This window comes from Lactobacillus sp. A27, assembly GCF_016742815.1.
GTDB lineage: Bacteria > Bacillota > Bacilli > Lactobacillales > Lactobacillaceae > Lactobacillus > Lactobacillus gallinarum.
Window position 1 is genome coordinate 1 of record NZ_JAEHNT010000033.1, and the last position, 57,671, is coordinate 57,671.

General features: G+C 36.9%; 51 protein-coding genes, 4 pseudogenes and 1 other annotated feature (1 of these 56 running past the window's edge). Of the genes and pseudogenes, 22 read left to right on the plus strand and 33 right to left on the minus strand.

Annotated features, from left to right (window positions below):
* Positions 1 to 115: 115 nt before the first annotated feature.
* Positions 116 to 619, minus strand: a complete 504-nt coding sequence (locus JEM49_RS05115; protein WP_014566027.1) for a nucleoside 2-deoxyribosyltransferase — start codon at positions 617 to 619, stop codon at positions 116 to 118.
* Positions 620 to 795: 176 nt separating this feature from the next.
* On the opposite strand from JEM49_RS05115, the gene JEM49_RS05120 reads away from it, so the two are divergent.
* From JEM49_RS05120 to JEM49_RS05145, 6 genes are all read left to right on the plus strand, one after another.
* Positions 796 to 1,881, plus strand: coding sequence for a BMP family lipoprotein (locus JEM49_RS05120; RefSeq protein ID WP_201873938.1), 1,086 nt, complete (start codon positions 796 to 798; stop codon positions 1,879 to 1,881).
* Positions 1,882 to 1,947: 66 nt separating this feature from the next.
* Complete coding sequence (locus tag JEM49_RS05125; RefSeq protein WP_201873940.1) at positions 1,948 to 3,483, plus strand: ABC transporter ATP-binding protein; 1,536 nt, start codon at positions 1,948 to 1,950, stop codon at positions 3,481 to 3,483.
* Positions 3,476 to 4,633 (plus strand): ABC transporter permease, encoded by a 1,158-nt coding sequence (locus JEM49_RS05130; RefSeq protein WP_201873942.1) that lies wholly within the window; start codon positions 3,476 to 3,478, stop codon positions 4,631 to 4,633. The genes JEM49_RS05125 and JEM49_RS05130 overlap by 8 nt, the downstream gene beginning before the upstream one ends.
* Positions 4,630 to 5,586 carry an ABC transporter permease gene (locus JEM49_RS05135; protein WP_087235972.1) on the plus strand — a complete coding sequence of 319 codons (957 nt, stop codon included), beginning with the start codon at positions 4,630 to 4,632 and terminating at the stop codon, positions 5,584 to 5,586. The genes JEM49_RS05130 and JEM49_RS05135 overlap by 4 nt, the downstream gene beginning before the upstream one ends.
* Before the next feature lie 214 nt (positions 5,587 to 5,800).
* Complete coding sequence (locus tag JEM49_RS05140) at positions 5,801 to 8,422, plus strand: HAD-IC family P-type ATPase (RefSeq protein ID WP_201873944.1); 2,622 nt, start codon at positions 5,801 to 5,803, stop codon at positions 8,420 to 8,422.
* 107 nt (positions 8,423 to 8,529) lie between these two features.
* Complete coding sequence (locus JEM49_RS05145; RefSeq protein WP_056945602.1) at positions 8,530 to 8,838, plus strand: hypothetical protein; 309 nt, start codon at positions 8,530 to 8,532, stop codon at positions 8,836 to 8,838.
* Between the two features lie 46 nt (positions 8,839 to 8,884).
* On the opposite strand, the gene JEM49_RS05150 is transcribed toward JEM49_RS05145, so the two are convergent.
* The 3 genes from JEM49_RS05150 to JEM49_RS05160 all read right to left on the minus strand — a co-directional run bounded on the left by JEM49_RS05150 (position 8,885) and on the right by JEM49_RS05160 (position 10,993).
* Positions 8,885 to 10,120 (minus strand): MFS transporter, encoded by a 1,236-nt coding sequence (locus JEM49_RS05150; protein WP_201873946.1) that lies wholly within the window; start codon positions 10,118 to 10,120, stop codon positions 8,885 to 8,887.
* A gap of 134 nt (positions 10,121 to 10,254) precedes the next feature.
* Positions 10,255 to 10,554: a hypothetical protein gene (locus JEM49_RS05155; RefSeq protein ID WP_201873947.1), complete on the minus strand. Its 300-nt coding sequence runs from the start codon at positions 10,552 to 10,554 to the stop codon at positions 10,255 to 10,257.
* 145 nt (positions 10,555 to 10,699) lie between these two features.
* Positions 10,700 to 10,993: a hypothetical protein gene (locus tag JEM49_RS05160; protein ID WP_201873949.1), complete on the minus strand. Its 294-nt coding sequence runs from the start codon at positions 10,991 to 10,993 to the stop codon at positions 10,700 to 10,702.
* A gap of 102 nt (positions 10,994 to 11,095) precedes the next feature.
* On the opposite strand from JEM49_RS05160, the gene JEM49_RS05165 reads away from it, so the two are divergent.
* The 5 genes and pseudogenes from JEM49_RS05165 to JEM49_RS05185 all read left to right on the plus strand — a co-directional run bounded on the left by JEM49_RS05165 (position 11,096) and on the right by JEM49_RS05185 (position 15,206).
* Positions 11,096 to 11,758, plus strand: coding sequence for a serine dehydratase beta chain (locus tag JEM49_RS05165; protein WP_201873951.1), 663 nt, complete (start codon positions 11,096 to 11,098; stop codon positions 11,756 to 11,758).
* Between the two features lie 14 nt (positions 11,759 to 11,772).
* Complete coding sequence (gene sdaAA / locus JEM49_RS05170) at positions 11,773 to 12,654, plus strand: L-serine ammonia-lyase, iron-sulfur-dependent, subunit alpha (RefSeq protein ID WP_201873959.1); 882 nt, start codon at positions 11,773 to 11,775, stop codon at positions 12,652 to 12,654.
* 4 nt (positions 12,655 to 12,658) lie between these two features.
* On the plus strand, positions 12,659 to 12,985 hold the full coding sequence (locus tag JEM49_RS05175; protein WP_201873960.1) for a metal-sulfur cluster assembly factor: 327 nt from the start codon (positions 12,659 to 12,661) through the stop codon (positions 12,983 to 12,985).
* Positions 12,986 to 13,349: 364 nt separating this feature from the next.
* Positions 13,350 to 14,337: pseudogene (locus JEM49_RS05180) on the plus strand (C40 family peptidase).
* Positions 14,338 to 14,345: 8 nt separating this feature from the next.
* Positions 14,346 to 15,206, plus strand: coding sequence for a C39 family peptidase (locus JEM49_RS05185; RefSeq protein WP_242509776.1), 861 nt, complete (start codon positions 14,346 to 14,348; stop codon positions 15,204 to 15,206).
* A gap of 395 nt (positions 15,207 to 15,601) precedes the next feature.
* On the opposite strand, the gene JEM49_RS05190 is transcribed toward JEM49_RS05185, so the two are convergent.
* On the minus strand, positions 15,602 to 15,910 hold the full coding sequence (locus JEM49_RS05190) for a hypothetical protein (protein ID WP_201873963.1): 309 nt from the start codon (positions 15,908 to 15,910) through the stop codon (positions 15,602 to 15,604).
* A gap of 147 nt (positions 15,911 to 16,057) precedes the next feature.
* Between JEM49_RS05190 and JEM49_RS05195 the strand changes: the two genes are divergently transcribed.
* On the plus strand, positions 16,058 to 16,270 hold the full coding sequence (locus JEM49_RS05195; RefSeq protein ID WP_054640709.1) for a hypothetical protein: 213 nt from the start codon (positions 16,058 to 16,060) through the stop codon (positions 16,268 to 16,270).
* 67 nt (positions 16,271 to 16,337) lie between these two features.
* Here the strand turns inward: JEM49_RS05195 and JEM49_RS10510 are convergent, their stop codons facing one another.
* The 3 genes and pseudogenes from JEM49_RS10510 to JEM49_RS05205 form a co-directional block, all read right to left on the minus strand.
* A complete protein-coding gene (locus JEM49_RS10510; protein WP_342211671.1) occupies positions 16,338 to 16,580 on the minus strand; it encodes an HIRAN domain-containing protein in 243 nt (80 codons plus the stop codon).
* Positions 16,581 to 16,604: 24 nt separating this feature from the next.
* Positions 16,605 to 16,790, minus strand: coding sequence for a hypothetical protein (locus JEM49_RS10515; RefSeq protein ID WP_242509778.1), 186 nt, complete (start codon positions 16,788 to 16,790; stop codon positions 16,605 to 16,607).
* 12 nt (positions 16,791 to 16,802) lie between these two features.
* Positions 16,803 to 17,375 (minus strand): annotated as a pseudogene (locus JEM49_RS05205) (ABC transporter substrate-binding protein); the annotation flags it as partial.
* A 206-nt stretch (positions 17,376 to 17,581) separates the two neighbouring features.
* Between JEM49_RS05205 and JEM49_RS05210 the strand changes: the two are divergent.
* A complete protein-coding gene (locus tag JEM49_RS05210; protein ID WP_201873965.1) occupies positions 17,582 to 17,737 on the plus strand; it encodes a hypothetical protein in 156 nt (51 codons plus the stop codon).
* Positions 17,738 to 17,915: 178 nt separating this feature from the next.
* Here the strand turns inward: JEM49_RS05210 and JEM49_RS05215 are convergent, their stop codons facing one another.
* Positions 17,916 to 19,097, minus strand: a complete 1,182-nt coding sequence (locus JEM49_RS05215; protein ID WP_025005389.1) for an SLAP domain-containing protein — start codon at positions 19,095 to 19,097, stop codon at positions 17,916 to 17,918.
* Between the two features lie 396 nt (positions 19,098 to 19,493).
* Here JEM49_RS05215 and JEM49_RS05220 point away from each other — a divergent pair, with 396 nt between their 5' ends.
* Positions 19,494 to 20,000, plus strand: a complete 507-nt coding sequence (locus JEM49_RS05220) for a hypothetical protein (RefSeq protein WP_025005384.1) — start codon at positions 19,494 to 19,496, stop codon at positions 19,998 to 20,000.
* Positions 20,001 to 20,048: 48 nt separating this feature from the next.
* On the opposite strand, the gene JEM49_RS05225 is transcribed toward JEM49_RS05220, so the two are convergent.
* The gene (locus tag JEM49_RS05225; protein ID WP_087176460.1) at positions 20,049 to 20,447 is read right to left on the minus strand and encodes a hypothetical protein; all 399 of its coding nucleotides are present in this window, start codon (positions 20,445 to 20,447) and stop codon (positions 20,049 to 20,051) included.
* Between the two features lie 119 nt (positions 20,448 to 20,566).
* Positions 20,567 to 20,813 (plus strand) — a binding site (T-box leader).
* Positions 20,814 to 21,008: 195 nt separating this feature from the next.
* Between JEM49_RS05225 and JEM49_RS05230 the strand changes: the two genes are divergently transcribed.
* Together JEM49_RS05230 and JEM49_RS05235 are read left to right on the plus strand one after the other, a co-directional pair.
* On the plus strand, positions 21,009 to 22,109 hold the full coding sequence (locus tag JEM49_RS05230) for a vitamin B12 independent methionine synthase (protein ID WP_201873967.1): 1,101 nt from the start codon (positions 21,009 to 21,011) through the stop codon (positions 22,107 to 22,109).
* 57 nt (positions 22,110 to 22,166) lie between these two features.
* Entirely contained in the window at positions 22,167 to 22,643 is a 477-nt protein-coding gene (locus JEM49_RS05235; RefSeq protein ID WP_087176462.1) for an S-ribosylhomocysteine lyase, read from the plus strand.
* 147 nt (positions 22,644 to 22,790) lie between these two features.
* Here the strand turns inward: JEM49_RS05235 and yjeM are convergent, their stop codons facing one another.
* The 12 genes from yjeM to JEM49_RS05295 form a co-directional block, all read right to left on the minus strand.
* Complete coding sequence (gene yjeM / locus JEM49_RS05240) at positions 22,791 to 24,287, minus strand: glutamate/gamma-aminobutyrate family transporter YjeM (protein ID WP_201873969.1); 1,497 nt, start codon at positions 24,285 to 24,287, stop codon at positions 22,791 to 22,793.
* Between the two features lie 83 nt (positions 24,288 to 24,370).
* Positions 24,371 to 25,873: an SH3-like domain-containing protein gene (locus JEM49_RS05245; RefSeq protein WP_201873971.1), complete on the minus strand. Its 1,503-nt coding sequence runs from the start codon at positions 25,871 to 25,873 to the stop codon at positions 24,371 to 24,373.
* Between the two features lie 119 nt (positions 25,874 to 25,992).
* Positions 25,993 to 26,757 carry a hypothetical protein gene (locus JEM49_RS05250; RefSeq protein WP_201873973.1) on the minus strand — a complete coding sequence of 255 codons (765 nt, stop codon included), beginning with the start codon at positions 26,755 to 26,757 and terminating at the stop codon, positions 25,993 to 25,995.
* Positions 26,758 to 26,842: 85 nt separating this feature from the next.
* Positions 26,843 to 27,547 (minus strand): aldo/keto reductase, encoded by a 705-nt coding sequence (locus JEM49_RS05255; protein WP_201873980.1) that lies wholly within the window; start codon positions 27,545 to 27,547, stop codon positions 26,843 to 26,845.
* A gap of 12 nt (positions 27,548 to 27,559) precedes the next feature.
* Complete coding sequence (locus JEM49_RS05260) at positions 27,560 to 27,967, minus strand: OsmC family protein (protein WP_025005375.1); 408 nt, start codon at positions 27,965 to 27,967, stop codon at positions 27,560 to 27,562.
* 18 nt (positions 27,968 to 27,985) lie between these two features.
* Positions 27,986 to 29,161: an MFS transporter gene (locus JEM49_RS05265; protein WP_201873985.1), complete on the minus strand. Its 1,176-nt coding sequence runs from the start codon at positions 29,159 to 29,161 to the stop codon at positions 27,986 to 27,988.
* A gap of 43 nt (positions 29,162 to 29,204) precedes the next feature.
* On the minus strand, positions 29,205 to 30,479 hold the full coding sequence (locus tag JEM49_RS05270) for a sensor histidine kinase (RefSeq protein WP_201873987.1): 1,275 nt from the start codon (positions 30,477 to 30,479) through the stop codon (positions 29,205 to 29,207).
* Between the two features lie 8 nt (positions 30,480 to 30,487).
* Complete coding sequence (locus JEM49_RS05275; RefSeq protein ID WP_087236317.1) at positions 30,488 to 31,153, minus strand: response regulator transcription factor; 666 nt, start codon at positions 31,151 to 31,153, stop codon at positions 30,488 to 30,490.
* A gap of 7 nt (positions 31,154 to 31,160) precedes the next feature.
* Positions 31,161 to 31,772 (minus strand): GTP pyrophosphokinase, encoded by a 612-nt coding sequence (locus JEM49_RS05280; protein ID WP_201874035.1) that lies wholly within the window; start codon positions 31,770 to 31,772, stop codon positions 31,161 to 31,163.
* Positions 31,773 to 31,925: 153 nt separating this feature from the next.
* Positions 31,926 to 33,368, minus strand: coding sequence for a sucrose phosphorylase (gene gtfA, locus JEM49_RS05285; RefSeq protein ID WP_201873991.1), 1,443 nt, complete (start codon positions 33,366 to 33,368; stop codon positions 31,926 to 31,928).
* 9 nt (positions 33,369 to 33,377) lie between these two features.
* On the minus strand, positions 33,378 to 35,579 hold the full coding sequence (locus tag JEM49_RS05290) for an alpha-galactosidase (RefSeq protein ID WP_025005369.1): 2,202 nt from the start codon (positions 35,577 to 35,579) through the stop codon (positions 33,378 to 33,380).
* A 10-nt stretch (positions 35,580 to 35,589) separates the two neighbouring features.
* Complete coding sequence (locus JEM49_RS05295; protein WP_201873992.1) at positions 35,590 to 37,527, minus strand: PTS sugar transporter subunit IIA; 1,938 nt, start codon at positions 37,525 to 37,527, stop codon at positions 35,590 to 35,592.
* Between the two features lie 222 nt (positions 37,528 to 37,749).
* Between JEM49_RS05295 and JEM49_RS05300 the strand changes: the two genes are divergently transcribed.
* On the plus strand, positions 37,750 to 38,583 hold the full coding sequence (locus JEM49_RS05300; protein ID WP_098043805.1) for an AraC family transcriptional regulator: 834 nt from the start codon (positions 37,750 to 37,752) through the stop codon (positions 38,581 to 38,583).
* Between the two features lie 51 nt (positions 38,584 to 38,634).
* Here JEM49_RS05300 and JEM49_RS05305 read toward each other — a convergent pair whose 3' ends face one another.
* From JEM49_RS05305 to JEM49_RS05340, 8 genes and pseudogenes are all read right to left on the minus strand, one after another.
* Positions 38,635 to 39,972 (minus strand): SLAP domain-containing protein, encoded by a 1,338-nt coding sequence (locus JEM49_RS05305; RefSeq protein ID WP_201873993.1) that lies wholly within the window; start codon positions 39,970 to 39,972, stop codon positions 38,635 to 38,637.
* A gap of 120 nt (positions 39,973 to 40,092) precedes the next feature.
* Positions 40,093 to 41,088 carry an aldose epimerase family protein gene (locus tag JEM49_RS05310; RefSeq protein WP_201873994.1) on the minus strand — a complete coding sequence of 332 codons (996 nt, stop codon included), beginning with the start codon at positions 41,086 to 41,088 and terminating at the stop codon, positions 40,093 to 40,095.
* A 118-nt stretch (positions 41,089 to 41,206) separates the two neighbouring features.
* Positions 41,207 to 42,670, minus strand: a complete 1,464-nt coding sequence (locus JEM49_RS05315; protein WP_098043808.1) for a UDP-glucose--hexose-1-phosphate uridylyltransferase — start codon at positions 42,668 to 42,670, stop codon at positions 41,207 to 41,209.
* Between the two features lie 21 nt (positions 42,671 to 42,691).
* The gene (locus tag JEM49_RS05320) at positions 42,692 to 43,855 is read right to left on the minus strand and encodes a galactokinase (RefSeq protein WP_098043809.1); all 1,164 of its coding nucleotides are present in this window, start codon (positions 43,853 to 43,855) and stop codon (positions 42,692 to 42,694) included.
* Between the two features lie 175 nt (positions 43,856 to 44,030).
* Positions 44,031 to 44,198, minus strand: a pseudogene (locus tag JEM49_RS05325) (amidohydrolase family protein); the annotation flags it as partial.
* Between the two features lie 223 nt (positions 44,199 to 44,421).
* A complete protein-coding gene (locus tag JEM49_RS05330; protein WP_201874002.1) occupies positions 44,422 to 46,428 on the minus strand; it encodes a beta-galactosidase in 2,007 nt (668 codons plus the stop codon).
* Positions 46,429 to 46,438: 10 nt separating this feature from the next.
* Entirely contained in the window at positions 46,439 to 48,358 is a 1,920-nt protein-coding gene (locus JEM49_RS05335; RefSeq protein WP_201874004.1) for a PTS sugar transporter subunit IIA, read from the minus strand.
* A gap of 192 nt (positions 48,359 to 48,550) precedes the next feature.
* Positions 48,551 to 49,558: a LacI family DNA-binding transcriptional regulator gene (locus JEM49_RS05340; protein ID WP_201874005.1), complete on the minus strand. Its 1,008-nt coding sequence runs from the start codon at positions 49,556 to 49,558 to the stop codon at positions 48,551 to 48,553.
* Between the two features lie 224 nt (positions 49,559 to 49,782).
* Here JEM49_RS05340 and JEM49_RS05345 point away from each other — a divergent pair, with 224 nt between their 5' ends.
* The 4 genes from JEM49_RS05345 (at position 49,783) to JEM49_RS05360 (ending at position 54,861) form a co-directional block, all read left to right on the plus strand.
* Positions 49,783 to 51,663, plus strand: coding sequence for a glycoside hydrolase family 2 TIM barrel-domain containing protein (locus JEM49_RS05345; RefSeq protein WP_201874006.1), 1,881 nt, complete (start codon positions 49,783 to 49,785; stop codon positions 51,661 to 51,663).
* A complete protein-coding gene (locus tag JEM49_RS05350; protein WP_201874007.1) occupies positions 51,647 to 52,603 on the plus strand; it encodes a beta-galactosidase small subunit in 957 nt (318 codons plus the stop codon). Before JEM49_RS05345 ends, JEM49_RS05350 begins: the two co-directional genes overlap by 17 nt.
* A 102-nt stretch (positions 52,604 to 52,705) precedes the next feature.
* Positions 52,706 to 53,698: a UDP-glucose 4-epimerase GalE gene (galE, locus tag JEM49_RS05355; protein ID WP_025005359.1), complete on the plus strand. Its 993-nt coding sequence runs from the start codon at positions 52,706 to 52,708 to the stop codon at positions 53,696 to 53,698.
* Positions 53,699 to 53,829: 131 nt separating this feature from the next.
* Positions 53,830 to 54,861 carry a LacI family DNA-binding transcriptional regulator gene (locus JEM49_RS05360; RefSeq protein ID WP_087176772.1) on the plus strand — a complete coding sequence of 344 codons (1,032 nt, stop codon included), beginning with the start codon at positions 53,830 to 53,832 and terminating at the stop codon, positions 54,859 to 54,861.
* On the opposite strand, the pseudogene JEM49_RS05365 reads toward JEM49_RS05360, so the two are convergent.
* Positions 54,854 to 56,976 (minus strand): annotated as a pseudogene (locus JEM49_RS05365) (alpha-galactosidase). The gene JEM49_RS05360 and the pseudogene JEM49_RS05365 sit on opposite strands and share 8 nt — an antisense overlap.
* A gap of 57 nt (positions 56,977 to 57,033) precedes the next feature.
* Positions 57,034 to 57,324, minus strand: coding sequence for a GH32 C-terminal domain-containing protein (locus tag JEM49_RS05370; protein WP_098043814.1), 291 nt, complete (start codon positions 57,322 to 57,324; stop codon positions 57,034 to 57,036).
* Here JEM49_RS05370 and JEM49_RS10800 point away from each other — a divergent pair.
* Positions 57,323 to 57,547, plus strand: coding sequence for a helix-turn-helix domain-containing protein (locus tag JEM49_RS10800; RefSeq protein WP_087176499.1), 225 nt, complete (start codon positions 57,323 to 57,325; stop codon positions 57,545 to 57,547). The two genes, JEM49_RS05370 and JEM49_RS10800, sit on opposite strands and share 2 nt — an antisense overlap.
* A 45-nt stretch (positions 57,548 to 57,592) precedes the next feature.
* Here JEM49_RS10800 and JEM49_RS05380 read toward each other — a convergent pair whose 3' ends face one another.
* Positions 57,593 to 57,671 carry the final stretch of an NAD(P)/FAD-dependent oxidoreductase gene (locus JEM49_RS05380; protein ID WP_087235796.1) on the minus strand. 1,130 nt of this gene lie beyond the right edge of the window, so only the last 79 of its 1,209 coding nucleotides appear in the window; its start codon lies beyond the right edge, outside the window; the stop codon is at positions 57,593 to 57,595.

Here is a 57,671-nt window from a genome sequence, read left to right on the forward strand (position 1 = left end):
CCGGGAGCCATTTCCCGATTAGGCCTGTATTTCAAAATAAAATTGCTTAAAATCGTTGATAACACTTGACTTAGAGTAGAAAAAAGCATCCCCATCGGGATGCTTTTAACTTTTTCTAATAAATGCCATAACCTGTCACAGGAATATAAGGCGTCCAATTGAAATCATACTCAGCTAGTTTTTCCAACTCCGTATTACCATCAATAATCGCAGTAACGCCTTGCGCAATCATCAGGTTCATCTTCTTCGGTCTCTCCGGATGTTCAGTAAATGGCACCAACACTACTGGCTTATGATTTGCTCGCATGAAGCCAATTTCAAACGCACAACCATCGTCTAGGATATCCATGTCATATAAAAACACGCCACAAGTAGCACTGTTTATCCCATTAAGATCATTTTGAAAAGTACCCACTCGCCAGGTCATGCTTCTTTGGCCACCAATTTCTGGATTCTTCTCTTCCGGATCAACAAAATCATAATCGAATGGAAAATGTACTTTGGCAATGGTTGGATTCTTAGCCAATATTTCTTTTGCCCTTTCCACTCGTTCATGATCTATCTCTCGATTGAATGATCCACCTAAATAGATCTTACCGGTTGCGATTTTCTTTTGCATTTAGTTTTTCCTCTCAGAATATTAATTTTAAAAGCAGTATATCACATATTATTCGTTTTTTGCACTATATATAGACGTAATTTGCTTATTTTAAATTTTATATTGACATAACACGTACATTAATTTATCATTTTAGTCGGATCATTCTTAAAATAATATCAATTCTGGAGGTAGAAATGAACTCAAAGTTCAAAAAGATTTTATCAGTTGGTGCGATTGTATTTGCGGCAGGTTTAGCCTTAACCGCTTGTTCGGGCAAGAAGCAAGGTGCTTCAACTAACAAGGATACCAAACACGGTATTGCCTTAATCACCGACCAAAACGGTGTTGACGACCATTCCTTTAACCAAGCTGCGTGGGCTGGATTTAAAGCTTACGGTAAAGAACATGGCTTAAAGCAAGGCAAGGGCGGTTATCAATACTTCCAATCAAGTGGTCCTTCCGATTTCGTTCCCAACTTCGACCAAGCTTCTAAGGCTGGTTATCAAACCATCTTCGGTGTCGGCTTCGAACTACAACAAGCAGTTAGTCAGGCTGCCAAGAAGAATCCTAAGAAGAACTTCGTAATCGTCGACAGTGTAGTTAATGGTCAAAAGAATGTTGCTTCTGTCACCTTCAAGAGTAATGAAGCTTCCTATCTCGGCGGTTTAGCTGCAGCTTACACAACTAAGACCAACAAAGTCGGCTTTATCGGTGGTGCCAAATCCGACATTATTGACTTGTTCGAGGCGGGCTTTAGGCAAGGTGTAGCCGATGGTGCTAAGGCGCTTCATAAGAAGATCACCGTTCAAACTCAATACATCGGTAACTTCACTGCTACTGATAAAGCGAAGTCAATTGCTCAATCAATGTACGCTAACAAGGCCGACATTATTTACCAAGCAGCAGGTAATGCTGGTAACGGTGTCTTCCAAGAAGCTAAGGATTACAACCAAACATTACCAGCCGACAAGAAAGTTTGGGTAATTGGGGTTGATGTTGATCAATCCGGATTAGGCAACTACACTGCTAAGAACGGTAAGAAAGCTAACTTTACTTTAACTTCTGTCTTAAAAGGCTTAAACGTGGCTACTAAGAGTATTGCTAACGATGCATACAACAACAAGTTCCCAGGTGGCAAGCACCTTGTCTACGGCTTGAAGGGCAATGGCGTTTCAATTACTAAGGGACAACTTAGCGACAAGGCTTGGCAAGCAGTTCAAAAGGCACGTACGCAAATCATTGACGGTAAGATTAACGTTGCTACTAAACCAAGTAAATAATTTCTAATTTAACAGTCAAAAACTCTTCGTCTTGATGGAGAGTTTTTTTATAGGAAATATCAAGCTATGGAAAATAAAAATACAGTTATTGAAATGAAACATATCGTTAAAGACTTTAATGGTTTTAAAGCTAATAACGATATCAATCTCAAATTGCATAAAGGCGAAATCCTAGCACTACTCGGCGAAAATGGTGCAGGAAAATCAACTTTAATGAGTATTCTCTCAGGTTTACTTGAACCCACTTCTGGTGAAATATTTGTTAACGGTGAAAAAACTAATATCGCTAGTCCCACGGCTGCCAAAAAATTAGGTATCGGGATGGTGCATCAACACTTCATGCTAGCTAATTCTTTCACAGTTTTAGAAAACATTATTTTGGGTCATGAGACTACTAAGGGACCTGTCTTAGATATTAAAAAAGCAAAAGAAAAAGTTTTAGCTTTATCTGAACGTTATCATCTAGCCATTGATCCCGATAAAAAAGTTGCCGATATCACAGTCGCACAGCAACAAAGGGTTGAAATCCTTAAGATCCTCTACCGCGGCGCAAATATCCTTATCTTTGATGAACCTACTGCCGTTTTAACCCCACAAGAAATTAAAGAATTTATGAACATTCTTAAAGGATTAGCTCATGAAGGTAAATCCATTATTTTAATTACTCATAAATTAGAAGAAATTAAGGCGGTCGCAGATGAAGTTACGATCATCCGTACTGGTCAGGATGTTGGTACTTATCAAGTCAAAGACATTAGCAACAAGCGCATGGCAGAATTAATGGTTGGGCATGCGGTAGAAATGAAATTGACCAAAAGAGCCGAAAATTTTGGGCAAAATATTCTTGAGGTTAAAGACCTGCAAGTCAAAGAAAATCGCGGCAATTTAGCCATTAAAGGACTCTCACTCTCACTTCGCGCCGGCGAAATTCTAGGCATTGCCGGAATTGACAGCAACGGTCAAGATGAACTAGTTGAAGCAATTACCGGTTTACGTCACGTTGATCAGGGGTCCGTCATCATCAATGGTCAAGATATGACCAACAAGCCTACGAGAAAGATCACGGAGCAAGGAGTAGCCAACATCCCTGCCGATCGACAAAAATATGGCTTAATTCTGCAGATGTCGGTAGCAGATAACCTTATTTTGCAAAGCTACTACCAGCAACCTTTTTCTCATCACGGAATTATCAACTTCGATGCAATCAAGAAGCATGCTAAAGCGGCAGTTAAAAAGTTTGATATCAGAACCGCCAGCAGCGATTTACCTACGGGAGAACTCTCAGGTGGTAATCAGCAGAAAGTCATTATTGCCCGCGAACTTGAACGAGGCAGTGATTTGATCATTGCCTTTCAACCAACTCGCGGGCTAGACGTTGGGGCTATTGAATATATTCATAAACAATTGCTAAAAGAACGTGACAGAGGTAAGGCGATCCTCCTTGTCTCATACGAACTAAACGAAATCATGCAGTTATCTGACCGCATTTTAGTACTGCATGATGGTCAAAAATCTGGCGTAGTCAAGCCAGACCAAACTAATGAAACCGAATTAGGTTTATTAATGACCGGTATACAGAAAGAAGGACAAGACCTTGATTAAAGTTTCAGCTAAAATAAAACGTTATTTAGTACCTATTATTTCGGTAATTGCCGGATTTTTAATCGGAGCAATTATCATGCTCATTTGGAGCTACAATCCAATCACCGCTTATTCTTCCATGTTTGCTAGTGCTCTTGGTAACATGAATGGCTTAGGCGAAACCATCCGTGAAGCCACCCCGTTGATTTTTACTGCAGTTGGCTTTGCCATTGCATCAAAAGCAGGATTTTTTAACATTGGATTGCCAGGACAAGCTCAAGCCGGTTGGCTTACCTCTGTTTGGATCGTTTTAGCCAATCCAACTTTACCTAAATACATCTTGTTGCCATTGGCAATCTTAGCAGGTGCTCTAGCCGGAGCAATTGTAGCTGGGATAGCAGGATTTTTACGAGCATATTTTGGCACTAATGAAGTAATTACAACCATCATGCTCAACTATATCGTGCTTTACCTTTGCCAATATTTAATGCAGCAAGTTATGCCAGAAAGTCTGCGCAATGGTGCGGACACTACTAAAGACATTCCCGCCAATGGCAGCTTGCACTTAGATTGGTTGAGCCATCTTTTCGGTGATTCTCGTATCAACGCCGGTATTTTCTTGGGAATTGGTGCCATCTTAATTTATTGGTTCCTCATGAAGAAAACAACTGTCGGCTTTGAAATCAAAGCTGTAGGTCTTAATCCTTTTGCCAGCCGTTACGCTGGAATTTCTGCTAAAAAGAACATCATCCTTTCCATGCTTCTTTCTGGTGGTTTTGCAGGAATCGGCGGTGTAGTGCAAGGTTTAGGAACTTACCAAAACTACTTTACTCAAACTAGCAGTATTAACATCGGTTGGGATGGGCTTTCAGTAGCTTTATTAGGAAATAGTACAGCAATTGGGATTTTAATTGCCTCTCTCCTCTTTTCTATCCTTAAAATTGGTGGTCTTGGTATGCAAACGGTAGCCGGCGTACCTTACGAAATTGTTTCAATTGTAATTGCCGCTATTATTTTCTTCATTGCTATCAAATATGTCTTCGACTTGCTCTTTGCAGTAAAGAAAACAGCTAGCTATAAGCATCCTTTAAAGAAAGGTACAGAAATTGGTCCGAACAACGGTGTCGATGGACCAAATATCAAATTACAAAAAGAAGGACCAGTACTATGAATCTCACATCTCTTCTAGCGTTAATCGTTTCCTCAACCTTGGTGTATTCTGCTCCATTAATTCTTGCATCCCTAGGCGGCGTATACAGTGAAAATTCGGGTGTTGTCAATATTGGTCTTGAAGGTATCATGACCGTTGGTGCTTTTACCTCCATTATCTTCAACCTTACTTTTGCCCAAGATTTTGGCGCCGCTACTCCATGGCTAGGCGCACTAGTTGGTGCAATCTTCGGCTTAATTTTTTCTCTATTACACGCATTCGCTACTATTAACCTTCATGCTGACCACATCATCAGTGGTACGGTATTAAATTTATTAGCTCCGCCTTTAGGTGTATTTTTAATAAAAGCAATCTATGAGAAAGGTCAAACTCCTAACATTACTGCCAACTTTGGTTACACCAATATTCCGGGATTAGCTGACATTCCTGTCATTGGTAAAATCTTTTTTACTAATACTTCTGCTCCTGCATGGCTTGCAATTATCATCACGGTCTTGCTCTGGTGGATTCTTTACAAAACTAGAATTGGTCTGCGTCTTCGGTCAACTGGTGAAAATCCGCAAGCCGCTGATACCCTTGGCGTAAATGTTTATAAAATGCGCTACATCGGAGTCCTTACTTCCGGTTTCATGGCCGGTTTGGGCGGCGCAGTCTTTGCTCAATCAATCTCCGGTAACTTCTCTATCTCAACTATCGTTGGTCAAGGTTTCATGGCTTTAGCTGCCGTAATTTTTGGTAAATGGAATCCAATTGGCGCAATGCTTTCATCCCTTTTCTTTGGTTTTGCTCAAAGTCTAAGCATCATCGGTAATCAACTTCCAGGCTTTGAAAAAATCCCAACGGTTTATATGCAAATCGCTCCATATGTCATCACAATCGTTGTCCTAGTCGTCTTCCTTGGAAAATCTGTTGCTCCTGCAGCTGCTGGCGTAAATTACATTAAATCAAAATAATTAACGAAGCAGTTGAAAAAAAGATACATGTATGATATAAATTTGATATATATATAGGGAGTAACCGACAAATAATTGTACTCATGGCGTCAAGTCACGAAAGAAATTTCCGCTGTGAGTTTAAATGGTGAGACTATTACATAAACGCTCTTAAGTTTATGCAGTAGTCTCTTTTTTGTTTGGGACTTACTGAAATTTATTGGAGGGTCTTATAGTGAAACAATATTATTTACAGACCAAAGCTAAAGTCTTAGAAGAATTAAAGACTGGTAGCGGTGGTTTATCATCTCAGCAGGCTAAGGATAACCTAACTAAGTATGGCAAGAACGCCTTGATTGAAGGCAAAAAGAAAACGACATTGCAGGTCTTTTTAGAACAATTTAAAGACTTGATGGTAATTATCTTAATTATCGCTGCCGTGATTTCTGCCTTTACTGGGGAACTTGAAAGTACTTTAGTAATTATCGCGGTCTTAATCCTGAACGCAATTTTAGGTACTGTGCAGCACATCAAAGCTGAGAAGTCACTTGAATCATTAAAATCACTGTCTTCACCTAATGCTAAAGTTTTGCGTGATGGCAAAAAGATTGAAATTGATTCAAAAGATGTTGTTCCCGGCGATATTATGTTACTTGAAGCTGGTGACATGGTAACTGCCGATGGACGTATCTTGGAGAACTTCTCACTGCAAGTTAATGAAAGTTCTTTAACTGGTGAATCAACTAACATTGATAAAGCGGATGTAGAATTTGATCATGAAATGCCACTTGGTGATCGTATCAACATGGTCTACTCTAGTTCTCTTGTAACTTATGGTCGTGCTAATGTAGTAGTTACGGCCACAGGGATGAACACAGAGATCGGTAAGATTGCTTCCTTAATGAACGAAACCAAGGAACGTCGTACCCCATTGCAAATCTCACTTGATAAGTTCTCGTCAAAACTTGCCACAGCAATTTTAATTATCTGTGCTATTGTGCTTGGTTTGCAAATATGGCGTGGTCAACCAATTATGGATGCTTTGCTCTTCGCAGTAGCATTGGCCGTAGCTGCAATTCCTGAAGCTTTAAGTTCAATCGTAACCATCGTTCAAGCCATGGGTACACAAAAAATGGCTAAAGAAAATGCCATTATTAAAAACCTGGCTGCCGTTGAATCGCTTGGTTCAGTATCAGTTATTTGTTCTGATAAGACCGGTACTTTAACCCAAAATAAGATGACTGTCCAAGATATTTATATCGGTGGTAAAACTCTTAAGCCAAATCAACTTGACCTAGATAATCAATTACATCGTTACTTACTATATGATGCAGTATTAAACAACGATTCTAGCTTAGTTGATGGCAAGGGTATCGGTGACCCAACGGAATACGCATTATTAGAAATGTACCGCCAAGTACCTGGTATCGACTTAGGTGATAAAGGCTTAGGCTTAACTGAAGAAGATTTAAGAGGGCTTTTAACTCGTAAGCAAGAAGTACCTTTTGACTCTGATAGAAAATTGATGAGTACTAAGCACTTGATTCATACAGTTCCTACTATCTTTGTTAAGGGTGCCATCGATGTCTTGCTTGATCGCTGCGTTAACATTAGATTAGATGACGAAGTTCGTCCAATCACGGAAGAAGATAAGAAGCAAATCTTAGCTCAAAACCAACACTTCTCCGAAAATGGTTTGCGTGTGTTAACTTTCGCTTATAAAGAAAGCGATGAGGACTTAACACCTGAAACAGAAAATGGCTTTACCTTCATTGGCTTGGTTTCTGAAATGGACCCACCTCGTGAAGAAAGTATTGCAGCTGTTGCCAGAGCTAAAAAAGCTGGTATCCGTACTGTAATGATCACCGGTGACCACAAGGTTACTGCAGTTGCTATTGCTAAAAAGATTGGTATCTTCAACGATGGTGACTTAGCTGTTACTGGTCTTGAACTTGATAAGATGAGCGATGAAGAGCTTGAACAAAAGATTGAGAAGATTTCTGTTTATGCTCGTGTATCTCCTGAAAACAAGATCAGAATTGTTAACGCATGGCAAAAGAAGGATCATATCGTTTCTATGACTGGTGACGGTGTTAACGATGCCCCTGCTTTAAAGAAAGCCGACATTGGTGTTGCCATGGGAATCACTGGCACGGAAGTATCTAAGGACGCTGCCAGCATGATCTTGGCTGATGATAATTTTGCAACCATCATCAAGGCTGTTGCTAATGGTAGAACTGTTTTTGAAAACATTAAAAATGCTATTATGTACCTGCTTTCAGGTAACTTGTCAGCTATTATTACGGTATTATTTGCTTCAATTGGTGGTTTCTCAGTACCATTTATCGCTGTACAATTACTGTTCATTAACTTAGTTACTGACTCTCTTCCAGCTTTAGCAATCGGTGTGGAACCAGGTGCTCCAGATGTATTGGACAGAAAGCCACGTGATCCTAAGGTTGGTATTTTGGATAAGTCATTAGTTACCAAGGTAGGACTTCAAGGCTTGATCATTGCAGTCGGCGTAATTACCGCCTTCATGATTGGTCGTCAAACTAGTCCAGCTGTTGCATGTACGATGGCCTTCTCTACTTTGACATTTGCTAGATTGCTTCACGGTTTCAACTGTCGTTCACAACACAGCATTTTCAAGATTGGCTTTAAGAACAACTGGTACAGCTTAGCTGCATTTGCTGTAGGTACATTGCTTTTAGCATTAATCTTGTTTGTACCAGCATTGCACGGTTTGTTTGCCGTAACTCCTTTAACTGGCAATCAACTTTTTTGGATTATTGGTCTTGCAGTAATGCCAACTGTATTGATTCAAATCGTTAAAGTAGTTAATGAAAATAAATAATTAGGCAAGCAAAAAAGCTTCGTTTCTTATGAGACGAAGCTTTTTTTTCTAACCTTAGGCGTGGTATAATTCTATCAATCTTTTAATATATTTCTAAGGAGTATGTTATGAAATATCAAACTTATACCTTTTATAGCGCTAATTTTGAAGAATTTTCAAATATTTTAAATAACCATATAAATGAAATTAATAAATCATCAGGGATTATAGATAATATTCAATTCTCTACTTCACCATATTCTAATAGTGGAAATATTAATTTAAATTTAAATGGTAATAGAACTGGAACAATTTTAAACAATATTACCAATACAGCTTCATATAATGATAATGAGAATACAAACATCAATGGAACTTTTAACAATAATAATACTAGTACTATTTTTTCATGTTTGATTCTCTGGCATCAAGCCTAATAAAAAGGGAGATATTAGTACAAATTGTACTTCATATCTTCCTTTTTTACTCAACTATTTCTAAATCAGAATTTACACTTTCTTTTTTACCTAGTGTAATCATGATCACAATGAAGCTAAGTGCAAATGCTGAGACGTTAATCATCCATCCTAAGTCGTAAGATCCAGTTTGATCGAAGAATAAACCGATCAAGTAAACCGAAGCTGACATGGCAAATGCACCAATCATATTGACGACCGAAAGAATGTTACTATAGTCTTTTTCACCAAAAATTTGACGAATTAAATATGGCAATGCAACTAAACAAACTCCCTGACCAAGACCGAGAATTACGGCAGCTAAAATCAATAAATTGCTTTCTCTAAGCATTGCCTGGCCGCCCCAACCGATTACACCGAATAAAGAATAAACGGCTAAAACTAACTTGGCATTAAACTTATCAAGGAAATAACCAATAGAAATCTTACCAATTGCGGCACCAATCATTACTCCTGATACAACAGTTGCGGCAGTGATTGGTGAAATTCCGATATTAGTAATATGTCCTGAAATATGTTGGACAGAACCGGAAACAAATTGCAGTGCAAGCATGGCGAAAGCTACAGCGTAAAATACTGGCATCTTCAAAGCTTGCTTCAGGCTTAAACCTGTTAAAGCCACCTTTTTGCTTGATTGCATTGCTTTGCCATATGCAGGATATTGCATCGTTGGTTCAGACTTAATTGAAATAGCTAAAGGAACTAAAATCATTCCAATCAATAGAGCTTCACCAACAAAGCCGCCACGCCAACCAAATTGCTTAATTACTTCGGCAATAATCGGATTAAAAATCGTTCCACCTAAAGCAGAAAGTCCGAGCGAGATTCCCATCACTGTGCCGAGCTTTTGGTTAAACCACTTGCTAAGCAAAACAGGAATTGACAAAGTAATTGCGATCGGCTGACAAATCCCAATGATTGTCCATGCAAGATAAAAATGAACTAATGAATTGGCAAAAGTTAAGCTAAGCATGCTAACGGCAATTAAGACAAAGCAAGCGGTTAAAAGCCAGCGTAAATTTACCTTTTCCATGATTTTACCAGCAAAAAGCAAGGCAATTGCGGCAGCCGCATTCTGAAATGTCGTCATTAGTGCAACATTAGCACGTCCTACATTAAACTCTTGACTGATTGGCCCGAAGAATAATCCAATTGTATTAACCAACAAGCCAAACCCAATCATTGAGATAAAACAACAAACGATAAATATCCACCACGGAAAAAATGATTTTTTATGTGTCACTTCTTTTCCAACTTTCTAAAAATTTGTCTTTTACTATTATATGTGAAAAATATCACTTAATGTTTTAAGAAAATTTAAAATTAGTCATGAAAAAATGCCCCACAACAGTGAGGCATTTTAATGATCTAATGAATTTAATTTCTTTTAATGTAAGGCTTTACTATGTCAAGCAATTCTATCAATGCATTCAAGCTAGTTAAGGTTTGAACAGAAAATGGTTTGCCTGGTTCTGCTGGCGTTCCGTTGTCTAAGAACAAATAAGCATATCCTTTGAAGACATCAATGTTAACACCTAATCTATCTGCATTAGTATTAGTTTTACGAAGCATTAATGCAGGTGAACCTAGGTTATCTGTTAAATGATGATATACTTCCCAATTTTCTGAATTTTTAACGCCTTGTTCAATCTTTTGTAAAATTTCTTTGTCTGTCATATAACTTCCTCCGAACTTATGAATATAAGTTCATAACTAGCAATAGTTTTTAATTACTTTTCATATCTATGATAGCATATTAAGTTACAGCGCTTACAAAATAAGAATAAAAACTATTATTCTATGTTTAGTAATTTATTCTTTACTAAAACAAGCTAGTCATATATTCGCTAACTGCACGCCGTTGCATTTCTTCCCAGCTATTAAAATTAGTTTCCTTCTTAACAAAATCATCTACCACTTTTTGACCTAATTGTTCAATCTCAGGAAAACTTCTTGCGCCCAACTCTCTTACAAAAACATCAATCGTAGTAAAATGCGTATTCTTTTGCATGAATCTTGGATTAAACAAGTCTTGATAAGATACTGCTTGTTGTCCGCCCTGTTCTTCTGCTACCTTTTCCAAATTTTTCTTCAATTCATCTTTTTCTCTAGTCATTATCTTCAACCCCTAGCTAATTTTTAATTACTATTAAAATAATACATTGATTAGTAATAATTCGCTATAATGAAAGCAGAATACTTACTTGGAGATACAGAAATGACGAATCGTTACAAAAGTGTATTTGATATTATCGGGCCCATCATGGTAGGTCCATCTAGTTCACATACAGCTGGTGCCGTTGCAATCGGCCGAGCTGGAAACAAACTTTTTGGAGGAGTTCCTAGAAAAGTGACAGTCCATTACTATGGCTCTTTCGCCCAAACTCATCGCGGCCACGGGACAGACTACGCCATCGCCGCGGGAATTTTAGGCTTTGACACAGATGATCTGCGTGTACCTAACGCACCTGAGATTGCTAAAAAACGTGGCATCGATATTCGCTTTGTCGAAGAAGATGGACCTAGTCCAATTGATCATCCCAATACAGCAATCCTTGACATGTCCAGCGGGACCAAAAAGGCACAGATATCGGGCTGCTCTATCGGCGGTGGATCGATCGAAATTCGTCATTTAATAATTCACGACACCGAAATCACCCCAACGGGTTCGTTGCCAATTATTATTTGGCTTGATTATGAAAAAGATATTCTTAACGAGCAAAATTTGACTTCCCTATTACAGGAAAAAGCTCCTTTTAGCAAAAAGCGAATTTTTCACACCAAAGATTGTAATATCTACGAATACGATATCGACAACTATCTCAAGCCTGCCTTAGTAAAAGAGTTAAAAGAAAAGTTTGAAAACATTATTTGTCTTTAAAACGGAACAAGATTATGTATAACCATATTAAAGAAATTGTTGCTGATTCTGAAAAGCAACATAAACCTATTTCGGAGTTAATTATTGAACAAGAATGCGAGCTATCTGGTCTGCCGCGGCAAATAATCTGGAACCGAATGAAACATAATTTGGCTACAATGCGTGCCGCAGTGGAGCGTGGAAAAAGTGGTGATGACGTATTTTCTAAAACAGGTTTAACTGGTGGTGAAGCTGTCAAAATTAAAAAGTATCGTCAAACTCACCATACTTTATCTGGTGACACTATCATGGCCGCAGTGCAAAATGCGGTTGCCACCAACGAAGTCAACGCTTCAATGGGCGTAATTTGTGCCACACCTACAGCTGGCTCCTCTGGTACCTTGCCTGGTGTCTTGTTTTTATTAGAAAAAAGAATGGATCTTAGTGAAGAGCAAATGATTCGCTTTCTTTTTACTGCTGGTGGATTCGGCCTTGTTATTGCCAATAACGCAGAAATTGCCGGCGCAACCGGTGGCTGCCAAGCCGAAGTTGGTAGTGCATCTGCCATGGGCGCCGCTGCCGCAGTTGAGGCAGCTGGTGGCAGTGCTGAGCAGAGCGCACAAGCAATGTCGATTGCAATGTCTAACTTGCTCGGTCTAGTCTGCGACCCAATCGCTGGCTTGGTTGAAGTTCCTTGCGTTAAGAGGAATGCGATCGGTGCAGGCAATGCTTTAATTTCGGCAGACATGGCGCTTGCGGGATGCACCAGTGTAATTCCGGCCGACGAATGTATCGACGCCATGAAAAAAGTTGGTCATCAAATGCCAGCATCCCTCCGCGAAACCGGAATCGGCGGCTTAGCTGGCACTCCAACCGGCCAAGCAATCAAAGCTAAAATTTTTGGCAAGGATGCGTGATAAAATGCGTGACGGTAAAACAATTAAAAACGATATTATCAATCAATTGGCGACAGTCATTGATCCTGAATTGAACGTTGACGTAGTCAATTTAGGGCTAATTTATGAAATCGACTTGGACAAAGATGGGATCTGTCTGATCAACATGACTTTGACCACCCCTGCTTGTCCACTAACTGGTTACCTAATTGATGGCATTACTCAAGCGGTTAAAAAAGTGCCAGAAGTAAAAAATGTTGATGTCGAATTTGTGTGGTATCCGGTCTGGACGCCGGATCGTATGAGCGATGCGGCGAAGGAATATTTTAATATAGATGAAAAAGAGGACTAATCTGGTTGGATTAGTCCTCTTTTTGGTTACTCCACATACGTGGAGAATACCAATAATCGTTGACTTTCAATTTGACCAACAGAGGATCACCTCCACATACGTGGAGAATACCAATAATCGTTGACTTTCAATTTGACCAACAGAGGATCACCTCCACATACGTGGAGAATACACTAAAAGATCCCTTATCATTGAGCCATTTTTAATTTTATGAAAGCCAAAATTCATTCAGTTTCATCCTATTTATTTTATTCTTTTTCATTTATATCTTCTACTTATTTTAAATTCTTTCCCCCTATTTAAAATTTTTTAAAACACGAGTAAAACAACCAATGTATTCCCAAAAAATATGGAGGAGAAATATATGTTGAAAAAAATAAAGTGGACCACAGCTATCGTGGCAGTTTTGCTTGGTACAGGACTTGTTTCTACAAAACACGTTCAAGCTGATACTGTTAGCGATGCTCAATCAAATACTCAAGTAGTACAGAACTCTAATCAGTCTCAAAGCTCTGCTACAGAAAAGAAAGCTCCAATTTTCAATAAGAGCGATTATCTCTCATCTAATCCTAAGATCATTCGCTTAAAGCACAATGCTACGATGCTGCTTTAACTCAAGTTGCTCATCATGCTAAAAAGGGATATCACTACTTAACTAGCAAGTTGGTCACTCCCACTGATAGTGCTTCAGTCTTAAAATTAAGTAACGCCAAGTACATCAGTGCTAAGAAATCATTGATTGCCAAAGTTAAAGGTTATCAAAACCCTAAGGGTTATCTTACACACAAGTCAAGCCTTACGGTTATGCCGGCTACAACCTTTACCGCGGATATGAAGGTATTAAAACTTGGAAAGTAATGCACCGCATGAGTACTTGGTACGGAATCGACAGCTACGTTGCTCTATTAAAGGCTAAGGCTTGGCAAGGAAGAAAAGCTCACATCGAAGCAATGATTAACCAAGCTTACAAATACATGGGTAAGCCATGGCTTGCAGATTGTTCTTCAAGTCCAGCTTATGGTGTAGACTGCTCTGGTTTAGTAATGCAAAGTCTTTACGCTGGTGGTATCAGTCCTGTTCCTACTAGTTCAATTGGTCACGCCCACCCAGGCAATGAATGGAATTCACGTAACCTTTGGGCAGATAAGCACCTCAAGCGTGTTGCATACTCTCAAAGAAGACGTGGTGACTTAGTATTCTACTACCAACCAGGTACACACACTATTTGGCACGTTGCTATTTACTTAGGTAACAACCGCGTTATCGAAAGTTGGCCACCACGCGTAATGGTTGCACCAATTACAAACAGCCAACGTAACGTTATCGCAGGAATCAAGCGTCCATTCATCTAAGGTAAATTATGAAAGGCAAAATTTTATTCATTAGTGTTATTTCCTGCTTCTTGCTCACTGGCTTTTCTACTACAGTTAAAGCTGATGAAACTGATCAATCTCGGGCTAGCCAGACGAATACTCCAGCTAAAAACAATAGTGGCTGGAAAGTAACTAACGGCAATACCTACTACCTAAAAAATAGCGCAGCAATCAAAGGCTTAAAAAAGATTAATGGTTACTGGTACCTATTTAACAAAAACGGCGCAATGCTTAAAAATGTGCGTAAAGTTCCTCACACTAAGCATTACAGCTACTTTGATCAATTAGGTAGACGCCGCATGAAGAACACTTCAACTAAGAAGGCATATTATTGGATTAACAAAAAAGGACAAATTACAGGTATCAAAAATAATGCCAAAGTAATTTGTCAACGACCACAAATGCCTACTGGTTGTGAAATTACTGCGGTAACTATGATGCTTAACTTTGCTGGTAAAAAAGTAAGCAAGTATCAAGCTGCAAAGATTATGCCACGTAGTTCCAATCCAAATAAAGGCTTTGTGGGTTCACCTTATAAAAAATTCCCACTAGGCTTTTGGGTTGCACCCGGCGGCGTTAAGCCAGTTGTTCAACACTATTTAGGTAGGCCACAAATTATGACCGACTGCAGCATCAATGCAATTAAGCAAAAGTTGTTGCGGTCTCACCTAGTAGTTGTTTGGGTTGGCATGTTTGATGGTATTTCTAACCATGCTATTACTCTAACCGGTTATCACGGCAATACTCTTTACTACAATGATCCGTGGACCGGCACCAAGCGCAAGATCAGCGTAGCCAAGTTCAAAATTCACTGGGCTTTAGATGGCCATCGCGCTATTAGTTATTAATATGAATTTAAATAGGGATGCATTTTTGCATCCCTATTTAATTTGTAATTTTCTATTCTAAGATCAAGTATTATAATATTCCCAGAATGAAATCTTACTAACGGGAGAAATTTAATTTGTACATATATTATCAAATTGGAATATTTGTCGGTTTAGTGTTTGTGGCGCTTGCTATCAATATTTTTCGTCAAGCGCATAAAAGTGGCTATCCATCGAATTTAGTCAACTGCATATTTTCAATCACTATTTCAACAGCTGGAATATGCATCATCGTTGCTAGCTTAGCCGCAATTCAACCACATAATTGGTATACTAGTAGCTTACTTTGGAAAATGTTAATTGCCGGATAGTAAAAATGGCCCAATACCAATCAAGGTATTGAGTCATTTTTTGGTTTATTCCACTTTGCCTACATAGATTCTCAAAATCTTACGATTCAAAAATCGATCTTTTTGCTCGATTTTTTTCATTTTCTCTGCTAGTCCTGGTTTAATTTGATCTAGATCACTTTTATCAAGTGGCTTTTTTACTTCTAAATGATGACTCTGCCACTCATTATTGTCTTCACTATTTTCACTCCAAGCAAGTTCAATTCTTTCTTGAGTATTATCTGCAAAATACAAAGCGACATCGATGATATCATCATGATCACACAGACGCTTGCCTACCGGCTCATCGAAATTAGTAAAAAACTGATTTGTCAATTTATAATCTAATCAAAAAATTATCATCAATTTTATGCTTTTCACTATTATATTTTAACCAATTCCAATTACAGTACTACAATATAGTTGAAAAGTCAGATAATAGCCAAGTTACTCGCAACTTCGACTAATAGAAAGGAAGATTTCATGAAATATCTATCAAGAAATCAAGCAGAACAATGGCTGAATCAACATACGCTTTATGGTAAAAAGAGAAAGATGTTTACCAACAAATTTATGAAGAGATTAAGCAAATCATATCGCTTAGTTCCCGATAAAAATACTTTATTTGGTAAGAAGTATAGTTTATTGGAATTAAAAGAATATGCACACGATGTAAATCCTCGTTCATTTGCTTAATATCAAAAATATAAAACAAAAACTACTGATAATTTTCGTTAAAAACGTTGATCTATCAGTAGTTTTTTTATGCGCGCATATAAGCTTTCACAATTAGGTACAGGCTCTTACCATCCCAATGAAAGGTCTTAGTTTTACCGAATAATAAATTTCCTTCATCCATCAAACGGCTCAAGATTAGATTGTTGTTTCTTGGCAAATAACCCAGCTTCAATCCACCTGTAGTATATACGTTAATCGCATGTTCATCATATTGGTTATTGGGCTCACGCATCAAAACTAATGGATCATCTTCATGGAGTTTTGGCACCACGTGATCTGCTAAATCAAGATATTAACTACCGGCCAGTTCACAACCATACAGAAAAACATCCCGTGCATTGCTAGAATTGCTGTATTGCAGACGTTTGAGCTCATCTACTTGCGTTTGCAATTTTTCTACTTGATCAAGTAAATCTTCGAAAATATCTTGTGGTGGAATGTGAATAGTTTCATCAGAATCATGAAATTGCATGATCATTAGTCCTTTCTAATTTTCCTTAGTTACGAATCTTGAGTCATTCATCGGATTGTTCTCACTGTACATCCCTCTTGGTGATGGTTCAGTTAACAATGACCAAGCAGCCCTAAACATATCAATATTTTTATCGTCATGGTCAAGTTTATCATAGACATAATTAAATTCCATTAATCTACCACCGGTTAAGCTAACATTCAAACCGATTTTATGCCATTGTTGGATGTAATTTTGTACGATTGACTCTTGGACAGCTAAACCACTCATTGTAGCCAAGTGAATCTTAAGTGACTTGCCATTGAGAGTTAACTACGTCAGCAATATCAAACTTGTGACTCTTGATAGCTTGTGAAGCTGAATTAGTTGAAACCACTTGGGCGATAATCTTGTTTAGCTTAGGTGTGCCTCTCCAATAATATTTGTTAGGTACCCAAGTTACTGATTGACCTCTAACCACCTGCTTACCTTATATGGTCCAAAAAACATTGGATTCTTTCTGATTTTATCGGATGAAATTAACTTCTTGAATGGAATATCTTTTAAATAATGATATGGAGCTGCCGTTTCAAGGAAATAATCGTTGCCTGATTAGAGCATCCCTAGCTTCATTTGAGAGTCGAATCTATTGTAATCGATTACAATAGATGCCACCGTAAATTTTAACGTAATTAAATAGTCTAAAAAGCAAAATTTATTAAAACAATGATTAGAAAGAAGAAGAATTATGAGTAAAGTTTTCGTATTCGGTGGCTCCGGCAAAGTCGGCAAAGATTTAATTAAAGATCTAGTAGCTGGTGTCCGTTAATAATTCTGAGTCTCAATCAAATCCAATTCCAGATGTTGCACAGGTACTTGCAGATGTTCTGAAGTTCCCTGCTACCAAATATAAGGTAATTGAGATGACTGGCGGAGACACTCCAATTGACAAGGCTTTAGAGCAAGTGAGGTAAAATATAGGTATTCCCGTTGATAACTTATCTATCTAATGAGTTGTCAATGAGTTTTTTGTATGTAAAAATCAAGAGAACTTACTATGTTATAGCTGAAGAAATCTACTATACATTGTCATTTTATACTTTTTTTCAAGCAAAAAACGCTATCCAAATTGAATAGCGTTTTTACTAATAATTAATCTGATTCTTCAGCAGCACGTGTTGCAGCAGTTTCAATAGTCTTAATAGGATTCAATCTTACACGGAAATTAAAGTTGCCTACATAAGCGTCGTCTTCAAAGCCGTACTCACTGTAATCACCCCAAGAAACATAGTTAGATGTTCCCTTGATTCTGTAGAAAAGTTGTGCAATATCGCCACTACCAAGGATAACTGGATCTAATGCTCTAATCTTTTGGCCCTTCTTAACAGATTGTTTTGTCTTTTTTAATTTTGAATTATAGATAAACAAGTCCATTTGAGGAACAATTGTAGTTGCACCACCATCACGAAATACAGGATTACCGTTAATGCGTCCAACGTTTATCGCCTTGATATAAGCACCCTTACCGATATAGTAGTAATCTTGGCCCTTAATCTTATAATTCTTAACTGCATATGACTTACTACCACTCAAATTTGTATAGTAGTAATCATCAGATTTGGTCTTAGCGCGACGCTTGCCTGCGTAATTTACAATTGAATATTTAGGCAATACGCGCTGACCATTAAAGCTAATACGTTGACCCTTCTTATTATAAATAGCAGTATTGGTATTTAATTTCAAAACGCCTTTACCATTCATGGTATTAACGTTATTTGACTTAACATAAATTCCGCTACCTAAATTGAAATATGAATCAGGGTAAGTAACCCAGCTCTTACCAACATATTTAATTTTGCTGCCTTTAGTTAAATAAGCTTTGCGACCACGATAAGTTGATAGCCGTTGACCTTTACTGTTGTAAACATATGCATTTTTAATCAAGCCAATTTCATTGCTATTCCAGTTATAGCTACCAACTGCTTTCATATTAATGTAACCACCATCACCTAAATCGGCATAAGTGTTGCCTTTAATAATACTCTGCGGCATCCCGTTAAGATAAATAAAGGCATTAACTTTAGGTCCTTGAATTATAGTTGGTTGACCATAAAAACGAATTGGCTTGTTAAAGTTAATCTCATTTTTATTAGCTATACTTTTACCGTTTTTATTATATAACATTGGTTGAGAATAGCTTTTAACGAACGTAATCTTATTTTTTAAGGTACTTGCTTGAACTATGCTAGAGTTTTGGCTTTGTCCTGTTAAAGCTGCAGGGACCATAAGCGCAGCTCCTGCCACAATACTCAATGCAATTCTTTTTAATTTCATAATAAACCTCCCTTATATTATTCTTTCACTATTTTGAACGTAATTAAGTAAAATTTCACTTAATATATATCAGATTTGATATCGTCATCTTTACCGTTTGAGCTTCTCGCAATACTACTATCACGCCAAAAGCTTTTCTCACCTTATATCTCTCACTTTAATAGTAGCCTGATATTTAATAGGTTTTAAATGTGCTAATTCGTTTTTTAAAGGATTTTTAATTTTAAATCCGGGCTAAAATATTTATTATAACTACACTTATTATATCCTAATAACACTATTTTTTTAACAGAAGGAATTTTTCTAGAAAAATTTAGCAAAACTAGTTCCAATATTTAAAAAAATAACTATAATATCATGTTAGATAATTAATGTAGAAGAGGTGAATATTTTATCATGAAGAATTACACCATTGATCACGATATGTATTTAATGAATTACAAAAATGGTGACGTTTTAAAAGTAACTGTCAATAAAGAAGACTCAGTTAAAAATTTACAACTATATCGGCAAGATGGTCTTGGCAATTATTATCTTGATAAAAATTCACGGCTAAAAAAACAAGATAATTTGACCACTAAGAAAGATATTGTCAAAGCAAGTAAGAAGATTGGTGGTCACAATACTCATCATATTGATAAATGGCATCATCAAGTTGTTCCTATCTATAATGCTCAACACCAAATTACGGGCTTCAAGCCGAAGTTAGCCCTTGAGCACCATGCTAGAATTCAAAATGCCAAAAGATATTTGCGCCATTTAGATCATCATCATGCAATCTACTTGTCTACTACCAGCAGAAATACCTTGCTCAAGCCAATAAATTACCTTAAAGATGCAATTTATGCAGACCGTAACAAGGAAATGGTTTTAGCACATAAGATTCACAAATTAAGTCGATAAATTTAAAAGCTCCAAAAGTTAAATGCTTTTGGAGTTTTTTTACTTAACTTATTCCTCGCCAAACCATGCTTCTACTCTTGCTGCAACGTTAAATGGCAACGAATCAGCTAAAAAGGAACACAACAACCATTTTTGGAAATATTCACTGCTTTCATGATCATGAATATCAAATGCATCATTTTTGAAATTCTTAATATTGCCATATTCTACTTGAATAGGCACGTATACTTTATCGTATTCCACATTATAATTTTCATCCACTTCATCAACCAGTCTATATCCCTTAGGACAATTATGAAAAATCACCTGGTCAGAATTTAAATCTAAATTCTTTTCTGCAATAACTGCATCTTGATGTACTTGAGTAAATTTTTGCGTGTTGGCAGCTATTTCTTTGCCACTGACTACTTTATTCAAATCAGCATTTACATAGAAAACTTTAGTCATTTTTTCTCTCCTATTCTTCTTGTTACTAACCACATATTATCTGTCTTATTTTCTAAAATCAATCAAAGTTTTTCTTGACAGCAATTTTCATTCGGCGTATTATAATGGCAATTAAATTAATAAAAGCTTAGAAAAGATGAGTAATTGTTTAAAATTTCTAACAGAGAGTCGGATTAGGTGAAAGCCGATGCAATGGCAAGCAATGAATATGGTCTTGGAGCTAAATTAAAATGCGAGCATTAAGTAAGCAAATTACGAGTGACGATCGTTACCCCGTCTGAGTCTTCCCTATTGGGAGTACTTATTGAGGAATTGGCTGTGAAGTTAATTTAAACATGGGTGGTAACACGCTTGAGCGTCCCTAGCATGAAATATGCTAGAGGCGCTTTTTATTTTGCTTATCTACTCAAAGGAGGAATCAATCATGAAAAAAGCAATCATAATTACTAATTCAAAGATTATTATCAATAGAAAAGTATTTGAACGAATGTGTCTCCTTGTATGGTTGATTTTTATTATTTGCGGACTATTTATTGTTGAATAATTACAAGGAGAAAAAGTATGACTAACTTAACTCATTATGATATTGTAGGAAGTTTTTTACGACCAAAAGAATTAAAAAAAGCAAGAAAGAAATTTAATGAAGGAAATATTTCTCAAGCAGAATTAACGCATGTCGAAAATCAGGCAATTGATCAATTAATTCAAAAAGAAGAAAGTCTAGGCCTAAAATTTGTAACTGACGGAGAATTTCGTCGCAGCTGGTGGCACTTAGATTTTCTCTGGAACTTAACTGGCGTTGCTAAATATAACTATCATGAAAGCTACAAGTTTCACGGTGCTAAAACTAGAACTGATAATGTCGAACTAGCTGGCAAAATTGCTTTTAATCCTGATCATCCATTTTTTGAAGCCTTTAAATTTGCCCAAAAACATGCGAACGTGCAGATAAAGCAAACTATTCCCTCACCTACTCTGCTTTTTAGAGATAATCGATCGGACAATTGGAACAAATTTTATGATAATCGACAGGATTATCTGGATGATCTAGCTACTGCTTATCATCAAACTATTCAACATTTCTATGATCTAGGTTGTCGCTATTTACAACTTGATGATACAACTTGGGCATTTTTAATCAGCAAACTTAATGAAACTATAGATAATCCTACAGAGCATACTAAATATACAAAATTAGCTGAAGATTCAGTTTACGTAATCAATCAAGCTATAGTCAACTTGCCAGATGATCTGACACTAGCTACTCATATTTGCCGCGGCAATTTTAAATCTACCTTTTTGTTTTCAGGTGGCTACGAAGCAGTTGCCTCATACCTGGCACAACTAAACTATGATCGTTTCTTTTTAGAATATGACAGCAAGCGGGCTGGTGATTTGGCACCTATTAAAACTATTTGGAACAACCGACCAAATGTCACAATTGTTCTTGGCCTCGTCACTTCAAAGTCAGGCAAACTAGAGGAAAAAGAAGATTTAATCAAACGAATTAACGAAGCAGCTGAACTAGTTCCTTTAACCAATTTGGCACTCAGTACTCAATGTGGTTTTGCTTCAACCGAAGAAGGAAATATTTTAACTACTGTCGACCAATGGAACAAAATCAAATTAGTAGTTGATACTGCCAAGCAAGTTTGGGGTTAAAATTCGTAATTCAAGTTAAAATGAAATTAAGTAGTTTTTTAAACAAGGAGAAAAATTATGGGAAAAGTAGAAAGTTTTGAATTAGATCACACTAAAGTTAAGGCACCTTACGTTCGCTTAATTACTGTTGAAGAAGGGGCAAAAGGCGATAAAATTAGTAACTTTGATTTACGTTTAGTTCAACCAAACAAGAATGCTATTCCAACTGGCGGTTTACACACCATTGAACACTTATTAGCCGGCCTTTTACGTGATCGTATTGATGGCTACATTGATTGCTCACCATTTGGTTGCCGGACCGGATTTCACCTTTTAGTTTGGGGTACCCCATCAACCACTGAAGTTGCTAAAGCCTTGAAAGAATCATTAGAAGAAATTCGTGATAACATCAAATGGGAAGATGTACCAGGTACAACCATTGAATCTTGTGGTAACTACCGAGATCACTCATTATTTTCAGCTAAGCAATGGTCAAGAGACATTTTGGCTGAAGGTATTTCAGATGATCCATTTGAACGTCATGTAGTGGAATAATCAACTTGAGAAGATCTGCAGGGATCTTCTTTTTTTGTTCTCGCGTTATTCACGCGAAAAAAGCGAAAGTTTGTGAGAGCAACGAGAATAAAAAATACTAGCCTCAAGATTACCTACAATACCATAATCTTAGACTAGTATTTTATTTTATAAATTTACTTTTTCTTTATGTTCGCGGTATGCATAATATATCCAAGCGACAACACCAAATGCTACCGGACCAATTGCTGTCCAGAATGAAGTTTGATAATCACCTGTAAATAAAGGCTCGATACAAGTAAAGACAATACCAATAGCTACAACCAACCAAACTACAATTGTCGTAGCCCAAACTTTTTTCTTACCTTCGATAAAGACAAATGGTCGATCTAAATCTTTCTTAGCCTTAAAGAATGGATATGCAGCAATTAAGAACAAGTATGGTGCAGATGATGATACGTTCATCATATCCATCAAGATGGTATAGAACTGATCTGCAGCATTACCACCGAATGAAATAAACAAGATAATTACACTAACGATAATTGCTTGTACCCACATTGAACGTTCAGGCATATTATGCTTGTTCAATTGCACCAACTTTTTAGGCAAAAGGCGTGGATCACAACCTTCAATAAATGACTTAATTGGTGAGTAAACCATCAAGAAAGCTGCAGCAACACCTGATAAAACATCGGCAATACCTGCAAAGTGTGAAAATGCGGAACCAATTGCCAAAGATGCAGATTCTGAAAGTCCTAAGCTGTGACCAGTAACCACACCCAAATTATTAATCAAAACGTATTCCACATTAGCCAAATCAACGCCCTTGACACCGAGTTCTTTATTCCAGTTAACAGCCACACCACACATGAAGATGTTAACCACATAAAGTGCAGTCATCATCACCATGGCAATGATTAAACCTTTTGGATAAGTCTTTTCTGGTTTATCAACAGAATCAATTACCCCTGAGGTTGTTTCCAAACCGCCATAAGCAAACAATGCATAGACGATAAATGAAACAACCGCAATTGGTGATTGGAATGATGGATTAGGTGAATGTACCAAATTTTGTGCAGTAACTGGTTCAGCTAATTGTCCATGATTCAAAATGAATACAAACAATGAAACAACAGTAAAGCCAATAGCAATTGCCAAAGTAAAGATCCCACCAATATTATTGATCGTCTTTATTTTATCAATTCCCTTTGCTGCACAAAAAGTTACTACAGCTAAGAAAATAACTTCCAAAATCCCCAATAATTGAGTCGAAGATAGAGCCCCTAGATGCCAGCTTTGCGTTGTATCATGACCAAATACGGCCGTTGAGACAGATACTAAGAAGAACTGCGTGGATGAAACTAGCCACACAACCCAGGCTGAAAGCCAAATGAACGTTCCGATAAATGCTATCTTTTCATTAGTAGAACCTTCCAGCCAAGAAAAGATTCCGCCTTTAATCCCCTTAAAAGCAGCACCATATTCCGCAAAAATTAATGCAGATGGCAAAAAGAATAAAATGGCAGTCACAATATACCAGATAATACTTGCGTACCCCATCTGATAAAAGGCTGTTAGCGAATTACTAAATCCAAAAATAGAAGAGAAAATCATCAAAACTAAGCTTCCTAGCTTAATCTTGACGTGATTATCTTGCTCCATAAATAAAAAACAACTCCTTTTTTAAACAAACATTTACTATTATGAACTTTTATAAATGCAAATTCAAAAGAAGCTGTTATATCCTATTTAATTTTTTGACGTAATAATTCTGGTCTTTGTGCTAATTCCGCATATAAGTACGAATCATTGACACAAATCCCCTCAAATTCGCGACCGGTATGAAAATGTCCACTAGTTAGTACTTTACCAGCACGATTTGTTTTAAATAAATAATCATTGAAGGCAAGATAAATTTGCTTTCTCTTTTTATCACATGCGATACCTTGTACTGGCGAATTATTACGCATAAATTCACCTTTAGTTGCACCGATCTCAACGGGATGCCAACTGTTGCCGCGGCGAGTTACCTCCCAATATTCGAAGCGGTGCTCGGTTGCACTATGATAGACTGCAATAAATTTTTTATCATTTACAAAGACAGCGTTATGAACATAGCGACCATCCTTAGCTGATTTATTCCAAATCTTGAAAGTCCAAATTCGTTTAATTCGCAAATCTTTTTTACTAATTTGCATAATTTCTTCAGACTGAGCGCTATGACGAAGCAAATGGTCATTAGCAATTGCATAAATATACTTATCTGTAGCACCAAATGCTTGACCATGCCCTAACTTAATATTAGGACTAACTTTGACCTCGGAAGCTAATCGCGTGAATTCTGCCCAAGGAAGCCATGGCAACTTTTGCATGACATAGCGATTAGGGACGTGATTAAACTTATAGGCCACAATATGTGCACGGGTATTATGTGGTGATTCATACATCGTCGCATACATTGAACCATTTGAAATAGTTACACCTTCAGGCACAGGACCTACCACCCCAATTTTTTCGCCATCTTGGCTTAAAGTTGCAGGTTGATAGAAATATGTCTTTAATCTAAAAGGCTTGCTTTTTAAAACGTGTGGCTTGGTTTCTGGTGCATAACTTGCTCCTTTGCCCCAATTGCCGGAAGTTTTGTAATGCTTAAACCAGCTGCTTGCAGCTTTTCCCGCTTGCTCCGTTTTATTGGCCTTAGCAACGCCTTCATGAGCATTACTTCTTACCTCAACTACTGTATGTGCACGAGCTTTACCATAAGAAAACTTTATTTTATGCTTACCAGCATTGTTAGATAACACTTCATCTTGCGATGCCTTAACTTTATCAGGATCTATCACGGCTCCTGTTGAGTCTGTAGCGAAGTTAATTGCATCCCTTGCAGGAAAAATATAATGTGAATTCTTAACTAAACTAACATTTTTGGCAACATCAATTTTATCTCTCAAGAAAGCCCGTTGATTAAGCCAGCCAGCTTTGTGACCATCAATCCAAACGTAATAATACTTTGACTTTCCTACTTTTCTTACGGCATTCGCTTGAAAATTGCCATATTTAAAGGTACGTGCCAGACCCATACTTCCTGCTGGACCCTTACGCGTTAATTTTTGATAAATTCGATAATTACTATTTTCATTAATCATCTTGGGTTGAAATGAACCTAAACTTTTAGCTAAAACCGTTCTTGGTTTAACTAAAAAAATCATCATTAAACTCATAATGATGAATACTTTTAATTTCTTCATTAAATATCCTTCCACTAATAATCCCAGTTATCTATTTTAAGAAAATAATTTCATTAATCAATACAAAAAAGCCAAGATTCATGAACGAATCTCGACTTCTTGTTATTTTGCGTTTAATTCTAGTTTTCTTCAAGCAAGTTCTTAAGTTCATCTGATAACTTAACTGGTGCATATTTAGCACTAACTAACTTAACATCACTTTGCTTTACATAGCGCTTCTTGCCAATGTAAACATATCTAGTTTTACCGTGCTTAACGATCATTGATGACTTAAACTTCTTGCCCTTCTCGATCTTCTTCTTAGAAGCCTTGAAGTAGATCTTCTTTGACTTCTTAGTCTTCTTGTAAGCGTAGTAAATCTTTGCGCCCTTCTTTGACTTAGGAGTTACAACGATGTACTTTAAATCTCTGTTATTAAAGGCATCTTGAATAGTCTTAACATCCGCAGTTCTTTGCTTTACAGCGTCATCAAAAGTTGGAACAGTACCACTTACTGTTACTTCTGTTTCTGGAACAAATAATTGAACATCCTTACCATTAACATTCATAGTTCCTTCAATGGCATATACTTTATTCTTCCCTGAAGTTGGAACTATGTAAGTAAGTTGAATTGCTTGACCTTTTGTATAACCAATAGTAACTGGTTTAAGTGTCTTACCATCATCACCGATAGTATACAAAGTAGGGTTAGTATTCTTAATAGTAGCAGTTACTGTTCTATATTTAACAGTCATCGTACCTTTTTTAGCTTGTGAATTGGTACTTGCAGTTTGAGTTGTATCAGCGGCATGTGCAGTTTGACTTAATACAGCACCGCTACCAGCTAAGCTAGTTGAAAGCATCACAGCTGCAGCTAATGAAGTAAATAATTTTTTAGTTTTCATATTAATCTCCTAACTTAAACTCTTATAGTTTCATTATAACATTCATTATTATTCATCAAAATACAAATCCAACTATATTTACATCTTAATTACTAGCAAATAATTGTCCGATTATTTCCATATCTTCTGCTTGAATTTTAACATCTGCTTTAGGCCGTTCCTTCATCGCATCTGCTTCAATCAATGGAATAATTCTCTTTTGGTTAAAGTAACTAATAACCAAGTCTATGACACTAACTTTATATTTAGTTGCGATTTCTGCTAAACCATCAATATCTTCTCTAATCGAAATCTCAACTTGCATTTTATGCTCACGAGCTAGATTAATTAATACTGGATCTTCGTAGTTTAATTGCATTACTACTGGCTTAACTTTTTCTTTAAGCAATTCACCTAAACTATCAGTAGTTGCGTCGGCAACGCCTAAACACTTAACCCAGCCTTTACACTTCGCTTCTTCCAATTCATGCCAAATTTCCTGATTACGTTTTTGATCATCACTCAATTTTAATAAGCAAAGATCGGGACGGCTGCTAATTAAATTAGCCCTAACTGTAGCAAAATAATTGCGTAATTCCTCACGGGTCTTTACATCCTCTGAAATCACAGTTTCCATAAAGAGCTGTGGTAGCGTTTTTCGCATGTGCATTTTTTGATCAGCAGTCTGTTCAATCAATCGAAATCCTGCTGCAACGGCTTCATTAAGAGTTTGATCATTATCAACCTGCACACCAACTTTAGGTATTAAGCTACCATCATTTAGTACAATTGCTTCATCAAAAATTGACATCAAAATTCATCCCTATCCCAGCTCAACATAAATCTTAATTGCTTCTTTAAGGGTTTGATATACCGTAGATACGTGCAAGCTATGGGCTAAAAATTCTTCTTTTTCAGCTCTAGTCATATCTGAATCAAAGAAAACCTTAATCTTCATTTCAGTAACCACAGATTTGCCATGGTCTAATTTTTCTGTTTTAGCTTGATTTTCAATACGAAGATTTTTAATACCAAGATGATGGATTTTATTAATCATCCCTGCAGATATTTCAATGCAAGAATTAACGCTGCCGCACAAATATTCAACTGGATTAGGTCCTGCATTGTACTTGTCATCACTTACATCACAAATAAAGCTATGGTCACGAGCATCACTCTTAATCTGCCATTCTGTATCTTCAAGTTTAGATTTTACTAAATAGTCACTCATAATATTTCCCTTTCTCTGTTAATGGTGATCAATTGCTCCATTAAGTCGCTTGCGCCAAATAAAGTAAACTACTAACATCAGAGGCACCAATACCAAATCAACCCAATAAAAATATTTAACCGGCAATATGCTGTCAACTACCCCACTAATCATTGGGCCAAAGGACATTGCAACGTCCAATCCCAGGTAAAAAGTAGAACTAGCTAAACCTTGCTCCTCAATTGGGGCAAGCAATAATGCGGTAGATTGCAAAACGGAATAAATAATACCATAGCCCAGCGCCATTCCAGCGGCAGCTAAGGCCATTTGCCAGTTATTATTCATCACTGCCAATAAAAAGATATAAGCTGCAGTAGATACCAGACTAAGCCAGAACCACACACCAAAACGAACAGTATCAAAATACCGCTTTAAACCTATTCTGATTACTAATAAGACTAACGCATAAATCAAAAAGTAACTACCAACAGCGACAGTTAAATGACGCTGTTCAACATAAGTCACAATATCAGCCTGCGTAATAAAATAAGGCATCCCAAATAACGTGGTTAAAATCGCGACTGGCAAAACGTTCATCTGGATAATCTTAAAGTACTTTTTCTGCGTCTGTCCTTTTTTCTTAAGTGGCAAAGCATGATTGCCAACAAACTGAATCACCACAATCATCAAAAAGGCCGCAATCGCTGCAGCAATTAAACTTTCACGATAACCAATTTTTTGATAAATATTAATTGAAAGCGCTGGTGCTAATGCCATAGCTAGTGCATTCATTAAACCGTAAAAGCCCATCGCTTCACCTACGTGTTGACGCGGTACTAAAAATGCTATCCAGGTTGTCATGCAAACAGTACACAGAACATAGCCCGTTCCGTTGATTAGTCTAAATAATAACAACAGTCCACTTGATGGCGTAAAAATATAGCCTAACACGCCAATCAAGATCAAAACACCGCCAATTAAAGACAAACGATACTTTGAAAATTTATCAGTTAAGTTACCTGCAACAGGGCGTAAAAACATGGCCGCTATACTCATAATCCCAACAATCACGCCGGCAAAGGCACTGCTGGCTCCTAATTTTTTAGCGTACCCATTAATCAGTGGGTTAACAAACATCGTGCTAAACATAAAGAAAAAAGATGCTGCCATTACTAAGACAACATCTTTGCTATAAATAGATTTTCTCTTAGTCAAATCAGTCCCTCGATTCTATTTTTATTATACAACTATCAAGAAACTATTTGACTATTTTAAGACTAACGGTAAAAACAATGTCTTCGCCCTTGTAGCCAACTGAGATCTTGCCACGAAAAGCCTGTACTAACTCGCGTGCCATCGCGAGACCGATGCCAAAGCCGCCTTTTTTAGAATTATGCGATTCATCTTCTCGATAAAATCTTTCAAAAAAGTGAGTATAATTTTTGTTTTTGCCTTCTTTATAAGTATTGCTGATACGCAAAACAGCATTCTTGCTCAAAGGACTCTTGGATAATTCCACTCTAATTCTGCCATGTGGATCACAATATTTTCTAGCATTATCAAGCAAAATATTAATGATTTCTGCCAATGAATGCTTTTCAGCAATTACATTTAATCCTTCACGAATAGAAACCTGATATGTCAGGTCATTCTTTTTCATGATCGATTTAAAATCTTGAGTTGTTTGTTCAACAATTTTTGAGAAATTAACTTTACTTAAAGTTAATTCTCCCGTTTCACCCGCTCTAGCTAATGAAATTAATCGATTAACTAATTTAGTTAGCTTATCAACCTGTTCTTTGGTACTTTGATTCCATTCCGAGTCATTACCTAACATTTCTTCCATTTCGGTATTAGCAGAAATCACCGCTAAAGGTGTCTTCAGCTCATGCCCCGCATTAGTAATAAATTCCTGCTGCTTGTGATATGTATCAATAATCGGCTTAATTGCTCTGCGAGAAACTAAGATTAGCACTAATGCGAATACAATTAATGCGCCAATTCCTAAAACCACTGCCACTCTGAACATCAACCAAAAACGATTATAAATTAAGGTCTCATTTAAAAAGACGATTAAAGTTTGACCAGCTGAATCTTTGGTAACTCTATAAGCATACTGATTTTGTCCCGCCTTAATATTTCCTTGCTTATTATGTTCAGCCAATGTTCTGCAAGTAATATCAGCAATTTCAGTATTTTTAATCTTATAAACGTTATTGTTATTAATAACCTTAACTTGATGGCTAGCATCAACTGTTACGGCAAAATAGCGATATTGATAAACAGCTTCAGGATTATATTTTCCCGCTAAAAAATTCCGATTAATTAAGTCATCCTGATTGCCAAAAGCCGGCTGTGCATTATGCGGTGAAAGATGACCCTCATTTTTTACTAAAGCGGTCAAAACTCGATTAATTTCATTTTGATTTTGAATACGAGTAATTCCTACCAAACTACCTAGTGTAATTAACAAAACTATCAATAAAGCAGCGACAGAAGCACCAATAAATTTCCAGCGAAATTTTTGAATCATCTTATCACCTACTTAACTAAGCTATAATTACCATCTTTTATTCCGTTAATCTTCACAGAACTTTGAATTGATTGCAATTTTTGTCTTAAATAGGAGACATATATCCAAACTATGTCGCTGTTTGCATCTTCGTCATTGCGCCATACATGGCTAAGTAATTCTTCAGTCGATAATTCTTTTCCTTCATTCAAAATAAAGTAATCCATCAACTGCGTTTCTTGTCCATTTAACCGAATGGAATTATGACTCACTAATTCTTGTTCAGACACATTCAGAGTAACATCACCAACGCTTACTTCATTAGGAGTAAAGTCATCCTCTCTTCTCTCCTTTGAACGCAGTCTAGCCAGCAATTCTTTTAATGAGAATGGTTTAGTTATATAATCGTCTGCCCCACTATCAAGGCCAGTTACTCGATCATCAATTTCTGACTTTGCGGTAAGCATTAAAATATATGACTTATCACCACTTTTTCTAATTTTTTTTAAAGCGGTAATTCCATCCATTACCGGCATCATAATGTCCAAGATAATGACATCATATGAATTTTCCTTAGTGTGTTCAACGGCTTTTAAGCCATTATCGACAGGATCAACTTCATAACCTGCCTTTTGCATGGCAACAGTTAATACTCTGAGTAGTTGTGGTTCATCTTCTGCGACTAAAATCTTCATTAAATAATCAATCCCCTTCTCTAATCAATTGTCTGATGGTTTGCATACTAATGTCACAAGATGCCAATTCATCAGCAACTCTTTTCAGTTCTTTACCAATCATTTCTGGATTCTTGATTTGATGTTTATACTTCATTTCATGCTCTAAGCTTGCCCAAGTATCCATGGCAATTGTTCTTAATTGTACTTCGACAAAATAATGTCCTGGAATATTACCATCGACATCTTGCTCGGGAACCATTACATCTAAAATCATATGATAAGAACGATAACCATTAGGTTTAGCATTAGTAATATAATCTTTTTCTTTCACTACACTAACGTTGTCCCATTTTTTAATAGCTGCAATGCAAGTGTAGATATCATCGACAAAATTGCAGACGATACGTAAACCAACGCTATCTCGATTTTCCCTTAAGGCAGAATTGGGCGTAAGTGGTAATCCCTTCCGTTGGCATTTATCTTCCATGCTCTTTTCGCTTTTAACTCGACCACGCAAGTGTTCATAAAGTCTTTCGTGATACTTTTTTTCATAATTTTGATTTAAAGTAGTAAATTGCTCCGTCATTTGTTTAAGCAATTTATCTAAAACAGGGGTATATTCTCCGTAAATATTCACCATTTATCCCTTCTTCCTATATTCATCATAACAATGAAATTTGACTTTTCTTTGAAGGAACAATTATTAAGGAATTAAGATTACAAATGAAAAAGCATACATCGAATAATTATCGACATATGCTTTTTAAATTGAGAGAGTAAGAGAAAGGGTTTAGAATTTTATCTGTTCACCATTCACTAGCACTTGATAAGTTAAATCCTTCAAGTTTGCAACTAGTTCAGCTTTTCTAGTTTGTTCTTTATTCATACGGACGATTCGAATTTCATTTTCATTAGGAGTAGAAATATCAATTGAGCCATTCAAGTCAAATGCAGCTTCTGTATTTCTAAAAGTGAAGAGCTTGAGTAATGATGCAACAACCGGACGTTGAATTTCTTTTTCAATCTCTGCTTTGCTGTAATAATGACGGTTGATATTTCTACCTTCTTTAGTTTCTTCCAGCAATTTAATATCATTCTTGCCAGCTAGCATCCCTACATAATAAACTTGTGGAATGCCTGGCGCAAAGACTTGCAAGAGTCGTGCCATGAAGTACTTTTGATCATCATCACCAAGAGCTGAATAAAACGTAGTATTGATTTGATAAATGTCTAAGTTATGATATTCAGCACTAGAATACTTCTTCTTAACGTTGGCACCAACTTTATATAGCTCTTGACTGGTATAGTCGGTCTCCTCAGGAGAAAGGATATCACGCGCATCAACCACACCGATACCATCATGTGTATCCAAAGTAGTAAATTGTTTCATTGGACACTTTTTGAGCCAGGCTGCTAAACGATTAGAATTACCAGAATAAAGTGAGTAAAGAGTTACCATTGGCAAAGCAAAATCATAAATAAAGTAACCATGCTTGGCAATCTTAAATGGCATTGAATAATGCTCGTGAATTTCCGGTAAAATGGTTGCACCCTCGTCCGCAATATCATCTTGAACTTGCTTCAATAAGTCCCAGATTTCTGGTTCCACAAAGAAATCGTTGGTATCTAATTTCTTAACCGCATAAGCAAAGGCATCTAGCCGGATAATGTCTGCTCCATGCTTGATCAAGTTAGTTAAAGTATCTTTAATGAATTTTTGCGTTACCTTTTTCTGCACATCCAAATCAATCTGTTCAGGACCAAAGGTATTCCAAAGCTTTTCCTTGCTACCATCAGCAAAAGTAATTTCTTGATATGGTGCGCGATCTTTACGCTTATAGATCAAATCAATATCTGCTTGCGTTGGACGATCTTTAGGCCAAAACTTATCCCAACTTAAGAACATATCAGCATAAGGACTTTTGTCTTTGTGCTCTTGAAAATCCTGATAATATTTAGACTGTCTAGAAATATGGTTAATCATGAAGTCAAACATCAAGTAATATTTTTCGCCTAATGCTTCAACCTGAGCCCAATCACCAAACTTAGGGTCTACTGTAGTGTAATCAGTTGGCGCAAAACCGCGGTCACCAGTTGAGGGAAAGAATGGCAACAAGTGAATGCCACCAACTGCACCTTTTAAGTCATTTTCTAAAACTTCGTTTAATTCTGTTAAATTTTTACCCAAGCTATCTGGATAAGTAATTAGCATGACCTTATTTGTAATTGCCATAATTTACTCCTATTTTATTGCTTTGAAGTAGTACATATAAGCCTTAAAGTCACCATGTTCAACTGGATCATAGATACCCATATTCATCAATTCGTCGCCGCCATAAACTTGGTGCGTTCTTTGATCTTCATATTGTTTATTTGGATCAAGGCCAACTAATTTAGTCTTAGTTAAATATGGCTGAGCTGAAGCCATTACTTTGACTACGCTCAAAACCGCCTCATTTTGATCATCTGAAACAGTTTCCCAAGCACATTGATTGCTGGTTTGAGCGGATTTCAAGCGGTAGAACTTACCAAATTGAGTAACTTTTCTAATCTTCTTGTATTCTGCCACCTGCTTTGCGACAGCTTCACGATCTTCCTCATTCATCTTAGTTAAATCAAGTTCATAACCAAGATCACCCCACATGGCAACAACGCCACGGGTATTAAATGGAGTAATTCTGCCATTTTGTTCATTAGGACTAACTGAAACGTGAGAAGTCATCATTGATTGCGGGTAAACCAAACTTGTACCATATTGAATGGTTAAACGATCAATTGCATCGCTATCATCACTAGCCCAGATTTGTGGGTCATAGTAAGCCATACCGACATCAAATCTACCGCCACCGCCTGAGCAGCCTTCAATTAACAGATCTGGATGAGCATCAACTATTCTTTCAAGTAAATCATAAAGACCTAATACATAACGGTGGTAAACTTCACCTTGACGATTAGCTGGTAAATCAGCTTCATAGATATCTGATAAGTGACGATTCATGTCCCACTTAATATAGTCAATCTTGCCTGATCCCAAGATCTTTTCCATTTGGTTATAAATATTGTCGCGTACTTCCTTGCGTCCCAAGTCAAGCAAGTATTGATTTCTGGATGGACTTGGTTTTCTGCCAGGAACATGCATCAAATAATCTGGATGTTCTTTGTAAAGATCAGAATCATATGAAATCATTTCAGGTTCAAACCATAGACCAAATTTCATCCCTTGATCGTGAACATAATCTGCAAAATGTCCTAAACCATTTGGAAACTTCTTTTTATAAACTTTCCAATCACCTAATGAAGTATTATCGTCATCACGATGACCAAACCAGCCATCATCTAAAACGAACATCTCAATGCCAAGCTTCTTAGCATCATCTACAATAGTCTTTAACTTATCTTCATTAAAATCAAAGTAGGTTGCTTCCCAGTTATTAACTAAGATTGGACGTACTTCATTCTTGTATTTACTACGAATAATTCGATCATGAATCAAGCTATGGAATGCTTGACTCATCTTGTTTAAACCTTGATCTGAGTAAACCATCAAGACTTCTGGAGTTTGGAATTCATCCCCAGCAGGTAGTTGCCAGTTAAAGTTGAAATCATTAATACCAACATTAACATGAGTCTGAGCAAATTGATCTTTTTCAACTTCAAACTTATGATTACCAGAGTAAACAAAGGCAAAACCATAAGCATCCCCATTAAATTCATTGGTATCTGGATCAACTAAAGCCAAGAATGGATTCATTTGGTGACTGGAAGTACCGCGGTGACTAGAAAAGACGTGAATACCTTGGTTAATGTGTTCGCGATCCACTCTTCTTTCATGGGCGTGAGCACCCGGTAAAGTAATTGAATCAAAGTTGCGATCGACAAAATCAAGCTGCATTGAAGCAACTTTTTCAATATTGACTGTTTCATCGCCTGAATTTTTAACCTTTACTGATCTTACAATTACAGGACGATCACGGTAGATGGTGTACAATAAGTCAAAATCAAGCTTAGTCTTTTGATCCTCAAGAGTAATGATCAAAGTTTGAGCTTCATTATTATCCTTTACCCATGAATGAGGCAATCCTTTCAAGTCCGGCTTACCATCCACAATTTGGTAATCCTTGTAAGTTAAAAACAAAGCATTAGAACCATCTTTTTGGCGGACAACCGCAGCTGGCGTATGATAATCCATTTCGCCTGCTGTACTATATTCCTTAGGTAAAGAATCGCGAGAAAAAGTTCTATCTAATGAGCCAGGTAAGTTACCGGAAAAACCACGATCGACTCTTGGGTAACGCAATTCATTATGATAATTATTTACTTTTTTACCGAAGTATAAATGACAAAGCGTATCGCCATCTTCTACTGAAAGAAGATATGAAATTTGCTCATTATGAAGATGAAAGACTTTATTCTTTTCGTCGAAAGTAATTAATTCTTCTGCCATAATTTTTCTCCTATTTAGCTTCAACTTTTTCTTTAGCTGCCAAAGTCATGACTTCATCTTCTGCCTTGACCTCAGTACCTGCCTTAGCTGTTAATTTAATATTTTCAAATTCATTTGAGTTAGTAACTACTACAATTACAGTATCATCAAGTCCAGCCTTCTTAATAGTTGGATCCCAGAATTCGATTAATTCTTGGCCCGTCTTAACTTTTTGACCTTCTTCAACATATGAGACAAAGCCAGTACCCTTTAATTTAACGGTGCCAAGACCAATGTGAATTAATAATATTAATCCATTATCACCAACAAGACCAACTGCGTGTCTAGTAGTAAAGACCTGACGAACAGTTGCGTCAAATGGTGCTAATACTCGACCATCTTCTGGCTTAATTGCAAAGCCTTGGCCAACAGAGCCACTTGAGAATGTTTGATCGTTAACTTCTGATAAATTCATTAACTTACCAGCAATTGGAGTAGCTAATTCAATTTGACCAGTAGCTGACTTAGCAGCATCTTGATCGCCAGCATACTTCTTACCCCAAGTTTTTTCAAGTTCAGCAACAATTTCTGCGTGCTTTTGTTCACTTAAGATGACCTTAGTAGCAAAGATAATAATCGCAATAACAAGCATTACGGCTGGTACAGCAAACATCATCAACTTAAAGTTCATCTTACCAGCAGCGGTAATTGATGCGGCTGTTGCACCTGTAGTCATACCTGCCATGATGGCAATTTGACCAACAACACCGTTAGAAACGGCACCACCGAATTTATCGATCAATGGACGAACTGACAAAGCAAGTGATTCGTCACGGTGACCAAGTTTTAATTGACCATATTCAACAGAGTCGGTAATAATCATTAAAACGATCAAGAAGACCATTTGTTGTGGGAAACCGAATAATGATGCAGCAAGTAAAACTAATGGAAGATTGCTACCTGCAAAAGCAAAGATTCCCATTGCACAAAGCATTACAACTAAGCAACTTGTGAAAAGTGCTTTACGACTCATTCTCTTAGACAAGATCGGGAACAATGATGTTGCAATAATACCTAATAAAATGTTAATGGTTGAAAAGATTGAGAATGCCTTTGGCATACCCATAATGTAAGTGAAGTAGTAGACTTCAAGAGAGTTGGTAATGTTAATACCAATACCGTAGAATAAGTAAGCTAAAGCTACCCACATTAATTGGTCGTTACCAGATAATGCTTTAAAGATACCAACGATACCTTTAGTATCCTTTTTATTCTTACGAATATCACTGTTTACTTCACGAGTGAATAAACCGACACACCAAGCAGAAACAAATGCGATACCACAAATGATTGCTGCAAAAATAAACCAACCTCTGTCATCACCAGTTGAAGTAGCTTTGGCTGAGAAGAAGATTACAGCTGGCATAACTAGGATACCAACTAAACCACCACCGACAGTTGAACCAACACGAGCATAAGTAGCTGTCTTTTCACGTTCACGTGAATCAGTAGTTAATGATGGAAGCATTGACCAAAAGCCGACATCCTTAAATGAATAGAAGATATCCATGGTGATATACAAAACACCAAAGACAATCATGTATAAGATAGCATTCTTTTGATACAAACCACCTAGGTTAGTAAATAACATTAAAAGAATGACTGCAGAGATTGAACCACCAACTACAACCCATGGACGGAAGTGACCCCAACGAGTTTTAGTACGGTCAATCGCATTACCGATAAATGGGTCAATGAATAATTCTACAATTCTTAAACCCATGATAATCAATGTCACGATACTGATCATTTTGGCATCTTCTGCCGCATTACCAGTATTAAACAAGTGTGACGTAATAAACATAATTAAATATCCTGATAACAATCCATAGAATGAATCATTACCAAAGGCACCAAAACTATAAGCTAGTCGTGCGCCTATTGACATTTTTCCTTGATCTTTTTTCATCAGATCTTTCCCCCTCTATAGCGCTCATGTATTCGCTTTCATTACAGTTATTATTATCTGTCAGAGGAGAATTTTTAACCATAGCACTGTCATCACGATTTATGTCATTATTTTTAATGAACATAAAAACATGTTTAATTCACTAATCAGTGATATCATTGTATTATGTAGCAAATCTAAAGACATAAAGACATGTATAAATAGTAAAATTGAGGCATTTTTATGGATGGATCATACAGAGCATTAAGCAATAAAAGCTTAGAAAGCAATATTTTATTCTGGGGACAAGAAAATTGTGCACCTAATTACACTTTTAAAGGTAATAATGTGCGTGACAACTATGTTATTCACTACATTCAACGAGGCAAAGGAACTTTTGCTTCGGCAAATCATTCCATGGTTACCTTGCAAGCTGGGGATGTGTTTATTCTTCCTAAAGGCGTACCCTGCTTTTATCAAGCAGATAGTAAAGAGCCTTGGAGTTATTTTTGGTTAGGATTATCCGGTATTAAAATTAGAGCGATGCTTTCAGGCTCAATTTTATCTACGCAAAATTATTTAAGGCAGGTTCAGGACAGCAAATTTTGTCAGAGCCTGCAGAATTTATTTGAGGCCGCACATTCACCTAGCTCTCTTACTAATGACATACTGATCGAAGCTTTGCTTTATTACACTTTTTACAATTTGAATATTGAATATCCTACCAAGAGAAGAAAGAATTCAGCCACTAAGGACGAGCAATTGCGTGCTGCTATTACTTATTTAAGACAAAACTTCGAAGATTCATCTCTGTCAATCATTGATCTTTGCAACAAGATGGATCTTTCTCGCAGTTATCTTTATACTCTTTTTAAAAACAATCTAGGGCTTTCTCCACAACAATTTTTGATCAATTTACGGATGGAACAAGCTAAAGAATATCTAGCTAATACTGATAATACGATTCAGGAGATTTCAAGAATTATTGGTTATAATGATGAATTTACCTTTTCAAAGGCATTCAAGAAGTATTCTGGCTTCAGTCCAAAAATCTATCGCCAAAGTTTGACGAAATAAAAAGATTGGAAATCATTTGGTTTCCAATCTTTTTTACTTATTGATTCTCCATTATTTATCTTTCTCAGCTTCAGCAGGCGTGTTAACTGGCGTTAATTTTGGACCAGCAACATATTCAAAGTCTTCAACTTTCAAATAGAAGTCGTTAATTCTAGGGTCCGATCCAATGCCTTTCCTCTCTTTATTAACAAAGAATTGCATGTAGTCATTATTCTTTATCCGATAGAACAACTCTACTTTCTTGCTGCTTGGAACGTAAATATATTTTAGTTCTTTAACAACCGTTGGGTAATATCCAGCTTGATTGTAGTTGGTAGTCTTTAAGAACTTATCGTCATACTCTTGTTCACCATGACTATTGTAAATCGCAGCCTTGGTAATTCCCGGTTTTGCCTGAACAGTTGTATTCTTTTGGTTAAAAACATTAACCGGCTCAATATGACGTTTGACATCAACTTCGGAGACACGTCCCCAAACCCAATCATCTTTAGTTCCTTTAACATGGTAGAAAACTGAATCTCCAACTCCTGTTTTGAACCAGAAGTCATCAGGATAGCCGCGGAAAGTTGAAATATACTTATCAACTACTAGTTTCTTACCTTTTTTATAGTAACGTCCACTTTCACGATTAGAATTTCTATTGACGATTTGCTGACTGCTCTTCAAAACAACGGTAGTCTCTTTCTCATCGACGTAAATCGGCTTACCATCAAGATAGCGCACATTATTTGCCTTGATATAGCGATTCTTGCCAATGCGGTAGTATTGTTTATCATGAATTGTCTTATACTTTAACCAAAAACGATGCCGCTTTTGCCAAGAAACAAATTTAATACCGGAGGAAGACAAGTACTCAGAATAAAACTTTTTAGGAGAATTAATTTCTTCAAATTTACCAGGTACTTCTAGAGTAGTATTCTTTTTTATTGTTTTTGCCTTTTTACGTTGGCCTTTATAATTGTACACATATGAATTATGATCGATAGTCAAATTGGCTGGACCATTTGGCAAGCCAACATTTTTAGCATTAATATAATAACCATTACCAATGCTGTAATACATCTTAATATCGCCGTTACTAGTCTGAGACGAAGTACCAATATATGTTTTCAACGGGACAGGCTTACCATAATATTTAAGAACCGTTCCCTTCGGAATCAAAGTGACCTGGCCATTTTGTTTTAAAGCCACTTTCTCTCCATTTGCATCCCGCAACTCATCTAGATGAACCTGTTTACCATCTTTGCGATAAGCATAAGAAGCAATTTCCAGAGTAAACGTATTATTTTGCGTTTCTTGTGCTGCTTGAACAACTGGAGTCTGCTTTACTAAAAACGGAGTACTGACTCCCAAGAGTGCAGATATAATAATCACTTTTCCTAAACGCATATAGTTACCTCGTTTCATAAACTATAGCTGAATTGTACTATCTTAAGAAAATTATTACTTGTATTAAACATTGAGACAAGCAAAAAAGGATTGGAAACCACAATTTCCAATCCTATATTTTTACTCAAATTTCCAACTTACATTGCGCTTAAATTCTTCACCTGGTAACAAAGTAATGCGCCCCAAATCATTGCCTTCAGCCGGTGGAATTTGTGCTTCACAAGTAATTCCCGCATATTGGCCGAAATCAGCAGTGTACTTACCAGTATGATCAAAACCATTACCAGTATAAATAATCAATGATGGCGCATCAGTATTCACGGTCACCTTACGTTCATTTGAACTTAAAACAGCGCCAGGCCGATTGCCATTTAAAATAAATGGATGATCCATGCCTCCTCTGTCTTTGATTTGAGGATCGTCAGCTTCCAAAGCATCCCCTACACGCTTAGTCTTTCTAAAATCAAAAGCAGTGCCAGCAACTTCTTCCATTCCACGATCAGGCATTCCAGAGTGATCAACTGGCAAATAATAATCAGCATTCATTTTTAGCTTAAGATCTTTGATATTATCTTTTTCACCTAAGGTAAAGTAAACATGATTTACCGGATTAAAAATAGTTAATTGGTCACTCACCGCATTAATTGAATAATGCAAAGTATCATCATTGTCCAATTCATATTTGACATGAATCTTTAAATTGCCTGGATAATCATTATGACCATCTGGATCAAATAACGTTAAATCTACTCGTGCACTGTTTTCATCACAAGAAGGTTCAAAATCCCATACTTCAGTATCTGTACCAATTCCGCCATGAATGTGATTCTCACCTTCGTTGATTGGCAATTGATGAATTTCAAGACCATGTCTCCATTGACCTTTTCTGACTCTACCGGCAATTCGGCCAACTGTACCACCTAAATAATTTCTTTCTTGAGAATAATCAGCTGGTGAATTTAATGACAAAATCATATTCTTGTCGTTAAGCAAAACTTTTTCTAGCGTTGCACCATAGTTAAGTACCTTAACAACCATGCCGTTGTCATTTTTTAAACTAATTTCACAAAGATCTTTGCCATCTTTTCGACCATATTTATTAAAACTTGTTTTCATGTTCTCGCCTTTTCTTTTTTGTATTCGCTTTCATTAATATTATAAAGTATTTCTTATCAATAACATATGCGTTACCGGTAACAAAAAGCGAGACCCTCAAGATCTCGCTTCAATTACTTTACTTAATCTTTTTGGTTAAAGCTGTAATAAATTTATCCCAGCCTTCATCACCGTCTGCATCATTCTTAAACACGCCAGCATCTTGAAGAACTTGTTCAAATACTTCGACAAGTGATTGCTGCATTACTTGATCAACATTGTCCCAGCTAATTTCGTTTTCAGCCTTAACTTGATCAGCCCATTCTTTATGACTAGCAGCCATATTGTTATCTTCACCCAGCCAGTATTTCTTTACTTCTTCAAGTTCACTCTTAAGACGTCCTGGCAAAATAGCACGACCCATTACTTCAATTAAGCCGATGTTTTCCTTCTTAATGTGCCATAACTTTTCGTGTGGGTGGAAAATGCCCAAAGGATATTGATCACTAGTATTGTTATCACGCAAAACTAGATCGAGCACGAAGTTCTTGCCTTCACGGTGCATGATTGGCGTTACCGTGTGGTGACGAGTCTTACCATCGTAAGCTTTAATGCTGCGTGCAGTGTCTGAATAGTTATCCCAGAATTTGATAATCTTTGCACCAAGGTCAATTAAGTCAAGTGAATTTTCACTAGTTAAACGCAAGTCGCTCATTGGCCAGTCAACGATCCCAGCCATTACAGTTGGGTATGAATCAAAGACAATGGTCTTCTTGATACCTGCCTTCATCATTGGGAAGGTATGACGACCACCTTGGTAGTGCTCATGTGCTAACATTGAACCACCAACAATTGGCAAGTCGGCGTTAGAACCAACGAAATAGTGTGGGAAGATCTTTTCAATTTCAACCAAGTTAATTAATGTTTGTTCATTAATTACCATTGGAATATGCTTTTGATCTAAGAAAATACAGTGTTCATTAAAGTAAGCATATGGTGAATATTGGAAGCCCCATGGACGACCTGCGATATTCATACGAATGATTCTTAAATTAGAACGGGCATTTTTACCATAGCCACCTAAATAACCTTCATTTTCAAGGCAAAGTGCACATTGAGGATACTTCTTGCCTGTTGCATGTGCCGCTGCAGCAATAGCCTTAGGATCTTTTTCAGGTTTAGATAAATTAATCGTAATTTCTAAGCCATGACCTTTTGAGCTAGTGCCGGAGAAGACAACATTTTTGGCAATAGCCTCTTTTTTAACATAATTATTGTCTTCACATAATTTATAAAACCAATCTGTAGCCTTCTCTGAAGACTTTTGCATTTTTTGCCAGAAAATACTATTAGTCTTAGATGGTGTTGGTATAGCTAAATCATAAAGTTGATCATTTAATACTTCACGTGAGGTGATATCGTCAGGAATTTTTTCATTTTTAACGGCCAAGTCAACTAATTGCTTGGCAGCTGGCTTATCGTTTTCTTCTTCATCATGATCACCAACTAATCCTCTAATTTTGTTAATAACATATACTCGATCTAATGGCTCGTAAGCACCACTATTAATAACTTCACCCGCAAATTTTTCAATAACCTTCATAACTTTCCCTTCTCACACTAATTAAATTCTCTTAGTACCATCAACGATTTCTGCATCATAGAAGCTAGCATCATAACCGATTGTATCGCGGTAAATCTTACCAACATTCTTCTTAAAGTTCTCAGCCTCTGACTTCTTAACAATAGCAATTGCACTACCGCCAAAGCCACCGCCGATCATTCTGGCACCGAGCACTCCAGGTTGTTTCCATGAAGCTTCTGCCAAAGTATCGAGCTCTTTACCAGTTACTTCATAATCATAGTGAAGAGATTCGTGAGAAGCATTAATTAAACGACCAAGTTTTTCAAGATCGCCGTCTTTCATTGCTTGAGTTGCACGTAAAGTTCTTTGATTTTCACTAACTGCATGACGCGCACGTTTAATTTCTGTTTCATCATTGATGAGGTAAGAATATTCATCAAAAGCATCGTTATCAAGTTCACCTAATGCCTTAATATCAAGCTTTTGTTGCAACTTTTTAAGAGCACGACCACATTCAGCAACCCTATCATTATAAGCAGAATCAGCTAAAGTATGTGGTTTGTTAGTTGCCATGATAATAATTTCGTAATCGCCTAATGCAAGTGGCATGTATTCATACTTTAAGGTGTTGCAGTCTAAGAAAATTGCACTATCTTTTTTACCCATAATGCAGGCAAATTGATCCATAATTCCTGAATTTAAGCCGACAAATTCATTTTCAGTTCTTTGACCCATCTTGGCTAGGCTAACGCGATCAACGTCTAAGTTAAATTCATCTTTCAAGATGATTCCCATTAACATTTCAATTGCGGCACTTGATGAAAGTCCTGAACCTGATGGCAAGTTAGCCTTAATGTATAAGTTAAAGCCATGATCAATATTATTGTATTTTTCACGCAAATAAGTGATCATACCTTTAAGGTAGTTAGCCCAGAAACGATCATCCTTTTCAACAGTTGTATCATCGATCTCAAATCCTACAATATCGCCGTCAACGTTACCTGAATATAGGCGAACTTTCTTATCCTCTCTTGGGCCATAGACACCATAAACACCTAAGCTGATTGCGGCTGGAAAAACATGACCGCCGTTGTAGTCGGTGTGTTCACCAATTACGTTGATTCTGCCAGGTGAGAAAAAGACGTCTTGACCCTTTTCACCAAAAGTTTTTTCGTATTCTGTAAGTAATTCTTCTTTATTCATTTTTATTTACCTCAAATTTGTACTGTAATCGTTTTCAGCTACTAGTATATCTCTTTCGCTTCTTTTAGTAAATAGTTTACTATAATAAATAAAATATTTAATTAAGTGAACTAAAAAAGCCAGACGTTTGTCTGCGAAAAAATAGCCTTAGCTCACACTAAGACCATTTTGCTTATTAAAATTTTCTTTCACCATGTTGGTAAACTTGTTTATCAGCTTGTTCAACTGCAGATACGTCTTTTAACGGATTATCTTTCAGCACTAAGAAATCTGCATATTTTCCTACTTCTAAAGAACCGTAATCTTGATCAATCTTAAGTAATTCCGCAGATCCTAAATCAGCTGATGTTTTTTTCTTATATTTAGAGGGTATTTATACTATCGTACTGGCTACTAGATTACCCACTATTTGTACTAGTATTTAAAGCAGGCGTCATTTTCACTATTGTTTTAATGATCTTAGAACTATTTATAAAAAATATATAAGCAACACAAAAAGGAAGTTAGACATTTCGCCTAGCTTCCTTATTTATTGATCTAAATTCGAGGGAAAGAAATAGGATTTGTTACTTGGTTAAGACTTGGACATCCCATCCTTTCATTGAACTCTTAGCTTTTTCACCAGTTAAGATGTCTTCATAATCCGCAAATTTATTTGGCAATTCTCTTTCTTCATTGCTCATGTTAAGCACGAAGTAAAGTTTCTTGCCATCTGCTGTGACACGCTTAGTTACTTCAAGCTTATGGCTGTCGCAAACTAATGATTCAACTCCAGTTTCAAGCACAATGTGGTTGAATAATTGTGTCAAACCTTGGTGACCTAACTTGGTTCCCACGTACCAAGCCTTGCCTTTGCCATAATCATTTTCAGTAATCGCAGCAGTGCCAGCGTAAAACTCATCAGCGTAGCTTGCCAAAACTTTGGCCTTATTTGGATGAATCAAATCACACATTAAGCTGGTTTCGTATTCCTTGTCATCCATCTTAACTCTAACTTTTTGACCTGGAACCATTGCGTCGCTTTCTTCAACCCAGATGCCGGTGACATCTTTCAATGGACCAGGATAGCCGCCAAGGTAAACATTGTCAGTTGAATCAACCATACCTGACATGTAGGTAGTAACGAAGTGGCCGCCCTTTTCAACATAGCTGTTGATCTTTTCAGCTAAACCTGCTTTAACCATGTAAAGCACTGGTGCAACAACCAAGTCATAGTTACTAAAGTCATCATCAACACCAATAATATCGGTTGGAATGTTGCGTTCATAGAATTGACGGTAGTAGTCCAAAATTGAGTCAACATAATTCAAATCTTGAGTAATGCCATCAACATATTCGTACGACCAGAAGTTGCTCCAATCAAAGACAATTGCGACTTTAGCTTTAGTCTTTGAACCTAAGATTGTTGGACCAGCCTCCTTTAATTTTTGACCCAAATCAGCCAATTCACGGAAGGCTCTAGTATCGGTTCTTTGTGAATGAGCAATAATTGCACTGTGGAATTTTTCGGAACCACCCACTGCTTGCTTTAATTGGAAGAACTGAACAGTGTCAGCACCGTGAGCAACAGCTTGCAATTCAGTTGCGGCCATTTGACCTGGACGCTTTAGTGGACTGTAAGATTGCCAGTTAACTTGTGAAGGTGCAGATTCCATTAACATAAATGGTTGATGCTTAAGGCTTCTCATTAAGTCATACAAGAATGCTGGCTTATAAGCAGGTGCGTCGTAAGTTGGATAACTATCATAGGAAATAATATCTTGATCCTTGGCCCACTTTTGATAGTCAATCATCTTGTTTGGCAAACTGTGGAAGTTAGTAGTTACAGGCGTTTCAGGATCGTACTTCTTGATGACTGCCTTTTCCATCTTGAAGAGGTTTTGCAAACTTTCGGATTGAAAGCGTAAGTAGTCGATTGAAAGGCCAGCAACAATGGTTTCGCTACTTTCTGGCCCCCATGCATCCCCCAACTCGTTTGGAACAACAATTTCATCCCAGTCATAAATCGTGTGACTCCAAACATTCATGTTCCAAGCCTTGTTGAGCGCACCCAAGGTCTTATATTTGTTTCTCAACCAGTCACGGAAGGCGTTTTGACAATTTCCACAGTAACAGTTGCCACCGTATTCATTGTTCACGTGCCAAACTACGATATGCGGATTGTCAGCGTAGTGCTGGGCCAATTTTTTAACTAACTCACTATCGAGTCTTTGATAATTCTTGCTGTTCGGACAGAAATTGTGCCGCTGACCAAAGACGTGACGTCTGCCTTGGTAATCAACTCTTGCGATATCCGGATACTTTTTAAACATCCAGGCTGGCATTGCGGCTGTTGCCGTACCCATCACAATATCAAAGTTTGCATCAAATAATTCTTGAACGATCTTGTCTAATTTAGAAAAGTCATAGACTCCTTCTCTAGGTTCCAGAACTGCCCAAGAGAAAATATTAATTGTAGCTGAATTTAAATCTGCCTTTTTAAAGACCTTAATGTCTTCAGGCCATGTTTCTTCTGTCCATTGATCGGGATTGTAGTCCCCACCATAAAGAAAACGTGATAATGTTTTTGTCATTTTTAAACCTCTACTTAAACTGGACTTCTACTACTTCATCACCGTGTTTTACAGTAGAACCTGCTTTAATTGGACTAGCTTTTTTAATTCTACCTGGTTGAGTGTAGAAGGTAACGATCGTATCCTTGTAGCCATTCTTAAGAGCCAAATCACGATCAAATTCTAGTAATAAGTTGCCCTTCTTGACTTCTTGTCCATCATCATAATACGTTTCAAAGCCTTCACCACGCAAGTTTACTGTTCCAAGACCAACGTGGACGACTACTTGCAAGCCATTATCTGAGATAATCTCAAAGGCGTGTTTTGTACCAAAGGTAAATCTAATCTTACCATCGAATGGTGCATAGATCTTGCCGGCACTTGGTTTGATTGCGAATCCCTTTCCTGGGAATGGCTTATTATCTTCGTCAACGACGGAGGACATTTGCATCAATTCACCATCGGCTGGTGCGTAAATCTTTTGCTGTCTAGGTCTTGCTTTAGTTGAATCGTCTTTTTCGATTTCACCTTCAGCAAGCTTAGTCTTCAATTCTTCAACAACTTCGGCGTGTTTCTTTTCGGTCAAAGTTACTTTGCTTAAGAACACGATGATTGAAATCACAGCTAAGATTAAAGGAATATATAAGGCCATTGTATTAAAAGTGCTGATATCGTGTGCTGTCATGTCGGCAGCAGTTGCGGCACCTGTCATACCAGCTGCAATAGCTACATATCCAACCAAAGCATTAGAAACAGCACCAGTGAATTTATCGATCATTGGACGAACTGCCAAAACGACGGCCTCGTTTCTTTGACCACTCTTAAGCTGACCATATTCAATCGCATCAGTTAAGGTCAAAACAGTTACTAATTGAGCAAAGTTGATGTTGAATAAAACCAACCCTAAGTCCATTAACACAACATTATCACGGCAGAAAATGAATAAAAGATAAGCACAGATCATGCAAGTTTGACCTGCAACAAACAACCATTTTCTTGGAATGTACTTATTTAAAACTGGGAATAATGGACTGACACAGAACCCTACAATCGTTGCAGCAAGCCCTACAACCCAGAATTCGCCTGGTTTACCAATGACAAACTTGTACAGGTAGAACAAAACCCCGTTAGTAATAGTGTTAGCAAGTGAAAAGACTAAGTAGGCTAAACTCGGCCAAAGAATTTGATCGTTATGGAAAATAGCACTGAAGACTTGAGGCAAAGTAGTTTTCTGCTTGGCTGAATTTCTAATTAAATTGTGCTTTTCTTTAGTACCTAAGCAAACAATAATGGCACAAACAATTGCTAAAGCTGAAATTACGGCCGCAAAGGCAAGCCAACCTGGTGCGCCTTCTTCATGTTTACCAGTAACTGCATAAGTTACCCCAGTTACTAATGGAACAACGATAATTGCTAAACCGTTCCAACCAATAGCACCTGAAAAGGCACCCAATGAAGTATAAATACCACGCTCATGTGAATCTTCACTTAAAGCCGGAACCATACCCCAATATGAAACATCGGATAATGAATAGAAGATATCAAAACCGATGTAGATAATTACGAATAAGATAGCGAAAAGAATCCAATTGCTTTGCGCTAAGCCAAAGATTCCAGTAAATAAAATTAATAATAATACTGCACTAACTACAGTACCCAAGAAAATCCATGGCTTAAACTTTCCCCATCTTGTTTTGGTATTATCAACTATGTTGCCCAAGATTGGGTCAATAACCAACTCGACAATTCTAATCACTACCATTAAGCCAGTGATTAAACCAATCAATTTATCAGCTACTGATTGCTCTAGCCCACTGAACATTCCGCTGGTAATAAAAATAATAAAGTATGTACTCATTACACCATAAAAAGCTGCGTGTCCTAAGTTACCCAGACAGAATGATGCATAGGAAATTATTTGTTTCCCTGAATTTTTATGACCGTTTGTCATAATGCTTCCTCCTAAATTGTTATCATCTGTAATCGTTTACATATCTGAGTATACGCTTAGTATCAGTTTTGGTAAATTATTTATTTAATATAACTAAATTATTTACTTAGAGTAAAAATAAAAGAGAATGCTATGCTTCAGCATTCTCCTTTCAAAATATTCAAAATAAAAAATTTTTATTTACTAAAAAATTTATTCAGCTTTAGGAATAAAGCTTTTACGTACCACCAAATTAGTGTTCATATTCACATCAATATGCGCACGATCAGGTTGAATAATCAAATTGGTCAGCATAGTTAAAGCTAAATCAATCATTTCCTGCTGGTTGATGTTGTAAGAAGAAAGTGGTGGTGATACGTACTTCACTACATTACTGTTATTGATACTCAAAATTGCGGTATCTTTTGGTACGTTAATATTTTCTTCGTTAAAGGCCTGTAAAACACCAACTGCTAATGTATCAGAAGCAATTAAAAATGCATCTGGTAAATTGTTCTTGCACTTCTTTATTACTTCTTTGCCAAGCTTATAACCATTTTCAACGCTGAATGGTCCTAAAACGAACATGTTGCTGCCATCTTTTCCGCGAACCTTCATATATTCCGCAAAGGCAACGGAACGTGGATCATTTTCTTGAATATGATCATGCTTAGGACCAACACCACCAATAAAACCAATCGATTCATAGCCGTTTTTAATAAACAAATCAATAGCATTCTTAACTGTTAAAGTTAAGTTAGGTCTAATTGAATCGAACAATTCGGGAGCTGGATTAGTATCAACAAACACCCCATTTGGTAAAACTCCGTGCAATTTTACCAACTCAGCATTTTCGATTGGCGCTGCTCCTACTCCAATAAAACCTTGGAACAATGAGGCATTTTCAATTAAGTCAGCCGCATTATAAAAGGTCTTCATCTTCATTGATTCTTGCTTAACGGTTTCTACCAAGGCTTGCTTTAAAGAAGTAAAATACTCATCTTGCAACTGTTCTTTATGGTTAGTGCGGTAAAGAAGCGCAATTGTAGGCTTAATTTCCTTTTCTTGGTGGTCTTTCCAATAACCAAGCTTATTAGCAATTTCTAAAATTTTATTTTTGGTATCTGCAGTAATCGACAAGTTAGGATCATTATTGAGCAACCGCGAAACAGTCGCAGAAGAATACCCCGACTTTTGTGCAATTTCTTTAATAGTTGTCATAATTATTTCTTTCCCATTTACTAATATTCCTGTCTTTATTATACAAAATATTTACTTAATTCCAATAAAGATCAATTTTATTCAAAAATATTTTTCTCGAGATTTTCCAATTAATTTATTTACTTTTAATTACTAAATTATTTATTTATTTGATAAATTGTTTAATTTGGTGTTATAATAAAACCGTTTTCAAAATATATTTTTTATAGAAACTAGGTCTTATCATGAAAGCAAATATCAAATGGCTTGATGATCCTGAAGTCTTCAGAATTAATCAACTGCCAGCTCACAGTGATTATCCCTTTTACAAAGATTACCGTGAATGGCAAAACCACAGCAGCAGTTTTAAACAAAGCCTCAACGGTGCCTGGCAGTTTCATTTTTCAAAAGATCCTCAAAGCCGGCCCATTGATTTTTACAAACGCAGCTTTGACTCATCTTCCTTTGACACCATCCCCGTTCCTAGTGAAATTGAATTAAACGGCTACGCCCAAAATCAATACACTAACATTCTGTATCCCTGGGAAAGCAAAATCTATCGTAAGCCTGCCTATACCCTGGGGCGCGGCATCAAGAATGGCGATTTTAGTCAAGGAAAAGACAACACAGTCGGTTCATATCTTAAACACTTTGACTTAAATCATGCTTTAGCCGGCCATGACATCCATATTCAATTCGAAGGCGTTGAACGGGCCATGTATGTCTATCTCAACGGTCACTTCATCGGTTACGCCGAAGATAGTTTCACACCTTCCGAATTCGATCTTACACCTTACATTCAAGCAAAAGACAACATCTTAGCTGTCGAAGTCTTCAAACACAGCACTGCTTCCTGGCTAGAAGATCAAGATATGTTTAGATTCTCCGGTATTTTTCGTTCAGTTGAACTCTTAGCCTTACCTCGGACTCATCTAATGGATCTAGATATCAAACCAACTGTTGTTAATGATTACCATGACGGTGTCTTCAACGCTAAATTGCACTTTATGGGTAAAACCAGTGGCAATGTCCACGTCTTAGTTGAAGACATCGATGGCAAAACTTTGCTTAATAAAAAGTTGCCACTTAAATCAACCGTTGAAATTGAAAACGAAACTTTTGCCAATGTTCACCTATGGGACAACCATGATCCATACCTTTATCAATTAATCATTGAAGTTCATGACCAAGATGGCAAATTAGTTGAACTTATTCCTTACCAATTTGGTTTTAGAAAAATTGAAATTACCAAGGATCATGTGGTTTTGCTTAACGGCAAAAGATTAATCATCAACGGCGTTAATCGTCACGAATGGGATGCTAAGCGTGGTCGCAGCATTACCCTAGCCGACATGAAGCAAGACATTGCTACCTTTAAACACAACAACATCAATGCCGTTAGAACCTGCCACTACCCAAATCAAATTCCTTGGTACTATCTCTGCGATCAAAACGGAATTTACATGATGGCGGAAAACAATTTGGAGTCCCACGGTACCTGGCAAAAGTTAGGCCAAGTTGAAGCTACTTCCAATGTACCCGGCAGCATCCCCGAATGGCGTGAAGTCGTCGTCGACCGTGCCCGCAGCAATTATGAAACCTTCAAGAATCACACTGCAATCTTATTCTGGTCACTTGGCAACGAATCATATGCCGGCAGCAACATCGCCGCTATGAACAAATTCTACAAAGATCACGATTCTTCTCGCCTCACCCACTACGAAGGCGTCTTCCATGCACCAGAATTTAAGAAAGAAATCTCAGACCTTGAAAGCTGTATGTATTTGCCACCTAAAGAGGCAGAAGAATATCTCCAAAATCCTAAAAAGCCACTTGTCGAATGTGAATACATGCACGATATGGGCAACTCCGACGGTGGCATGGGCTCTTACATCAAGCTAATTGATAAATACCCTCAGTACATGGGCGGCTTTATCTGGGATTTCATCGATCAGGCTCTGTTTGTGCATGATCCAGTCAGCGGACAGGACGTATTGCGTTACGGTGGCGACTTTGATGATCGTCACTCCGATTATGAATTCTCTGGCGACGGTTTAATGTTCGCAGACCGCACACCCAAACCAGCAATGCAGGAGGTTAGATACTACTATGGATTACACAAATAAAAAATTGCATATTATTTACGGCGATGGCACATTTGGCGTGAATGGCCAAGATTTTCAATATATCTTTAGTTATGAGCGCGGCGGACTTGAATCTTTAAAAGTACACGGCAAAGAATGGCTTTATCGTGTACCTACTCCCACTTTTTGGCGAGCAACTACAGATAACGATCGCGGCAGCGGGTTCAATCTAAAGGCCGCTCAATGGCTCGGAGCCGATATGTTCACTAAATGTACTGATATTCATTTAAAAGTAGATGAACATGATTTTCCTGAATTACCTATTGCTCCATTTAACAATAAATTCAGCAATCACGAATATGCAAGCAGTGCTCAAATTTCATTTACTTATCAAACTTTAACTATCCCTGCAACAAATGCAAAAATCATCTATAATATTGATGATGTCGGTCACATTAAAGTCACGATGCATTATTATGGTAAGAAGGGATTATCACCCTTACCTGTGATTGGTATTCGATTAATTATGCCAACTGCCGCTACTGGATTCGATTATGAAGGTTTATCCGGCGAAACTTATCCTGATAGAATGGCCGGAGCTAAAGAAGGTCGTTTCCATATCGATGGATTACCGGTTACCAAATATCTGGTTCCGCAAGAAAATGGCATACACATGCAAACTAAAAAGTTAGTTATTAACCGTGAAGCCACTCAAAATAATTCTGATCAAACAAATGAAAAATTCAGTTTATCAATTCTACAAGATAAAAAGCCATTCAATTTTAGTTGTTTGCCTTATACCGCTGAAGAACTCGAAAATGCCACCCATATTGAGGAATTACCACTTGTTCGCAGAACTGTGTTAGTAATTGCAGGTGCAGTTCGAGGCGTTGGCGGAATCGATAGTTGGGGCTCTGATGTTGAGAGTGCTTATCATATTAATCCAGAATTAGATCACGAATTTTCATTTATACTCAATTAATTTTAAATATTTTATCGTATTTAGTAAATCATTTACTAAATTATGTGTTACAATGTAATCGATTTCAGTAAAAAATTAATAACTATTAAAGGAGTTATACACATGAAAGTTTTAGTTATCGGTGGTGCGGGCTATATCGGCTCACATGCTGTTCGTGAATTAGTTAAAGAAGGCAATGACGTTGTTGTCTTAGATGCTTTGTACACTGGTCACAGAAAAGCTGTTGATCCTAAAGCCAAGTTTTATCAAGGCGACATCGAAGATACTTTCTTAGTATCAAAGATTTTGCGTGATGAAAAGATCGATGCAGTAATGCACTTTGCAGCTTACTCACTTGTTCCAGAATCAGTTAAAAAGCCTCTTAAGTATTACGACAACAACGTTACCGGTATGATTTCATTATTACAAGCTATGAATGATGCCAACGTTAAATACTTAGTCTTCTCAAGTTCTGCCGCAACTTATGGTATTCCTAAGAAATTGCCAATCACAGAAGACACTCCACTTAACCCTATCAACCCATACGGTGAAACCAAGATGATGATGGAAAAGATCATGGCTTGGGCTGACAAGGCTGACGGCATTAAGTACACTGCCCTTCGTTACTTCAACGTTGCTGGTGCTTCAAGTGACGGTTCTATCGGTGAAGACCACGCTCCAGAAACTCACTTGATTCCAAATATTTTAAAGAGTGCTATTTCTGGTGATGGTAAATTTACTATCTTTGGTGATGATTACAATACTAAAGACGGTACTAATGTACGTGACTATGTTCAAGTAGAAGACTTAATCGATGCTCACATTTTGGCATTGAAGCACATGATGAAGACTAATAAGTCAGATGTCTTCAACTTGGGTACTGCACATGGTTACTCCAACCTTGAAATTTTGGAAAGTGCTAAGAAGGTTACTGGTATTGATATTCCTTATACTATGGGACCACGTCGTGGCGGTGACCCTGATTCACTTGTTGCTGATTCAACTAAGGCAAGAACTGTTTTAGGCTGGAAGCCAAAACACGAAAATGTTGATGACGTAATCGCAACTGCTTGGAAGTGGCACAAGGGCCACCCAAAGGGTTACGAAGATAAATAAGATTATTATTTCTATACAACACACTGTCTAAACTATTTTATTATCTAAAAAACACGCTTTAATAGCGTGTTTTTCTTTGGCTTCATTTAAAATGTTATAATTACGAAAAGAAGAAATATGAGGTGGCTTTTATGGCAAGTATTAGAGATATTGCGCGGATCGCTGGCGTTTCACCTGCAAGTGTATCCCGCATTTTAAATAATGATCCTACTTTTCACATTAATGACGAAGCAAGAAAACGTGTAATTCATGTAGCAAACAAACTGCATTACAGCAAAGGCAAGAAAAAGCGGGGCCCTAAACAAAATGATCCGCAACTTTCAATTGCATTAATTATGCGTCATGACCATGCACGAGAAATAGATGATCCATATTTTCTTAATATGCATATGGGGATTAATGATGAAGCTAAAAAATGGCATTTAAGAATTGATCAACCTTTTAAGATGAATGATCAAGAAAAAGATTGGTCTATTTTAGCTAACTACGGAGCAGTATTAATTGAAGGTGAAATGACGCCTGAAGCTATAAAATCGATTCAAACCATCAATCATAATGTAATTTTTCTCGATGTCAACACTAATATTCTTAACTGCAATATTATTCGAAATGACTTCGTAGAAAAAACTACTTACATCTTGGATCTTCTTCATTCTCTTGGTCATGAAAATATTGTTTATATTGGTGGTAAATCTTCCATTATGGATTTAGACGGAAAAATCACTACTGAAAAATGCGACTTGAGAGAAACTCGTTATATTTCCTGGATGAAATTGCACAACTTGGATCAATATTGTCACTCTTTTATTACCGATTGGTCTGCAGATTCCGCTCTTAAAATTACTGATCAAGTCATTCAATTGAAAGAGCGGCCTACAGCAATTGTAGTGGGAAGCGATCCAATGGCACTAGGCGTTTACAAAGCTCTTAACAACCACCATATTTCTATTCCTGATGATATTTCAGTCGTAAGTTTTGATGATGTTGATATCAATCGCTTTTTAACTCCTACTCTTTCCAGTGTTTATATGGATACCAAAGAAATGGGTAAAACTGCAGTCCGTCTTGCTAAAGATTTAATTACTGAAAATATCAGTATTCCTCTAACTGTTACTTGTCACGGCAACTTAAATAAACGTGAATCAATCAAGGCAATCAATTGACTGCTTTAAAATGATACATTTTAGCCACAAAATCTTGATGGGCCACCTCATCATAAATACCTGTGTCCATTAATTCATCGCCACCGATTATTTCATTGGTGGCGATATTTTTATAATCATATTCTGGATTCAAGCCAGCTAATTTAGGCTTAGTAAAGCTAGGCTGAGCTGAACTCAGAATATTTACTACAGTTAAAATTACATCACGTTTATCTGAACTAACTACTTCCCAAGCAGTCTGATTACTATTAAATGGCGACTTCAAACGATATAAAGTGCCAAATTGAGTAAGCTTTCTAATTTGCTTATATAAAGTTATTTGCTTTTTAACTTCTTCTTTTTCATCATCATTCAATTTAGTTAAATCAAGTTCATAGCCTAGGTCTCCCCACATAGCTACAGCACCCCGTGTAGCTAATGGTGTTACTCTACCATTTTGTTCATTTGGACACACGGAAACATGTGAGGTCATCATTGATTGCGGATAAACTAGACTTGTACCATATTGGATCTACCGCCACCACCAGAACATCCTTCAAACAAAATATTAGGATATCTGGTCGTCAATTTTTCAAGCAAATCATATAATCCTAAAATATAACGATGATATGCTTCACCCTGCTCATCTGGCGTTAAATCTGCTTCATAAATGTCTGAGATATAACGATTCATATCCCATTTAATATAATCAATTTGATTTTGATCTAGGATCTTAACCATCTGGTCAAAAATATTTTGTCGTACTTCTTTTCTCCCTAAATCAAGCACATATTGGTGACGATCTGGATTAGGAATTCTATTAGGAACATGCATCAAATAATCGGGATGTTTTTTATATAATTCAGAATCATAGGAAATCATCTCTGGTTCAAACCAAATACCAAATTTTAATCCTTGATTATGTACATAATCAATAAAATGACTCAAACCAGTAGGAAACTTTCTCTGATCGACAAACCAATCGCCTAAAGATGAATTATCCGCATCCCTGTGTCCAAACCAGCCATCATCCAAGACAAACATTTCAATCCCTAAATCCTTAGCTTGATCAACAATTGCTTGTAATTTCTTTTCATTAAAATCGAAATACGTTGCTTCCCAATTATTAACCAAAATAGGTCGAACCTTATTTTTGAATTTACTGCGAATAATATGGTCAAAAATCACTTGATGAAATGTCTGGCTCATTTGATTTATGCCATTTGGAGAATAAGTCATCAAAACTTCCGGAGTCTGAAAATCTTCATTTGGCTCCAGTTTCCAATCAAAATTAAAATCATTTATCCCAATATTTAAACGGATTTGATTAATTTGATCTTTCTCAAGTTCAAACATACGATTACCTAAATAAACAAAAGTAAAACCATATGCGTCTCCTGCAAATTCATCTGTATTAGGTCTAACTAAAGCAAGAAATGGATTCATCTGATGACTGGAAGCGCCACGATGACTACCATAGACGCGAATCCCCTGATCAATCTTGCTTCTTTGCAGATGACGTTCATTGGCATGCGCTCCAGGCAAGGTAATTGCTTCAAAATCTTCATTGCCAAAATCAATTTGCATTGAAGCGGCTTTTCTTAAGTGAACGACTTCTTCTCCAGAATTAATTATTTTTACAGCTCTAGAAATAACTGGTAAATCTCTAAAAATTGTATAAAACAATTGATATTCCACCTGAGTTAATTGATCTTCAAGAGTAACAATCAAAGTTTGGGCTTCATCTTCGTCTTTAACCCAACTATGTGGCAAACCATTCAATTTTGGCTTCCCTGCAACTATTTCATAACTCTTATATCTTAACAAAATAGAATTTGAACCATTTTTTTGATATAAAACCGTTGCTGGTGTGCGATAATTCATTTCGCCTGCACTACTATATTCTTCAGGCAAAGTATCACGAGAAAACTCACGTCCTGGTACATCAGCCAAATTGCCTGAAAAGCCTCGAAGCAAACGGGGATATTTTAACTGTCCATGATATTTTCGAATTCTTTTACCAAAATATAAATGAGCTAAAGTAGCTCCCTGTTCCACTGAAAATAAATATGATATTTGTTTATTGTGTAAATGAAAAACTTTATTTTCTTCATCAACTGTAATTAAATTTTGCATATTTTTCTCCGTATTCTACTTACTAAAAAGGAGCATAGAACTTTCTATGCTTCTTTTTTATAGTTCAGCTGATCTTAATTGATAAATAGTACCTTCTACTTTAGCTTCACCATTTTCACTTGTTACAAAAATTCGGTTAGCTTTTTCATCAGGAAAAACTCGCATTGAAAATACTTTTTTACCATCATCTAAGAAAATTTCAGCTGAAGATTCATCTTGTAAGATTCTAACTTTTATTTTTTGATCTAGATTTAAATGACAACTGCGACTATTGCCATAACTTTCACCAAAATGAACTCCGCAATTTCCGCGATCTATGATAAATTCTTGTTTTTTATGATTAAAAATTCAGGAGAAAAACTCTAATCAAAGTCCAGAACAATTTATAATCGATTACCGCTTAAAAAGAACAAGTGAACTACTAAAATCGGATTCTGGAACGATTTCTTACATTGCACTTTCTTCCGGTTTTCAAAGCTATCAGAGCTTTAATCGCCTTTTTCGTAAAAGATATCAGATTTCACCGACCGAATTCAGAAAGAAATATAATACCAAAACAAATAAGCGATGAATCATTAAAGATCCATCACTTATTTTATTTATGTAAATTTTTATTTTAATGATAAAAGTCAAAACGACCAATAGACAACGTTCCTTTAACGCCGCCGGTTTCAAAGATCGATTTATCAATAGTG

Excerpts from the sequence above, each read along its gene's own strand:
- JEM49_RS05115 (WP_014566027.1), bottom strand. The coding sequence starts at position 619 with ATGCAAAAGAAAATCGCAACCGGTAAGATCTATTTAGGTGGATCATTC.
- JEM49_RS05120 (WP_201873938.1), top strand. The coding sequence starts at position 796 with ATGAACTCAAAGTTCAAAAAGATTTTATCAGTTGGTGCGATTGTATTT.
- JEM49_RS05125 (WP_201873940.1), top strand. The coding sequence starts at position 1,948 with ATGGAAAATAAAAATACAGTTATTGAAATGAAACATATCGTTAAAGAC.
- JEM49_RS05135 (WP_087235972.1), top strand. The coding sequence starts at position 4,630 with ATGAATCTCACATCTCTTCTAGCGTTAATCGTTTCCTCAACCTTGGTG.
- JEM49_RS05145 (WP_056945602.1), top strand. The coding sequence starts at position 8,530 with ATGAAATATCAAACTTATACCTTTTATAGCGCTAATTTTGAAGAATTT.
- JEM49_RS05155 (WP_201873947.1), bottom strand. The coding sequence starts at position 10,554 with ATGACAGACAAAGAAATTTTACAAAAGATTGAACAAGGCGTTAAAAAT.
- JEM49_RS05160 (WP_201873949.1), bottom strand. The coding sequence starts at position 10,993 with ATGACTAGAGAAAAAGATGAATTGAAGAAAAATTTGGAAAAGGTAGCA.
- JEM49_RS05165 (WP_201873951.1), top strand. The coding sequence starts at position 11,096 with ATGACGAATCGTTACAAAAGTGTATTTGATATTATCGGGCCCATCATG.
- sdaAA (WP_201873959.1), top strand. The coding sequence starts at position 11,773 with ATGTATAACCATATTAAAGAAATTGTTGCTGATTCTGAAAAGCAACAT.
- JEM49_RS05175 (WP_201873960.1), top strand. The coding sequence starts at position 12,659 with ATGCGTGACGGTAAAACAATTAAAAACGATATTATCAATCAATTGGCG.
- JEM49_RS05185 (WP_242509776.1), top strand. The coding sequence starts at position 14,346 with ATGAAAGGCAAAATTTTATTCATTAGTGTTATTTCCTGCTTCTTGCTC.
- JEM49_RS05195 (WP_054640709.1), top strand. The coding sequence starts at position 16,058 with ATGAAATATCTATCAAGAAATCAAGCAGAACAATGGCTGAATCAACAT.
- JEM49_RS10515 (WP_242509778.1), bottom strand. The coding sequence starts at position 16,790 with ATGATCATGCAATTTCATGATTCTGATGAAACTATTCACATTCCACCA.
- JEM49_RS05215 (WP_025005389.1), bottom strand. The coding sequence starts at position 19,097 with ATGAAATTAAAAAGAATTGCATTGAGTATTGTGGCAGGAGCTGCGCTT.
- JEM49_RS05220 (WP_025005384.1), top strand. The coding sequence starts at position 19,494 with ATGAAGAATTACACCATTGATCACGATATGTATTTAATGAATTACAAA.
- JEM49_RS05225 (WP_087176460.1), bottom strand. The coding sequence starts at position 20,447 with ATGACTAAAGTTTTCTATGTAAATGCTGATTTGAATAAAGTAGTCAGT.
- JEM49_RS05230 (WP_201873967.1), top strand. The coding sequence starts at position 21,009 with ATGACTAACTTAACTCATTATGATATTGTAGGAAGTTTTTTACGACCA.
- JEM49_RS05235 (WP_087176462.1), top strand. The coding sequence starts at position 22,167 with ATGGGAAAAGTAGAAAGTTTTGAATTAGATCACACTAAAGTTAAGGCA.
- yjeM (WP_201873969.1), bottom strand. The coding sequence starts at position 24,287 with ATGGAGCAAGATAATCACGTCAAGATTAAGCTAGGAAGCTTAGTTTTG.
- JEM49_RS05245 (WP_201873971.1), bottom strand. The coding sequence starts at position 25,873 with ATGAAGAAATTAAAAGTATTCATCATTATGAGTTTAATGATGATTTTT.
- JEM49_RS05250 (WP_201873973.1), bottom strand. The coding sequence starts at position 26,757 with ATGAAAACTAAAAAATTATTTACTTCATTAGCTGCAGCTGTGATGCTT.
- JEM49_RS05255 (WP_201873980.1), bottom strand. The coding sequence starts at position 27,547 with ATGTCAATTTTTGATGAAGCAATTGTACTAAATGATGGTAGCTTAATA.
- JEM49_RS05260 (WP_025005375.1), bottom strand. The coding sequence starts at position 27,967 with ATGAGTGACTATTTAGTAAAATCTAAACTTGAAGATACAGAATGGCAG.
- JEM49_RS05270 (WP_201873987.1), bottom strand. The coding sequence starts at position 30,479 with ATGATTCAAAAATTTCGCTGGAAATTTATTGGTGCTTCTGTCGCTGCT.
- JEM49_RS05275 (WP_087236317.1), bottom strand. The coding sequence starts at position 31,153 with ATGAAGATTTTAGTCGCAGAAGATGAACCACAACTACTCAGAGTATTA.
- gtfA (WP_201873991.1), bottom strand. The coding sequence starts at position 33,368 with ATGGCAATTACAAATAAGGTCATGCTAATTACTTATCCAGATAGCTTG.
- JEM49_RS05290 (WP_025005369.1), bottom strand. The coding sequence starts at position 35,579 with ATGGCAGAAGAATTAATTACTTTCGACGAAAAGAATAAAGTCTTTCAT.
- JEM49_RS05295 (WP_201873992.1), bottom strand. The coding sequence starts at position 37,527 with ATGAAAAAAGATCAAGGAAAAATGTCAATAGGCGCACGACTAGCTTAT.
- JEM49_RS05300 (WP_098043805.1), top strand. The coding sequence starts at position 37,750 with ATGGATGGATCATACAGAGCATTAAGCAATAAAAGCTTAGAAAGCAAT.
- JEM49_RS05305 (WP_201873993.1), bottom strand. The coding sequence starts at position 39,972 with ATGCGTTTAGGAAAAGTGATTATTATATCTGCACTCTTGGGAGTCAGT.
- JEM49_RS05310 (WP_201873994.1), bottom strand. The coding sequence starts at position 41,088 with ATGAAAACAAGTTTTAATAAATATGGTCGAAAAGATGGCAAAGATCTT.
- JEM49_RS05315 (WP_098043808.1), bottom strand. The coding sequence starts at position 42,670 with ATGAAGGTTATTGAAAAATTTGCGGGTGAAGTTATTAATAGTGGTGCT.
- JEM49_RS05320 (WP_098043809.1), bottom strand. The coding sequence starts at position 43,855 with ATGAATAAAGAAGAATTACTTACAGAATACGAAAAAACTTTTGGTGAA.
- JEM49_RS05330 (WP_201874002.1), bottom strand. The coding sequence starts at position 46,428 with ATGACAAAAACATTATCACGTTTTCTTTATGGTGGGGACTACAATCCC.
- JEM49_RS05335 (WP_201874004.1), bottom strand. The coding sequence starts at position 48,358 with ATGACAAACGGTCATAAAAATTCAGGGAAACAAATAATTTCCTATGCA.
- JEM49_RS05340 (WP_201874005.1), bottom strand. The coding sequence starts at position 49,558 with ATGACAACTATTAAAGAAATTGCACAAAAGTCGGGGTATTCTTCTGCG.
- JEM49_RS05345 (WP_201874006.1), top strand. The coding sequence starts at position 49,783 with ATGAAAGCAAATATCAAATGGCTTGATGATCCTGAAGTCTTCAGAATT.
- JEM49_RS05350 (WP_201874007.1), top strand. The coding sequence starts at position 51,647 with ATGGATTACACAAATAAAAAATTGCATATTATTTACGGCGATGGCACA.
- galE (WP_025005359.1), top strand. The coding sequence starts at position 52,706 with ATGAAAGTTTTAGTTATCGGTGGTGCGGGCTATATCGGCTCACATGCT.
- JEM49_RS05360 (WP_087176772.1), top strand. The coding sequence starts at position 53,830 with ATGGCAAGTATTAGAGATATTGCGCGGATCGCTGGCGTTTCACCTGCA.